This is a genomic window from Paraglaciecola sp. (assembly GCF_051252315.1).
GTDB lineage: Bacteria > Pseudomonadota > Gammaproteobacteria > Enterobacterales > Alteromonadaceae > Paraglaciecola.
This window is the reverse complement of the sequence record NZ_JBPOFP010000038.1, coordinates 1-41618: the sequence shown is the minus strand read 5'-3', so window position 1 is coordinate 41618 and position 41618 is coordinate 1. Positions and strand designations below refer to the sequence as shown.

Below are 41618 nucleotides of genomic sequence, written 5' to 3'. Positions count from 1 at the left end.
TCTTTTAATAGTTTGCGAACTTTGTCTGTTGAAGAGCCCGCAACTTGGTTGTTATGCATTATCTGATAGGGAGGAGATAGTTCTGTGACAACTTGTAAATCAATTTTTTTAGCAAAACTGATATTACAAATTGAGCAAGTTAATATTACTAAAATGTGGCAGATAATAGTTTTAAACATTAAGGTACATTTTTTACCATAGTGCTCATATCATAAAGAATTCTGGTGGGGATTCCAGTCTAGTTGATGGTTAATATGTAAAAATAGCAATTATTAACAATACAAATAGCCTAACAATGTCTTGAGATAAAGAACGCTATAATTCACACTATAACAATACTTATACTGACTTTAAGCATTGTTATCTCAAACATATTTTTACCTAGGTTCGTGTTGTTGTGGTTTTTGAGCTTTTCTAATTGTTTTGTTTTTGCAGAAACAGTAAATGTGGCAGTGGCCTCAAATTTTACCCATACCATGAAATCCTTAATCACAGAGTTTGAAAAAAATTCTCCTCATAGGATTAATTTGTCTTCTGCTTCTTCTGGGAAAATTTACGCTCAAATTATTAATGGTGCCCCTTTTGACCTGTTTTTTTCAGCTGATCAGTCAAAGCCTATGCGATTACAAAAAGAAAACTGGATTGTTGCTGGCAGTCGATTCACTTATGCGCAAGGTCAGTTGGTTTTATGGTCCATGAAAAAAGAACTTGTGTCAGATGGCGTAGAAACCTTATCAGCAGGTAATTTTAAAAAGTTAGCTTTAGCAAATCCTAGATTAGCACCATATGGAGAAGCTGCGAATCAAGTATTAAAAAAACTAGGGTTAGTTTACCTAACGCAAGCAAAGTGGGTTCAAGGTGAAAACATTTCTCAAACTTTTCAATTTGTTCGATCTGCAAACGTGGAATTAGGTTTTGTGGCTTTATCACAGGTCCAGTTATTGTTAGATCAAAATAAAGGTGGATTCTGGCAAATACCTGAAAACTATTATCAACCCATTTATCAAGATGCGGTGTTGTTAAAAAGAGCCTCTGGTAATTTAGGCGCATTAGCTTTTATTGAATTTATGCAAGGCGAAAAAGCAAAACAGCTGATTCTTCGAAGTGGTTATAAATTGTCGATTATTCCTGAATTGGAAAAAGCATCGTGAACCTATCAGATAGCGACATTCAAACAATATTTCTTACCTTAAAACTAGCCAGTACAGTGACTATTCTACTGTTGATTTTGGGAACTCCATTAGCGTGGTGGTTAGCTAAAACAAAGTCTTGGTTAAAAGCGCCAGTTAGCGCTGTTGTGGCTTTACCATTGGTATTACCTCCCACTGTGTTAGGTTTTTATTTATTGATTATGATGGGACCAAATGGCCCAATTGGAGAGTTCACACAACACTTAGGTTTAGGCACCTTGCCTTTTACTTTTTGGGGTTTAGTTTTTGCTTCAATGTTGTATTCATTGCCTTTTGTTGTGCAGCCAATTCAAAATGCTATTGAGTCGATAGGCGAACGCCCCTTAGAAGTTGCGGCTACTTTAGGTGCTGGTCCTTTGGATAGATTTTTTACTGTAGTGTTACCACTAGCAAAACCTGGATTTATAACTGCGTCCGTTTTAGGTTTCGCTCATACAGTCGGGGAGTTTGGCATAGTCTTGATGATTGGTGGAAATATTTCCGGAGAAACACGTGTGGTCTCTGTACAAATTTATGATCACGTTGAAGCGCTAGATTATGCTCAAGCCCACAATTTATCAGCAGTAATGGTTATTTTTGCATTTCTTGTTTTGTTGGCTTTATATACCCTCGGGCGAAAATCCAGTTTACTCAGTGTTTTTAACAGTAAAAGCAGGGGGTAATATAGAATGCCTGATGACGTTTTACACGCAAAGTTATCTTATTCATACTCAGCTGATTCAAATTTTAATTTAGCTTTGGATATTCATATTCCAAGCCGAGGTGTCACCGTTATTTTTGGAGAATCAGGTTCCGGCAAAACATCATTATTACGTTGTATTGCTGGGCTGGAAAAGGTTCCTAATGCACTGATTAAATTTAATCAACAAACTTGGCAAGAAGATGCGATTTTTGTGCCCACACATAAACGCAAGTTAGCTTATGTTTTTCAAGAAACCAGCCTTTTTTCACACTTAACGGTTCTGAATAATTTGCATTATGCTATCAAACGTTCTGCTGAAAAGTTAGACAATAAATTTTTACAACAAGTTATTGAAGTGATGGCAATAGATACTTTACTGCTTAAGCTGCCTAATCAATTGTCGGGTGGAGAGCGACAGAGAGTTGCCATTGCAAGAGCGTTATTAAGTAAACCTAAAGTTTTATTGATGGATGAGCCGTTAGCTTCTTTAGATAAAGCTAGAAAACAACAAATATTGCCTTATCTTGAAGCTTTACATGCCAAGTTCGACATTCCTATTGTGTATGTCACCCATTCCTTAGACGAGATGATCCGTTTAGCCGACTATGCGTTATTTATGGAACAGGGCAAAGTTGTTGCTAAAGGCACATTAACAGAGTTATTTGGTCGCATTGATACGCCACTTGGTGTAACGGATAATATAGGGGCTGTATTGGAGTGCGAATTTATCCAATCGGATAAAGAATGGAATTTAACCCAAGTGGGCTTTAATGGCGGTGAACTTTGGTTGCCTAACTCACCATCGCTAGAGCAAAAATCTATTAGGGTTCGTATTTTAGCGAGGGATATTAGTATTAGTTTAGTGCGGCCCACTGATATAAGTATTTTGAATGTGCTGGAAGTCACAGTGACGCATATTGCGATTGAGCATCAACCAGGTATGTCATTATTAACGTTAAATCTAGGTAAATCTTGTTTGATCGCTAGCCTAACCTCAAAGTCGATAAACGCACTAAAAATAACCCAAGGGCAAGTTGTGTGGGCCATGATTAAATCTGTGGCTATTGTTCGTTAAGTAAAGAAAATCCGAGCATTTTGGGATAATTTTAACTTCGTAATTTTTATCTTCGCAATGGTGGGTTGTATTCAGTTTATTTCGTTCCTCATTACCGAAAAATAATCACCAAATGATCTATCAAATTTCACTTATGATTAGTTGTTTTTCATATTTGAGATGTTAATATGGGAAGCGTAATGTTTACCTAATCCTTCCAATCTATTAACGTAGATTTTAACTCAGCTTTTAATTAATAATAAAGTGCATAACCTATGACAATAATATCTTTTTTACTTTTTACACTTTTTGCTGCGGGCCTAACGTGGTATCTAACTCGAAATTATGACAATAAAAGTAGCGATGGCTTCTTTTTGGGTGGTAGAAGCTTAACCTTTCCAATCATTGCAGGTTCACTCCTACTAACTAATTTATCAACTGAACAAATGGTTGGTTTAAATGGTTCAGCTTATAAAAATGGCTTGAGTGTTATGGCATGGGAAGTCATCGCTGTTTTAGCTTTGGTTTTGATGGCAGCCTATTTTTTACCTAAATTTTTACGTTCTGGTATTACAACCGTACCTCAATTCCTTGAGCAACGTTTTGACCGACGTACACAAACCCTAGGTAATTCAATATTCCTTGCCGCGTACGCACTCTTGTTGATTCCTATCGTGTTGTATAGTGGCGCGAAGGGCTTAATTAACATGATGGACTTACACAGCTTAACTGGCATAGAAAGCGAGTTCACTTTGTTAACCATTACTTGCATCGGAATAGGGGGAGCTGGAATGCTTTACTCTCGTTTTGGTGGGCTTCGTACTTTAGCAGTGCTTGATACCATTAATGGTATTGGATTGTTAATTGGTGGATTCATGATTGCGGCTTTTGCTCTTTATGTTTTAGGTGGCGATGGCGGTATCCTTGCAGGTTGGGAAACCCTAAACACAGTTCATCCAGAGCGCATGGATTCAACAGGTGCCGAAGGTCTTGAATCAGAAATTCCATTCTCTACCTTGTTTACGGGTGTTGCTTTACTTAACTTGTTTTACTGGTGTACTAACCAACAGATTATTCAACGTACATTTGGCGCAAGTAGTTTAGCTGAAGGTCAAAAAGGTGTGCTTTTGACTGGTGCATTAAAATTATTAGGACCTATCTATTTGGTTTTACCAGGCTTAATCGCTTACCACTTATATTTTGGCCAAGGGGTCAGCAATGATGACGCTTACGGTAAATTAGTTGCAGATGTACTTCCTGCGCAGTTAACCGGCTTTTTTGCGGCAGTAATGGTTGGTGCTATTTTAAGTTCATTTAACGCTGCACTAAATTCAACTTCTGCTTTATTTTCATTAGGTCTGTATAAACACCTAATAAACCCAACAGCAAGTGACGAACAAACGGTTAAAACTGCAAAGTTATTTGTAACGGTTATTGCCGTTGCGGCTATGTTTGGGGCGCCTTTGTTGTCTAAGACATCCAGTATTTTTAGTTATTTACAAACTATGAATGGAATTTACGCGATACCAATTTTCTCTGTTGTTGTGATGGGGCTGGTAAACAAACGTGTGCCATCTGCTGCCGCTTTCTATTCAATGGTCGTTGGTTTGGTGGTAATGGTCGGGTTATTAATTGTGTATCCGGCTTTAAATGATGGTGCTAATACATCACAACTAACGGGTATTAGTAACTTCCACATGATGGGTATTGTATTTGGATCTTTAATGTTAGCTATGTTTATTGCTGCTAAAGTTGCTCCACGTGCAGAAGCGTTTGAAATTACAACGAATACACCTATTGATATGACTCCTTGGAAAGGCACTAAATACGCAAGCATAGTGTTAGTGATTGCAGTAATCGCTATCTACGCAGCATTTTCTAAATAGAATGAGTTAAGAGTGTGTGGGTAACTTACAAACTGTAGGTGCCTAAATACACAACTTAGATGTATAAAGAACAAAGGGAGTAACTTAGGTTACTCCCTTTTTTTGTGTGAAAAATTAACAATTTCATAGGCTTAGGATGTTTTTTCTCTTATCATTATTTAATTGTATATATTTATTTGTTAACAATGTTACTATTAACGTTAATGTAATGTGATTATGTATCACGGTGTTTGACTCCAAAAATAAACTTGCCTTTAAAAAACAGGGTGATTGATTTTATGTTTTGGGGTTTTGAAGAGGTTAATTAATGAGTATTCCAAGTAACAAAACTATTTTGTCAGTTGTATTGGCTACATGCCTTAGTTTAACGCTTAGTGCGTGTGGGGGAGGAGGAAGTTCTCCAGAACCAACACCCACTCCAACACCGACTCCAACACCTGATCCAGAGCCTACTCCAGATCCGGAGCCTGAACCAACCCCAATGGGTAAACAGGTGGATATCAACTTTGATACTAAACATAGTGTGGGCGGCATAGACACCTTTGATCGACAAAAGTTTATTACTATCCATTCAAGTTCCAGTGAAAATGACTGGGGTGAAAATGATGGTCACACTCAAAATGCGCCAAATGAAGATCCAAATTTAATGGTCAATTTTGTCACAGACAATGATGTCTATTTTGGTCGTGTTACTGGCTCTATTGGTTGGGCGTTAAGAAATGTAAGTGAAGATCCCAATAAAATAGGCTTTGTTGATGAAGCCTCTGCTACCACAACCGGTGGCAATTTTCGTTGGTCTTACGCGAATAGTAATAACAAGAAGTATGCGGATGCTAGACTTCCTGAAATTGAAGCCCGTTCACAGGACATGATCCAAGGTGGCCAACAACATCCATATTGGCCAGAAGGTACCGACATTAATCCATTCCCGAATGGTGATGCTTGGTCTTTCTCACAAACCGATACTGATGAAGAGCCTTTAGGTACGGCTACAGGCCATTATATGGGGCAGTATTTATCTAAATTCTTTAAGAATAATGAAAATGAATCTTGGGAGCCTAAACCTACCTATTTCGAAATCATGAACGAACCTCTGTATGACTTAACTACTGTTCGAGATCCAAGTGATCCTAAATATGTGGAGCCAGCTACGGCATTTGAGTTTCATAACACCACTAAAAATGAAATTCGTAAAATTGCTGAAAATGATGATATTCAAGTGGGCGGATACACAGTGGCGTTTCCTGATTTTGATAAAGACAATTTTCAGCGATGGTATGACAGAGATAAACAATTTATCGATATTTCTGGCGACAGTATGGATTTCTATTCCATCCATTTATACGACTTTCCTTGTTTAGGAAATACCGAAAAGTACCGTAAAGGCAGTAACGTAGAAGCCACTATGGATATGATGGAGCATTATAGCCGTATCGCCATAGGTGAAATGAAACCTTATGTAATTTCTGAATATGGCGCTGCCAGTCACTGCGTCAGAAAAGAAGGCTGGAGCCCAAGAAAAGACACCTACGTGTTACGGGCCACGAACTCTTTATTAATGAGTTTTATGGAACGTCCAGATGTGATTGCGAAAACTATTCCATTTATAGTGGTAAAAGCTGAATGGGGAAGAACAGAAGTACCATATGGCCCTCGTTTAATGGTACAAGAATTCGAACGTACTGGTGTGGACACTGAAACTCAGTGGGTGTATTCAGATTTAGTATTATTCTACAACCTTTGGTCTGAAGTGAAGGGAACCCGTATAGACACTTGGTCGTCTGATTTAGATATTTTGGTTGATGCCTATGTGGACGGCGATGATGCTTATATTATCCTCAATAACTTAGAATTTGATGATGCTGAAGTGAACTTAAATGCTATGGGCATTGATACCGCGAATATCAGTGCAGTCAACATTAAACACATGCGTACCACAGACGATGCAGTAGAAGCGTCTTCCATTGAATTAACAGATTCAACTAGTTTGCCAGATGCCGTGACCATTGATGGTGAGGGCACTATGGTTATCAAGGTCACCTACAATACCGACATCACTATTGACCAAACTAGCGAAGAAACCAAATATTACGCCACGGATTATATCCATGATATCACTGCCAATACGGATATCACTTATAACATCAATGGTGTTAGTAAAGGTGACAATGGTGAAGCGATTTTACGTTTAGCTATTGGACGAGAGCATGCTAAATCGTTAATGCCAATTGTGACTGTGAATGGCACAGAAGTCACTGTTCCAGAAGATTTCAGAGGGTACGACCAAGAAATGGGTAAAGTAAATCCTGGCCGAGACAACTTCTTTGGCACTATTGAAATTCCAGTGGCTTACAGTGAATTACAGACTGACAACAGCATCAAGGTTCAGTTTAGTGATACAGGTGGACATGTATCATCTGCTTCTTTGCAAGTATTTAATACTTCTAAAGAACTAGACCGTACTCGTTAATCTCTGGTTTAAAGCTAACTTGTTTTTAAAAGCCTGTTTCTTAATACAAACAAACAGGCTTTTTTTTATTTATTAAAGGAAGTATGGCTGTTATACGACTCCGGATTGGTATTAATTCTGTCGCTGGGTCATTTTATCGAGTAACTCTCTATTGGTAGGAAGTGGTGCCAAATACTGCTGTTTTTGCTGGTTTACCTGCTGGATTGTCTGTTGTATTTTATTGCTTATCCCTTGGCTAAGAGATAGTGGCTGAGGATGTTTCGGGTAATCCATGGCAGATAAAATATATTGGTAACTAGCAGAAGGGAATACTTCTGTTTGATTAAAGTCGTAGTGCCAAGGGGCCTGATATTTCCATAGTTCTAACAACTCAAGTAATTCATCACTGCAGGTTACGGCTTGTTTATGCTCACGCCAGTAATTGTGATCGTCCCGCTGACTTAAATAATAATGCAGCTTTAAGAAGTCGATAACCCGTTGCCAGCGGTATGAGAAAGTTTGATTAAACCGCTTGGCTAATAAGGGCATGGCTTGTTTATTGTGGGGAAATTGACTGGCTAACATATCGGCTGATAGTTCAACTAAAGCCAAAGAAGAAGCTTCTAAAGGTTCAACAAACCCTGCGGATAAACCAATGGCAATACAGTTATTCTGCCAGAACTTTTCTCTATAACCTGGCGTAAAAGAAAGTTTACGTATTTCAATATCTGGCAAAAAACTTCCTTGTTGTTGCATATAATTGCGTAAGCATTGCTTGGCGCCATCATCGTCTAAATGTTGATTTGAATAAACTAATCCAATGCCTCGCCTGGTTTGTAATCCAATATCCCACACCCAGCCTGCTTTTTTCGCCGTACTGATAGTAGTGGATGCAATAGGCGAATATGGCGACTGGTATGGTAAATGACAAGCTAAGGCGCTGTTGTTAAACAGTTGACTGGTTTTATCCTGATACTTTACCTTGTAGTGCTGATTAATCAGTAGCCCTTGCATACCGCTGCAATCAATAAATAGGTCGCCTGCTAGTAAGCCATGTTTTGAGGTGTGTAGCCCTTTAATATCTTGATTAGGGTGAGACTCAACTTGCTTAACAGTATCGACTATATGTTTAACTCCCAGTTCTTTTATACAGTGCTGTTTAATAAACTGTGAAAATGCGCCTGCATCTAAATGGTAGCCATAGTTACATACGGCTGCGTAATCTGGGGTAGTACTTTGTTTAGGGGCTAAGCCTTTGTGGCATACAGCAGTTTGTGCTGTAACTAAGTTGGCGAATTCTGGTTCGGGATGAGTGAGCCAATACTCCATCATGTTAATTTGGGGAAAATTTGCTGGAAGGGAAAAAGGATGTAAATAACTGTCATCGGTTTGGCCTGTTCTCCAGCCATTAAAAGTTGAACCTTGTTTTAGGCTAACATTACAATGGCGAATAAAGTCAGACTCCTTGATCCCCATCTTGCTCAGAGTTTGACGCATGGTAGGCCAAGTACCTTCTCCCACACCAATCGGCTGAATGTCTGACGATTCGATAAGTGTAATAGAAATAGCTGGATTAGTTTGCTGATATTTACGCTTTAAACTGGCTGCAAGTGTACCAGCTGTTAACCAACCAGCTGTTCCACCGCCAACAATTACTATCGACTTTACTTGTTCTGACATATTTAATTCGGGTCAATTATTTTCAATAGTAAAGCTAACCGAAGCCCTCTGCTAATTTACTCGAGAGGGCTCGGTAGCCTACACACATGAAACGATTAGAAGTTCGCTCTTACACCTAATGCAAACCGACTACCAAAGTCTTCTGCGGCTAAGAACTGATTTTTGAAGCGACCGTGTCTACGAGTGGTCTCTTCGGTGACATTCAAACCTTCAAATATAACGGTAAAGGTTTCGTTAATATCATAACTCACACTTAGATCCAGCTGTCCGTAAGCTTCGGTAAATTGAGGCTCATTAGGACTATGGAATTGGTTCGTATTTAGCAAAAAGTCATCACGCCAATTGTAAGCGACCCGCACTTGAATACCGTCTTTATCATAAAAGGCCACTAAGTTAGCTGAGTCACTTAACCCTGTCAAAGCCACTGATTGGCTGAAAGAGTTAACGTCATATTCAACACTGCCATTAACGGCTGTGTAGTTGAATTGCCCACCAAAACCAGACTCGCCAAACATATGTTGTAGGGCTAGTTCGAATCCGCTCACAGTGGCATCTTCTAGGTTTTTAGGCACTTCAACATTAAACATCACTTCAGGATCGCTACTGTTCGACACGCAATTGGCATTTGGCGGATTTTGTGCTGGATCTGGACAGCTCGGTCTTGGGTTAGCAGAAGGGTCGGTAAGTGGCTGGCCATCGGCACCATTAATGGTACGGGTTTCGTTGGTGATCCCAATAAAGTTATTCACGTACTTTTTAAAGTAACCTAAAGACGCATAACTGCCTTCGTCGTAATACCATTCTAGAGACAGGTCTAGATTATTTGAGGTATAGGGCAATAAGTTAGGATCACCCTGAGTGGCGTTAAATGGACCACCGGGACGCAGGTTAGTGATATTGGTAGCCGGCGCAATGGCCGTGACGTCACTTCGGGTTAACGTGCGGCTGTAAGCGAAACGACCCACTAGGTCTTCGCTAAACTCAACATTAATGTCTAAGTTAGGTAAAAACTCAGTGTACCCACCGGTTAGAGTATCTGTGCTAGCTTGTCCGCCAGCAGGGAAAACGCCACGAATCTCTTCATCACTTAAGTACACTAGGTTAGCTGGTAAAGTTGTATTAGAAGAGGCCGTTACGTCTGTATCTTCGAACCTTACACCCACGTTTATGTCGATAGGAAAGTCATTAAACTCAGTGACAAAATCCATAGACACATAAGCTGAAAAAGTATCTTCTAGAATATTGTCTACGGAAACAGGATTCTCAGTAATTAGATTACCATTGGTAATGGCCTGATTAACGGTATTTGGATTAGCGTTAAATTGCAGAGGGAACAAACTATTTCCGCCACTAAAGTTTTCGCCTATGGTAGAAGGTGTAAAAGATAAGTCTAAACTCGGAATATCCAATACATCATATATCACGCTAAAGCCAAAACGTTTAGTGGTATCAAATTGGTATTCTGTATTGCCGATTCCAAAACTAATATTAGCTAGAGCACTGTCATTGAGGTTTTCCCACTCACCATTGATATTCCATTGTTTGATGTTGTTTTTGATTGCATGCCCACGTACCACCACTACGTCACCATCTATGTGCGGCAAAGAATACGGGTCGTAACTCGCTGGTAGAGGTGATGGAGCGCTATCATCAAAAGTATTGGTGACTTCAGCAAATACAGTAGGTACATCGTTACTGGTAAAATCTAACCCAATATCAACATAACGTTCGTCAGCCGGGGTACTGATCACTGTGGTAAATTCACTGATCTCACCGCTAGGTTGGGTTTCCGATGTTGAGTCATGGGCATCAAATTCTAAACTCAAACTTTCGTTCACTTGCCAATCAATATTTAATCCGAATGAGTCGTTTTGTGTTTCAACCAGTTGGCGACTTGTTGCAAAGTTTAATCTGTGGTTGGTATGTCTTGGATTAACAACTGTTCCGTTACTATCCACCGAACCCAAAGTATTGCTATCAGAATCAAACCAGAACCCAGTGCTTGCGCGATTTATTTCTTCGTCAAAATTTGACCCTGTATAATCTAAGGTAACGGTCAAATCTTCATTGGGCGCATACTGTAGTACCGTTTGAATGTTTTCGCGTTCACGTTCATGATCGTTATATTCCACAGAAAAGTTTCTTGGGATCCAGAATACTCCAGGGTTTTCTGGGTTGCTTAAGTTACTAGCATCAATGCCTGTGTAAACACTACCGTTGTCACGTAACCAGCCATCATTGACTACCGCTTCTTTGCGGCTATCTCGTTGTGAGTTTGCATAAGCGACTAATAAACCCAATTTTCCATCGGCAAATACATTGCTGTATAAACCTGAAAACTCTGGCGTTATATCACTGCCATTAACATTACTGTTGTCCATAATACCTTTGGCACCAACAGATATTTTCTGTTCACCTAAGTCTAAAGGTTTAGCTGTGTTTAGGTTGATGGTGGCACCAATACCGCCACTAGTAACGTGGGCTTTACCGGTTTTGTAGACTTCTACGCCTGATACTACTTCTGAAGCAATATGTTGAAAGTTAAACGCTCTGTTAATGCCAACATCCGTGGATAGGGTTGATGAGGTAGGCATGGCTCGGCCATTAAGGGTAACCATGTTAAATGTTGGGCCAAATCCTCTTACTGAAACTTGATTACCTTCGTTATTTGAGCGGTCTATCGATACGCCACTTATGCGTTGTAAAGATTCTGCTAGGTTTGTGTCGGGGAATTTACCAATGTCCTCTGCGGTAATTGCGTCAACAATGCCACTGGCTTCTCGCTTGATGTTGGCCGAACTTGCAAGTGAACCACGGATACCGGATACCGAAATAACCTCTACATCATCTGCGGGTGTTGAATCTTGCGCCATTGCCTGCAAGCTTACGGTCCCACTAACCAGAGCTAACGCGACAGAGCGAGACAGTATATTGGTTCGAAAATCTTTCCTCGAATTAAACATTTCTAATGCCTTTTATTAAAGTTTGAACGTGAAAATTAATTTATTTCAATGAATTATTAACTACATATTGTTAACAATGTACTTACACATTGTCATATATTAAAGTTGAGATCAACCACTCTAAATAAATTATTGCCCTTTTATATCTTCATGATTGTGTGTAATTTTATTTTGATTATGCAGGTTTAATAGGTGAGATTATTGAAAATAATATAAAAACGTTTTAACTTTTATGGCATATTATTAGCAATAAGATGTTTTTTAGGGGGGTATCTGGTGGATATAGATAATATTGATAACTTGCGTTCGCCTTTGATCGGTGAAGAGAGCACGGTTTACAACAATCTATTAAATGATATTGCTCGGGCTATGTTGGTTAGCGGTGATCGCCTCGTGTCCAGTGCGCTAGCAAAACGTTACAACAGCAGCGTTAATACGGTTAGAGAAGCCCTTAATCGATTGCAAGGTGAAGGCTTAGTCACTGTTGAACCGAATAGCGGTGCTCGGGTGACCTTATTTGAATACAGAACTATGCGTGATGTGTTTGAGTTATTACAGTTACTAGAGCCTTATCTAATAGAATGGTTTGTACAGGAACATAGTCCACAACAAATGCAAGAATTGCACGGACTAGTCGACAAAATGGAACGGCTGGATGATGGCGACCATTTGTCTTATAGGTTACTGGATACCCAATTTCACTGGGCTATTTATAGTCAGCATTATAATGAGAGCGCGGTAAGTTTATGGCGACAAAAGCGTTTAATATTGCAAACCATGCATTCTAACTTAACCACTCGTGCTTCTCGGGCAAATAAAGGGATAGCAGAGCATAGGCAGATGTTAGCCTGTATTGAAAAACGAGATACTAAAGGAACGTTAGCGGTACTGGAACAACATATTACAGAAAGTAGCCAATATTGGTCTCGCTTTATTGATAAATTTAATAAGAAATAAAATGTAATACTACAGCATGAAAGCGTGTTGATTATTTGAACGAGCTATATTGCAGAAATCATACCCATTGAATAACAAAAACCGCTTATTTAAAGCGGTTTTTTTTCAAGCGTCATTGCCCTACACGGCTATAATTTATGCGGATTGCTATTACGCTAATAAATTGGCTGGTTTAAATTCTATGTTTGGATCAACTAACTTCTCTTGGTCAATATTGTCGTCACCTTTAATAAATTTAGTGCCAACAACATAAGCTTTCGCATTATTCACCGCATCAACAGCCAATAAGGTGTGGTCGTTAAAATACCAAACAGAAAACTTGTGACCTTCACCAGCTTCATGTCGTACTAAAATTTTGTTGTAACCTTGAGATAAACCAACCATTTGAAGTTTTACGTCATATTGATCAGACCAAAACCAAGGTAAAGTGTTGTAATTGACATCTTGACCACAAATTGAGGCCGCAGCCACTTTTGCTTGGTCAACGGCATTTTGTACAGACTCTAAACGAATATTGCGATCGTAATGGGGGTTGTGATGGAAACTACAATCTCCAATGGCATATATGTCGCTGTCGTTTGTACGAGCAGCACTGTCTACGGCTATTCCGTTATCTAAAGTCAAACCAGCGGCTTGGGCAAGCTCAGTGTTAACTCTAATTCCCACTCCTACCACTATTACATCAGCTGGGTATTCGCTACCATCAGAGCAAGTGACAAGATTTGAATCACCTTTGTTGGTGATTTTTGATACATCTTTTGAAGTCAGGACATCCACGCCATTATCAGCATGAAGTTTTTGAAAAAACTCTGACATCACCGGCGCTGTGACCCGAGCTAGGATCCGTTCTTCTCTTTCAAGTACCGTGACTTTAGCCCCCATCTTTTTCATTGAAGCGGCGGTTTCTAATCCTATGTAACCCCCACCTATAACAACAACTTGCTTAGACTCACTATTACTGAGCGCCGTTTTGATATTGGTCACGTCTGCTGCTGTGCGTAATGGGTATAAATTCGCAGCATCGTTAATCCCGGTAATCGGCGGAATAAAAGGCCGTGCACCGGTGGCAATAACCAACTTAGCGTAGTTGTGTACATTGCCATCACTGGTAGTAATAGATTTTTCTTTAGGATCTACAGCGGTAACCGATAGCCCTAAATTTAAAGAAATATCTTTAGCTGTATAACTATCTGCTGATTTAAGCAGGTTTTTCTCAATACCATCATCACTGGTTAAATAAGCTTTAGATAGAGGAGGGCGGTGATATGGCAAAGTTGGATCGGTATCAAATAGTTTGATTTTCCCTAACCAGCCTTCTTTACGTAACGCAAATGCAAGGTTTACCCCTGCATGACTAGCGCCAATTACGATGCAGCTTTGTTCGTTCTGAGCCATTTCATTCACCCTTAAAGATTAACCAGCTACTGTTAGTTCAACGCCATCAAGATCTTCACTTATCTCAATTTGACAGCACAAACGACTGAACTCATTTACATTATCGTCTAGCTCTAACATATCTTGTTCAATTTCACTGGCTTCACCAGTTTTACTCATATCTTCAGGTTTGACGTGAACATGGCATGTTGCGCATGAGCATACACCGCCACAGTCGCCATCGATGCCTTGTACACCGTTTTCAACGGCGAGTGACATCACAGAGCCTGAGTCTGCTTCTAGAGTGATTTTTTCTTGATCTGAAGTTATAAATGTAATTTTTGCCATGGGTTGTTACCTTTTTAAAATTTATCTATTGTTTTATTTGGGGTTGAATTTTACCACTAACTTTTCGTAGCCTACTTTTCTATGGAAATCATCCCATTCCTCGATGTTGTCTTCAGTCTCTAACAAGTCGATGGACCCGACTTTGTCGCATAACACGTCAATTAGAGTGCTGAGGATTTGCCGTGCGTGAGTAGCTCCTAAACAGTTATGATGACTAAACCCAAATCCAACGTGAGGGTTAAGTTTACGATCTAATACCACTTCATTAGGGTTTTCAAATACGGTTTCATCTCTATTAGCCGATGCCCAACATAAAGACACGCGAGTATCGGCTTTAGCTGCGTGTTCACATACTTGGGTATCTTCTGTGACGACGCGGCCCATATGCGTTAGTGGTGAGAAGTAACGAATAAATTCTTCAATTGCGCGGCCTCTAATTTCCGGCTCAGCTCGCAGGCGGTCTAGTGACTGGGTATGTTCAGCGAAATAAGCAATTGTGTTAGATACTGCATTAATGACTGTATCTCGACCACCAGAGAAAGTGAGTACAATGACCCCTTTTACTTCTTCTTTGGTCATCTTTTTACCATCAACTTCTGCAGCAAGTAGTACTGAATACAAATCATCAGATGGATTGGCAATGGCTTTTTCTATTTGCTCATCAATGTAATCGTATAGTACTTTCGCTTTGTCTCCATCTAAGGCCTCGCCTTCACTACGAAATACATGGGTGCCCCAGCTGATCCATAATTTAGCATCGTCAATTGGGGTGTTTAATAAAAACGTTAATGCGTTTGATTGCAATACTAGGGAGAAATCTTCAATTATTTCTACAGGATCTTTGTCTAGGTTTTCATCAACTAAACCTTCGATTAAGTCTCGTAATTTTTGTTTGTAGCTGTCTTCGAGTGGACGCTTAAACCAAGGGTCTAATAATGCACGAAAACCTTTATGCTTAGGAGGATCGACTTCAAAAGGGATTTGACGAGTATCACGAATATTCACCTCGGACGGCACAACAATGCGGCCTGGAGTGGTTTCTGAACTAAAGGCTTTTGCGTTGTGAGCACTCTTACGAACGTCTTTGAGTCTTAACATCATTGTGACTGGATCATCTTGATCACTGACTTCTGCATAACCTTTATCTTTACGGACTTGCTCGAAAGGGTCTCCGATCGCACTTTTATTCATGATGTCTCCGAAATTTTCACTATGTTGCACTAATGTAAAATGTTATTTTATTGTATTTATTATGATGTTTATGTCATATTAATGGCTAATAATGTCATTTATTTGCTTTTTGATTTCTCGATATGATCAAAGAACTCTAAGGTTTTAACTAAATGAGTATTCCAATATGGCCATTCGTGTCCGCCGCTCATTTCTTGATATTGGTGATTAATTTTAGCTTGATTCAAATTTTTGACTAAAGCTCGATTACTTTCAATTAACTCATCACTTACTCCACAATCCAGTCTTAGTGGTGGCAGGTGTTTTTTGTTTTTATCACACCAATATAGGATGTCAGATTCGTTGATATCTGCTGTTTGGTATGCGGTTAAAGGTTTGTCTGTAAATAAACTTAGATCTGATAATTGAGTAATAGAAGAATGAGCAGAAATGCCGCTAAATTGTTTTGCATACTTGGCACCTAGGCGAAGAGCTCCATACCCTCCCATAGATAGACCAGTAATATACAGGTTACTTTTTTCACTAACAGACGTTAAGTCATTGGTAACAGTTTCAATAACATCCTGCATTATCCACTGTTCGAAGTTTCCTTGCTCTTCTAATGGTAAATAGGCTGAACCTTCCCAAATACCACCATCAGATGGCATAACCAGTACAAACTCTGATAAGCCTTGTTTACGTAAGCTTTCGTAAACCTGATGTGCACCGCCCAGGTCCATCCAAACCCAGTTATTGCCGTAAACACCATGCAACAATACAATGATTGGGAGGTCTGTTGCCTGACTATAAGGGTTATAAACCGTAACATCTTGGCGTCTATCTAGATTATCAGAATGTAACGTATAGGTTACTGTGTTCTTCCTAGCGTATTTAGGATTTGACTTTTCAATTCGAGTAACAGCCATGATTTAGCCTTCAACCTCATCCATTAACACCACGCCTTTGGCGATACGTCCGTTAAGTAAATCATCAAATCCTTGGGCTATATCTTCCAATCGATAAGTTTTGGTGACGAGCTCTTCAAGTTTTAGTTTACCTTGTTCGTATAAGTCTAATACTCGAGGGAAGTCTCGTTCAGGATTACACATACCATAGAGTGGGTTGATATAGATTTTGTCCCATTCAAACAACTCGCAATCAAAATCAATTCTCTGCTCGATACCACTAACTTGTACTGCCGTGCCTGCACTTCTAATAAGTGTAAGGGGAGCCGAACCTAGCGCTGGAATGGCAGTACATTCAAAAGCGTAGTCGGCACCTCTACCGCCATTAATTTCCATTACCTGTTGTTTTACATTGATAAAGTCTACATCTTCTTTTGTCGAGATAACGCCATGTGTGGCACCAAACTCTTTTGCTTGGTCAATACGGTTTTGGGCAATATCTATTGCAATAATTTTGGCTGCACCAGAGTTTTTTGCACCTTGTATAACGTTAAGTCCCACCCCTCCACAACCTATAACACAAACAGTTGAGCCAGCTTTTACATTAGCTGCATTGACGACTGAGCCCCAGCCTGTCATCACACCACAACCTACTATTGATGCGGCGGCAAAAGGAATATCATGAGTGAGTTTAACTACAGCTTCTTGTTTTACCATGGCGTATTCGCTCATGGCACCCAAGTGGAAAGAGCGTTCTATGGGTTGGTCATTATGGGTTGATGATTCTATTTGAGCATGGCCTTCTAAACCGCATCCACAAACAGGAGAGTTGGTTTCACAAATGTGTACGTTACCTTCGTTACATTGAAAACAATGTCCACAAGGGATTGCCCAATTTAATATGACCTTGTCACCTACGGCTACTTTAGTGACATTTTTACCTACAGAATGCACCGTTCCCGCACCTTCATGTCCAACAATAAAGTTTTTGTTCCAAGTTTGAATCGAGTCCCAATCTGTATGGCATATTCCAGCCGCAGCTATTTTGACTAACACTTCATTGTCAGCACATTCACCAATTTGAATGGTGTCAACGTTATAGTTGCCTTTACCGTCTGAAATAACTGCCTTAGATGTGATCATATTTGTGGACTCTTAAAAATAGGAAATAGTTTGGATTTGAATTGAAACATAGTCTGGTATGCAAATACTGTCATGAATTTACTAAAAAATGTCATATATTTGATGTTGAAAGTGATTAGCTTTATGCTTATTTATACTTTTATAACATTCTCTTGTGTGAGTTGATGAAATCCCAACCCGTATACTGCGAACCATTCTGTATCGAAAAAAGCCATCTTTTCGAAATACATAAAGTGGTTTACAAAGAACAAGATACTTACACCTGTTTCATGCACTTTCATGAAGTACACGAGTTTATTTTCTTTGAATCAATTACCGGCCAATACTTTTATAGTCAAGGTGAGTCAGTACTACAAGATAACGACATTGTTTTCATACCTGCTTTGGAAACTCACGATTTTGATTGTGCTGATGGTGAAAAGTCTTGGTTCATCATTCAATTTTTGCCTGAATTGTTTGAACATGAAGATTTTATAAATGTGCGGGATATATTTAGTCAGGCGTTACATTTACGCTTGCCACCAGAACATATTGCCGCAGTACAACAACAATTGTCCTGGTTGCATATGTGTTATGAAAAAGATCCGCATAGTGCACTGAGTTTAAATTTACTCAAAACCCTAATGTTATGGGTAGCTGAGTTTTCTTACCCCGTCGATTTAAGTGATAATAAACCTATTGCTAAAAGCCCTGGGTTTAAAAAGCTACAGCCTATAATTGATTTGTTTAGACATAACCCATCAGTCGACTTATCTTTGAATCAGGCTGCAGAAAAATGTTATCTGTCACCGGCTTATTTCTCGCGGTTATTTAAGAGTGTATTTCGTTGTAATTATTCTGAATATAACTTGAAACACAAGTTGTACAGCGCCGCAAGAATGATCAGTCAAACAGAAAAGTCCATTACTGAGATTAGTTATGAACTGCACTTCTCCAGCCCATCACACTTTATTGCTCAATTCAGAAAACAGTTTTCGATAACACCTAAAAAATACCGCAGCGAAGCATTTTCTAAATCTGGTTAACCAAAGCTGTAACTGGCATGACTTCTTTTTTCCGTGAAAAATAGGTACTCTATGTATTCTAATAAAAATCAAATTTTACGGACCTAATATGAAATCTGTTCTTAGTATACTAGTTGCAGCCATTTTATTGCTGAGTTGCGCACAAAATGGAAAACCCAAACCTTACGCTTTGTTGGATAAAGACTTAAGTCAATTTTCTAACATTTATAAATTTGGTACGGCCAAAATGGTAGGTGACGAGTTAGTATTAAACTCTACCGGTAACTGGTTCTTTACCACTAAAAAGCGATATAAGAACTTTATTTTAACAGGCGAGATTATTATGCCTGACGTAAAGGAATACAGTAACTCAGGTTTTATGTTTAGAGGCAGTGCGATCGAAAGTAAAAAAGGTATTGTCGCTGCGGGGTATCAAGCTGAAGTGGATCCAAGTGATCGTAAGTGGAGTGGGGGACTTTATCATCAAGGAGGTCGTCAATGGTTACATCCAGTGCACGCCAAACGTTCAAATTTGGACCAGGACTTTAAAAAGAACTTTTTTGATAGTTGGACGCCTGAAATGGCCAACGCCTATAAACACCTTCAGTGGAATAAGTACCGTATTGAATGTATCAACAATGAAATTAAGATTTATTTGAACGGGGTATTAACTACTCATGTGTTGGACAATAAACTAAAAGAAGGTTTTATTGGCCTACAACACCACGGCAGTGCCAAGTTACGTAAAACAGGTAAAACAGATAACGTTGTTCGTTTTAGAAATGTGATGATCACTGAGTTAGATTAATCTTAAGTACTCAAGTTAGACAGGAGCCCAATATTTGTTGGGCTTTTTTTTGCGTAAATACAGTGAAACTAAATTAAAAACCTAATTGTCGATTAGTGTGATTTTATGGGAAGTTTACTGGGAAAGAGTTGGTACAACCGAGTGGACTCGAACCACCGACCCCCACCATGTCAAGGTGGTATGGTAAGTATGCTCAAACACAGCAATTACCCAGCTAAAACACATTAAAATATGATAATCAATAGGTTATAGGTGCAGGTCAGGTTGTCTGATTGAGTGTCTTGGGTATTATTATACAACCTATCTTAATTTATGGCCACAAAATGGTCACACGGAAAATAGTTCCAAAATGACCACTACCATTAATAGACAATATCACCGAAGTGGAACCTTATGGGAAGGGCGCTATAAGTCATGTTTAGTGAAACAAGAAAACTATCTCCTTAAGTTGTACCGTTATATAGAACTAAATCCAGTCAGAGCAGGCATGGTGGACGATCCAGCTGATTACACTTGGTCGAGTTATCAATGTAATGGGTTAGGCAAAAAGACCGACTTGTTGACTCCTTATGCTTTCTTTTGTCTTTTGGTAAGGATGAAAAACACAGAATGTTATCTTATCGAGCACTGTTTCAATATCATGTTGAAGGCAAGCTATTAGATGATATTAGGCAAGCAATAAAGGTTTAGCACTTGGTAACGAGCATTTTGTAGCAGATATTGAAGCTATAACAGGAAAGCGACTCAGGCAAGCACAAAGAGGTAGACCTATAGGGTGGCGAAAGACCACCAGAGAATAGGAACAAAGTTGTAGGAAAAGTCTAATTTGAAACTGACCCTGATATATCTTAGTCATAATTCTGCAATTTCATATTGCGTGCAAAGCATACCTTGTATAAACGCACTTTGTTATACAACGATTTATGCGAGATGAAGCGCTCAGTCAGAGCGAGCTAATTTCTTTAAAAGATAAACATTACTGTTTAAAGAAAACGCCTGTATGACATTAGTTTGTTTATGCGCAACGTAGGCGAATTAGCAAATATTTATTACCTAAAACTAACTTTTAAAAAAATGCTGCTAGTATCTCCCCCATGAAATGATCTTATACAGGGAGTATTTGGTATGGATAAGTTTAAACGGTATTTAGATAACATTTACGAAAATGGGCAGTTCCAGGTTCTAGATGAAACAAGAATTGAATGGGACAGAAAGGTTCGTAATTTAGTTGAGCGGGTTAACCCTGTCGCTGCGTTACAAGGCCGTAATTTGGAGCCTTCTTATATTAAACCTTTCGCTTTGCATTCATTGCAAAGCCCGTTACTGGTATATTTGGACGGTCGTGAAATATATCGTGTTCTATCTGGTTATTTCACCTATTCCGTATACTGTCAACATCGAAAGCCTGTAGCTGCATATGTACTTAATAAGGCTCCGCCTAATCAGTTTCGCGAGTTGTTTTTTCTAAATGAATTAACCCGCTGTTTACTCGACCAATACTTTATTAATAGCTCTTCTATGGTCGCCACTTTCCTGACTAACTGGTTTGAAGCAACTGATGACAGTTTGTTTCGTAATGAGAAGTGGTTGACGTTGTATCCACACCTGAAAACTAAAGCTGAGTTGTGCCGTTGGTTGGGTATTTCGAATAAAACATTTTTTGTGAAGAAGGGGGAGGGATGATGTATTCAGATAGCAAAATTTATAAAGCCTTAGTCAAGGTTACCGCACAGGAAAACCGGATAAGTAAAGAAAAAGCGGAGCAATCTTGGTCAAACTTTTTAACGTGCATAAACGCCCCCTCGGATTTGGCCGGATTGTATTTGGTTAATGATCTGCTTCGAGATTTTTCTGGCTTTTCTGGTCTTATTGAACGCCTTTCTAAGGCTCTTAATGTTACGCCTGCCATGCTCGATGCCTTGAAGTTCAGCGTTGACCTTGCTAAATGTGATGAGAGGACCTACACACGAATTCAAGTTGGTAAAGGCTGGTTGTCTAAACGAGCCCTATACAGTCTATTGTTTAGTTACCGTTCTCTTCAAGATGGGAATACTAGTCGGTGGTTTTTGTTGCGTTTTGTTGAGCAATTTATTGCGACTCAAAATTTATTAAAGGATCCAGCTTTTCAACCGGTAACCAAGAGCCGAGAGGAAGAAGTTTGCCGAGCATTTAGGTTATTGTGCATACGCGATAATCGAGATTTTAACGTTGATACGTTGCCAATTGGTAACATGACCATGGAAGATTGTGATCTGACAGTTGCTCTTGAGTCTATGGCTAAATTATTGATGCCAGGTGATTCTAATCGTCAGTATGTGATGACCTTGTTGCACTTTTTTAATGGCGATTGGAAAACCCCAATACCACGAGCCACTCCCGTTCGACGCGATCCACGTTCAGGGAGGCGCTACGGACGAAAAATACGGCAAGAACCATTACCTGGTGAACTTTCTGACCTTCACAGCATACAGCCCTTTAAAGCACCAAATATTGATGTGGAAGGGATTAATGGAGAAGATTTTTTTATCGCTCAACAGCACGTAATCTTTAATTCAAATAGTGATTTTGAACGTAAAACCACCAATTTGTATGCAGTGAATGCGGTTAGAGATAAGACCCTAAAGAGGGCACGCCAAGTTGACATAAGCGCACGGGTTCGAAAATCGCAAAATACATCCATGACGAACCTCAGTTTGATGTCACCTACGTCACTCAACTCATTGGTTGTCTTAATTATAAAGTTGGCCAAAAGATCTAAAGATGTTGACTATGTGATCTCATTGTTTTGCAGCTTCACTTTAGGTAAGTCACTGAATGATTTGGCTGATTTATCGGTGTTTTTCAATGACAAAAAGCTTGAACAAGGAATTTATCTAAATAGGAAAAAACGCCAAGGATACTGGTATTTTAAAATTGAAAATAACACCCAGATCCGTCGAGACACAAAAGACAATCTGAATGAGGTACAGGAATGGGCTAAAACTCCATGTCCTAGCTTTCTAGTTAACCTTTTGTTGAAACGTAATGAGGTTAATAAAAAGACTAAATTGTTTCAGATGTCGTCGTCAGAATTAATTAAAAACCTAAAAGGTAAGCTGAAGCGTCACTCAGAAAGGCATTTCCAACAGTCCTTGTCATTGACTCAAATTCAGTCATTTACAATGCGTTATGTAGAATCAAAAGATCAAATTGATCCAGTGATTTTTGACTTTAGTTATAATAATCATTATTACAGTTGCCGCGTTAGTCGCAGTTACGTCTGCATCAGTAACCAGACTCGATTACGCCAATTAGATGGGTTTTGGCATGATATTAGTCTTTATACTGGACAACCTACGCTGAAACACTTTTTCTTCGATGGGGCTGTGCCTGATCTGGTGGAGTCTTCTGCAGCAGTTGGATCAAAATATTGTATTACTGACCAAGTGCACCAAGGCCTTACTAAACACCTGGTGGAGCAACTATCAAGGCACAAACTTTCGGTGACAAAACCTTTATCAGAGGTAATAGCCTATCATAACCATTTTGCATTTTACACAACATGGTTGCTGGCTTTTTCTGTAGGGTATCGCGCCGTTATCAATCCATTGCCGACACTGGCATTACATTTTTCTGATCTTGGTTTGTTGACGATCAGCGACAAAGATGACAGTGATTATACTCATACCCGTGTCGTCGCCTGCCCTTTCGTATTAAATAAACAACTTGAATATTATAGACAACATTTGCTTCGCTTATCTGAGCTGTTGAGGACATTGGTACCGGGCCTGTGCCATTCCGTTGACGAGATTGTCAGATATGAACAAAAACTACTGTCTCTATCCCCGTTGGATTCGGCCAATTGGTTTAGAATGGTTCGCAATGATAAGCGAAGGTTAGGACCGTTATTCTGGTTAGATGACAATCTAAATGTGAAGCCAATTAGCCCCAGTTTGATGGTGGGGAACTTACCGGCAAAGCTAAAAATTCCGGCTAATGTTGGGCGGCATTGGCTTAAATCTATGTTGCTATCTGAGGGAGTGTCTCCAGAGCTAATTAACTGGCAAATGGGACATTGGCAAAGTGGTCAGTCACCATTGGGTAATTATTCCTGCTTAAATCCCAAGGAGGCTAGTAATGAGCTAAATATTCTTATTGAAAAACACCTATCTGATATTGGTTGGACACCATGTACGTCAGCTCTTTTATAAAGGAATTACAACAACAAGGAGAAAAACATCCTTGTTATGCTGCAGGTAATGGACATTTTTCTCAACGAGAGAAGTTTACGGATGCTTATCTTAAAGTCGTATCCAGTTTAGTTGTAGCCAAACGACAGTTAGGAGGGAATCGTTCTTTAAAATACTTTGAAGCACCATTGCTAAAAAGAGCAGTAAATAGTTTGTTTAAACATGGTGCAGAGCTATATCAGTTGTACCATGATGTACTGGAAATTATCTTAAGGTATGCAAGAAATAACCATGGCTTAGATTCTCCTGAGATCCCAGCGTTAATAACCTTGCAGCGGGATAAGCCTTTTGTGGGTCCACATGAGCTACTTTATGTCAATATTTCTCAACGGGTTTACCAGTGTTTGACTGATGAAATACAGCGACCTTCAAGTAACCTTAATGGCATACAACAACTTGGACGTTTGGTGTTGAGTTTGTATTTATCAGGGCCGGTAAAACAGTTTAACGAATTACCTTACTTGCTGAATAATGGATGTATTAAATATAGTAGCGGAATTACGTACCTACATTTGATTAAAGATACAAAAAAATACTCGGAAAACCGTTACATTCTTGGAGATATGACTGCGTTATTTTACATGGATTATCGAAATACTGTAGAGGTAGCAAGACAAGCTCTAAACAGTTCCTGTGAATCAAAAAAGAATTATGTCCCTAAAAGACCTAGTTTAAAAAGCTTACATAAAGCCTGCAATGAGTTTTTATCTTCTAAACTGGGAATGGAGACCTTAAGTATACTGCAACTTAGATTACTACGTAAAACTTATACTAGCCTGAATATGAGTCCATTTGAGTCTGCATTTTATAACGGAGTTATGCCAAGCCAAGTGTTGGAAGAAAAGATACTTTATCGATTGCTAACTGACAAAGTGGTGCCAGAAGAAGAGCAATTAAAGCGTAACAGATTTAGCCAGAAACAATGGCTAGAGCGAGCCATACAAATAGGTGATTTGAATAATTGTCAATATCACAATGTTAAATATTCATTGAACTTGTTGTATCCAATTCTGAAGATATTACGTCTAGGTGATGGTGAGAAAAAGGCCGTAAATAAAACAATTAATAATTACAGGAACCAGCCAGATTATCAGTCAAATTTTTATGTGAGTTTACTAATGTTATGGATTAGGCAAATGATGGCAACAGGCGGCTTGTTAAAAAATACAATACGATTCTCTACCATTGCTGATTATGTAGGCACTATTGCATTACCGTTATTGACCGAATTTGCCGATAGTAATCTAATTAGAATGGATGGAGAAGAGTTGGCTGATAAGTTAAATAAGGTGGCAATAAATATCGCGTCTCCAACCCGTAAAAGTTTTGTTTACTATTTTGCTTACTTTCTTTGCCAACTTGATTTGGTGGAAAATTTCTCGCTAGATGATTTGGATATTCAATCTGGTTCATCCAATGTGGATGCCAACTTAATCAGTGTTCCACAAATAGAGTCTGTTCTAACACATGTAGCCACTCAATTAGACTTCCCAGATAGGCGAGACCTAATTTTAATCATTTGCCTTGGATTTTATGGAGGGCTGCGTCGAAATGAGACGTGTTGGCTATTGCCGACAGATTTTGAAGTCATAAAAGATTCGCAAAATGATGTATTGGAAGTTAACTTGCGAATTCGTTCAAATAAATACCGACGATTAAAGTCTCCTGCCGCAAATAGATTATTACCGTTATCGGTGCTTTTACCTAGAAACTGGTTGAACATGTTGGTTGAAAAACTTGAGGTACTCAATTCCTCAGTAAAATCAAAAAGCGTATTGTTTTTTAATGAGCCAAATCACACTCATCACTTGTTTAGTTTAGCTACAGAAGTACTCCGTGATTACCTCAAAGATAGTGGTTTTCGCTATCATCATTTACGGCATTCTTTTTCAAACTGGCAGTTTTACCGCTTATTAGTAGCATCAAAGATTAATTTTGACGCAGGGAAGTGTTTTTCATGCTTTGATTCAGAATATTTTTCCGAATCGTCTGTAGAAGATTTAAAAGCACGTCTTGCGCTAAAGCCAAATTCCCGTAAAACGATGTATGCACTGTCAACTTTAATGGGGCATTCAACAGTGGGTATTACCCTGGGGCACTATATTCATTTGCGAGATCTATTTTATTACTTGTTAAATCGAGATAAAGAAATGATGAGTCAAAATCGATTATCAGGAGTAGTTCGTTATGCCAAATATCAAAGGCTTGGCAATGAGAGTTTAATCGAGGCTGTAGATTTTCGTACCAGAAGCCAAGAAATTAATATGAGCCCGACTCTTAGCGAGGTAGCTAAGCTAGGATATCAACCGGATAAGTACGAAATTAACCTTAAAGCTAAGGTATCAACATTACGTAGGCCCAAATTGGCAAATATGGCTGATATGATTAAAAGTCTAGAATCGTGTGACATCCAATCGGTTGCTGATGAGTATCGTCAAGACAAGTTGTGGGTTGAAGAAATAAATTTTTCGGCAAGGAAACTTTCAAAAAGTTACTTTAGAAAATCAAAAGTAATAGGTGCGTTAATAGAATTCCCTCAGAATAGCTCTCATAAACGTGGTAAAAAAAGGGACTCCAAGTCAAGGGAAATGTTTTTACAGTTGTGCGAACAGGGGGATTTTGTTATTGACAAACAAATTTTCAATGACGAGCAATGGAGGCGAGCTTTAAAACTTGTTGGGACTATTTCAAGCAGTGTAAACAATACATTTTTCACTTGTGATAGAGAGACTGTTAGGAATTTTCTTGCCCTTTGTTGTCAGCTACAAATAGCCCCTTTTAACATTCGTTTTGAACTGCACGTACTGGAAGAGTCTCAGTCGGTAGTAACACAGTGGCGTGACTTGCTGTTCGAATCGAATTATGGGGCTGCGGAATTAACGATTAAGAAAGTCGTAACTGCCAGAAAGCAGTATTACAATAAAGAAGCCGTTTCAGGGCAACTTTCGATTCGTGTAGGAATGGTATACCCAAAGACAGAAAAGTGGATGAAGGCCAAATGTTTTAGCCAGTTTATGCATTTACTTCTGATTTATCGAACAGCTGTAGATTTTATTGATAAGCATATGGCACACCATACTAGTCATTAATGCTGGCCTACAATGATTGCATTCTGAATTACTGAAGTACGTCAGTTGTAGTACCTCCAATTGCATGTTCAACCAAACTTGTAACGCTAGGGCAAATCAACTTAGACTTAAACTCTTTTTTATATACTGTGAATAGTTCACATGCCAGTCTGAATTCAAGTTGTGAAATATAGAGTGTGAATCCCGTTTTCACATATGGGTCATGTAGATTATTTTCGATTATTTCTAACCCTTGCAGTAGATAGCTTACTGTCATTTCGTCTGAGGTAATTGGTCCATGGTGAGCGTTGCGTGGTGAGAGAGAACGTGCCAATCTGAGCATACTAAATGGGCAAGCGCACCCTGCAAAATATTGCAGGATAGCTTGCGCTACAACATTAGTTGCAGGCTCCAAATTATGGCCGTAGAAGTAGGGGTCTTGCCAAAACACCCACTGACCATCTGTCAAGCTCATTTGATACTGGAATTCGTCATCCAGTTTCTTAAGTAATATATCACCCGCTAGTGCTGTAAAGTTACAGTTTATCTCAAGCATGTTTTGCTCCTTTACTATAACTCTTGCTGTAGACAAGGGAATTATCTTTAACCCTTGCCTGTTTGCGGAGCACATCATGTACAGATGCGAAGTTTGGTACTGACCATGTGTTTTTACTATTATTTGCACTCATCCCATCGACACGTTGTAGATGTTTTGCAACGCGTGTTTTAGGTGTAAACCCGTATCGTGCTTTAGGGGAGTAACATGTCCATGCATGTCTTAATTGATGAGCCATGGCGGGGGCTATACTCTCTAATAACTTTAGTGGTTCTGCGCAGATTTCTAACGTTAATTGATCATGATCTACCAAACTGCCAATAGCGGTTCTTGTACCATCTGGCGTCAAAGTTAGTGTTTTTCCTATATCATGTAAAAGTGCTGCTACTACGGCTATGTCTTGTTCGAATGGCGAAAGTTCACGTATTCCAGCGATATCCCAAGCCACCTCAACTGAGTGTTGGATCAGTCCGCCTGGATAATTATGGTGGTACCTTAGGCTTGCTGGGCATTGAAGATAACGTAACCCGATGTTTGGTTGCAACAGTACTTGTCTTAGAAATTGACGCATTGCTGGATGATGGAGGCGGCTGGTGAATACAATTAACGCATCGACAGCTTCTGGAAAAGGACAAAGGGAGCGGGGGAGTGCTGATAAATCATTGCCAATACTTTTTTCATCTACACAAGGAAGCAGGTTTTTACAATGGTAGTAGGCATTTCCTTGGCGTTGCTGTAATGATGCTTCAATATGAACCATGCTATACGGCAGTAAGTGTGTCTCCATTAATGAAGGATTGTTACAATAAACTTTAAAATCACCGGAAGCATCAGAGAAGGTCAATACCCTAACTGGGCGTGATGAACTGTCAGTTCGGGAGATTACAGAACTTAAAAAATAGCGCCCCATAAATCGATTAAAGTTAGATACGTCGGCTAGAAGAGGCTGAAGTGAATCAATTTGTAAAGTTTTCATGTAGACTCCTGTTGGATCGGTGTTGGTTTAGGTTAATATCTTAAATTTCATTTTCTTAGCGATTAAATAATTTCATGTAGATTTGACTTAAAATTGACTAATCAGAGATTCAAATGCACTGCCATCTTGCCGAGTTAGGTTCGGTACAAAGCGGCTGTAACGTTCAAACAACATCTTTGTTGATGAGTGCCCTAGTTGAGTCGCTATCCATTCTGGATTTTCTCCAGATGCTAGCCAAAGGGTCGCCGCGGTATGACGACTTTCGTAGGGACGTCTTGGGGATAATCCGAGTAATCGAAGAGTCGGTTTCCAAACACGCTTGGTTACATTGCGGTGAGCTAACGGATTGCCGGCCTTATTACAGAACACATACATTTTTTCACCTGTGATGTTTTGCTGTTGTGCTAATGCCTTTAAAACAGGGGCAGATAATTGAATCGCACGATAGGATGACTGAGTTTTAGGCGTTTCTGTTTGGCCATCGACTAACGTTTCCTGAATTAGGATTTGTTTAAGCTGCAAATCAACATATTTCCACTTCAATCCGTCAATTTCGGCGGTTCGCATACCGGTGAAAAATCTTACTGTATAATAATTTCTAAAATCCGGTCGAACACCAGCTAGGAAGATTTTTACTTCTTCTAATTTAAGTGGATTTATCATCGGTTTATCGATTTTAAGTGGGTTAATGTCCACAAATGGGTTCGTAAAATTAAATCGATTGGCTGCCTCTAGTAGGATCTGCCTGAGAGGAGTCATAATGTGATTTATCCAATCATTAGTAATCTTTTTGTTACGCATGCCCTTGTTTTTGGCCAGATTACTGCGGAATTTTAATAACATGGGACGACTAATCTCATCCATCCGGTATTTATCAAATGTTGGTAACAAATATCCATTTAATATAATGTCCAGATTTTTTCTGTAACTTGGTTTCCAACTCACGTCATTTTCAAGTAACCACTCTATGCAGAAAGTAGAAAATGTAGGGATATTTGAGACTAGTTCGCCAGTAATTTTAGGAGTGGTTACCTTGAGTACTTTATTATCTATCTCTGTGAACAGTCCGCATCTTTGACTACCAGGGAAATACTCTGAGTAAACGAACTTGTTTAAGCGTATGGCTGCATTTATCTCCTTGATAAGTATTTCTAGCTTAGCTCTGTTGGTTTTTGTGTCATGCAAAGCGGTTTGTTCTCGACATCTAACTCCCTGATAACGAAAATCTAACACCAACTTACCATTACGGATTCCGATACTAGCCATTACAAATCCTCCCTGCAGCCATGGGAATAATTTGAGTAGGTCTTACTGTGTGACTAAATATTTCATGTTCAACCGCTTCCCAGATATAAAGTATCTTTCTTCCCCCAAAAGGTCGGATGTAATGCAGTCCTTCTAGCAAGACACTATCTTTCAGTGTTTTGTTGATGTAACCTGCACTAAAGTGTATTCGAATTGCTAATTCTTTAGCTGAGAGAAGAGTGTTGTTCATAATTGCCACCTATGTTCTTTAGTTGGTTGTAATGTTCTTTCAGAGAACAATGTATCACCACTTTATTGTTCTGTCAAAGAACATTTGCGGGTTTATAAGGTTTTTTATGATTAGGTTTCGGTTAAAAGAGCTCCTTGCAGAAAAAGAGTTCCAGGAAAAAAGAAAGATAACACTCAATGAAGTGGCTGAAAAAACAGGAGTGAACCGCACATCATTGTCTAAGATGCAGAACCCTGCAATGCGTCATTCTACGACTACAAATTCCATTGATTCACTCTGCCAATTCTTCAACTGTAGGGTAGAAGAGGTAATGGTTTATGTGGAGGAAGGAGATTAATTGATTAGCTAAAGCTAACTTCACGCTATACGGTTAAAGATAAATAATGTGTTCTAAATTGCTGATGTGGGACAGGAATATAATTGAGCCTAAATAACAAGTTTACATACAGGCGAAGGTTGACCATAAGCAAAAAATAAGAAAGCATAATCTTGTTTGTAAATTTTGCTTACGACCCAGACTGTGTGAAAACTATTGGCCACCTTTTGGTGATCTGCTTTAATCAAACAGGACACTTTAATAAAGGATAAAATCCAATTATTGAGGTGTTAAATGACAATACGAACAAACAGAAGTTATACGGCAGAATTTAAACAAGAAGCCGTAGCATTAGTGACCGACCAAAGTTATAGCGTACCCAAGGCGGCAGCGTCTTTAGGTATCACAGATAAGTTACTTTATAACTGGAAAACCAAGTATGAAGCAGAACAATCGGGAGTCAGTTTGAATGCTGATGAGCGAGCTGAGCTGTTAAGGCTTCGCAAGGAAAATAAAGAGCTAAGGATGGAAAAAGAGATCCTAAAAAAGGCCAGCGCCCTCCTGTTAAAGAAAACCAAGTAACCTTTAAGACTATCAAGCAACTTTCATCGGCATTTCCAGTGGTTAAGCTATGCCAAATGATGAAGGTCAGCCGCTCAGCCTATTATGCTTGGCTCAAACGCCCGGCAAAGCTGATAACGCCAGAACAACTGAACTTATATCGAAGAGCCAAGACTATCTTCGAGCAAAGCAGAAACAGCTTAGGTTATCGAGAGTTACGTAAACGGTTATGTAAGGAGGGCTTTAAAGTCAGTGAGTATGGTGTTCAAAAATTAATGACTAAGCTTGGCTTGGTTGTGACGCAACGTGTCGCTTATAAGGTAACGACTAAGCGAAAACACAGTGATGCGGTTGCTGACAACCTGTTGAATCAAAATTTTAACCCCCTTGCTCCAAATCAAGTTTGGGCGGGTGATGTAACCTACTTGAGAACAGGCGAAGGTTGGATGTATCTAGCTATTGTGATGGATTTATATTCTCGTCGCATCGTTGGTTGGCATATTGATAAACGCATGACGACGGATTTAGTGAGCAAAGCTATGATGAAAGCTTATAACCTGCGACAGCCAGCTAAGGGCTTGGTATTTCACTCAGATAGAGGTTCACAATACACCAGTAAACAATATCGGCGATTACTATGGGGTTATGGCCTTAGAGCCAGTATGGGGGATGTTGGCGCTTGTTGGGATAATGCGGTTATCGAGCGCTTCTTCGGCAGCTTAAAACATGATTGGTTGTTGAAAGTCCCTCAGCCAACTCGTGAGCATATGAGAAATGATGTGATGGCGTATATGCGTTGTTACAACTTAGAACGGCTTCATACTGCTAATGGTGATCTGTCGCCAATAGAGTATGAGCAAAATTCCTTAAAAAGTGTCCTGATTAAGTTGCGCAGAACAGTTGTATAAAATCTGTGTGAAATGTTCATTTAAGCGCAAATGTTTCCAGTTGAAAATCACTATAAAATTCATCTTAAATGAATCTATTTCCTAAAACTATTAATATTCGCAATTCGCTAAATCGGGTAAAAATAACTTTTCAACTAAGCTAAGTTCGCACGTGCCACATCTAGTCATCGTTTACGTAAAATCATTCATTTTCTTACATCAGACTAATGGTAAAAATGTATCGGTTAAAAGGTATTTTAATGGGGGTGATATCTTCGGCGGAAAAGTATCATCTGGTTTATGTATTACTACGTCAGTTGGTCGTTTAAGTTTCCAGTTTGAGAGAATATTCGGATAAATCATTATGAAAAGAATTAATCACCAACCTATTTACCAAACCTTTACCGCCCTAACATTCACTCATTAATAATGAGTGGTTGTGCTTTAGAATATAAAAAACCTATATATAAAGATCCTGAAGCAGAGATAGAAAGTCGTGTTGACGATCTGATTTCTAGAATGACCTTGGAAGAGAAAGTACTTCAATTAAGTGGAATGGCGGATAAAGGAGAAGAATTTGGAGATTATGATTCAACAAACTTCGGTACTAAAGGTAATCAACGTTTAGGTATTCCAACGTTAAATATGGGGCACGGTATAACTGGAGTTCGAGCTGGACGAAACCCTGAAGTTAAAGCAACTTACTTTGGGACACCAATAGCATTTGCTTCCACATGGGACTCGGAGTTATATGGACGAATCTCGAAATTTACCGATAATGGAATTTTTACCTCACTAACTAGAGACTAATAAAAAATGAAAATCAATATGAATCAAACATCTATTTTGGCCACTATTGTGTTTTTAACGCTTACTGCCTGTGGTGGTGGAAGTAGTAGTAGAGAGGGTAGTGAATACATAGGCGATAGTTCTGTATCTTTGGTGTCTGAGCCAATAAGAGAGCAATTTGTTATGGAGCTTTTTGAATTACCAGAATATGCAGCAAGTTATGTTCCTACTGGAATGCAGGTATCTTTAATGGATGTTATTGGTTATGCAAGCATGGCGGTTCATCTGAATAATATTAGTGATGATTGTTTGATTGTTGCGCCTGAACTTAGCACAATTATTAATATTGATAGCAACCACGCTTGTTATTTAAATGATAAAACAAATCGTATCTATCTAAATGTAGAGTTCCAAAGTGGCTATAACAAAAGAGTTCAGGAGGCTATACAAATACAAGAGTACAGAGTAAATTATTCGAGCTTTTTTTACTTATTGTCTTCACAAACCAAAGGAATTCCTATTGTTGTCAAGCAGCATGGAATTAAAAATCAAAATATTCTTGTTTCAGAAATAAAGGTTTCACCCTTGACAAATACTACTTTTCTGAATGGTCAATACACTATAAAAATCCAGTATAGCCAGAAGCGTGATGACTCAACTTCAATTGTTCGTGATTTATTAGAAGAAAATGTAAGTTATGAAGTAAACCGAAATAATGGTCAAATATCACTGAATAGTGATATTCCTAATTATGGTTATGGGATTACCGATTTACGTGAGCTAAGTTTGAGCTCACTGTCTGCTAGTAATGAGTTATATGAACTGAGTTTTGATGAGGCAAATATTAATCATGAACACATAAATATTAGTGTTTATGTCAATCGTAAACAATTGCAATCAAAATTAAAGTTTATTGTTGCAAACGGTACAACGTCAGCACTATGTGGCGAAGGTTACTCAGGTGATGATGGTTTAGTGATTATGGAAGCTGAAAATACTCATTCACCGTTAGATTTATGGATTATAAAGCAAGATGTAGCGGGCTTTACGGGTACAGGTCACCTTGAATTTACCGGAAACAAGCCTGGCAGTGGCCCCGCAAAATCACCATTAAGTTATATTTTTAAAGTGGAGCAAAGTGGTTTTTATCGGTTGATGCTGAAAGCGAGAAAGCGCCTAAATGGTGAGAGTTCTGATAAAAGTAATGACGGTTACGTGCGAGTTGATGGTAACTATAGTGCCAGTCCTTTGGCTGGAGATAATCATCGTGATGACGCTCAACTAGAAGATTTGAAACGGGATGTGAAATTATTTGGCGGTGACGCTGATAAATGGGGGTGGGCTTATACGCTAGATTTAGGTGGTCATTTAAATAAACGTCAACCAATATATGACTTTAAAGCCGGTGAACAATATACGTTAACCATGTCAGGTCGTTCAAAAAATTATAATGTTGATAAGATTACATTTTTTAATACTGAATTATATAGTACATCGCAGGCAAAGGAGCTTGTTTTTAGTGCTGATGAGTCAGGGTGTCTGTAAGATAAAAAAGTTCTGTTAAATCTTGAGCCGTACATTCCGTGAGTATATACAAAATAGTAGTTTCTTATTAGCCCCCCGTGTCAGAATCTAACTCTTATATTCAAATAAATTAGGGTCGGATTGAACTTTATGCTGTGCGGTTGATCAGAACATTTATAAGAAAATAACAATCGAGTTTATGTGACATGCTCATAAAAGACACGGAATAATGGACAAATAATTAATTTGGACATGCAGAGTTAGGAGATGAACGACGCACCAAGTGCCTTATAAAATTGAGTCATCTAATAGCAAGTAATTCGGGGAGTTCGATTTCAGGCATCAGGCTCTCCAGCCTTAAATGAGGGGGCTTATCGTTTTATTTGGAATGATAAAATTTAGCAATATAGCCTTTATAATAATTTTTAAAGTCGCGATGATTTGATATATGAAAAGCGATGAGGACAGTCATTATTTCGCTCATAGTCATACTACTTTGGCGTTTTCACTTGATATGGCCATCAGTAATTAACTGTTTTTCTCTCTGTGGAATAAATACGCGGTAAAAATTATCGACATCACAGAATATTTCAACTAGTTTATTCATGTCTGTTCCTTATTATCTTTCTGTTTTTTCTTGGTCGAAAGATCGGATCGTGGAACAGGCACTTAGTTTAATTGAATTAATTCTTATCACGAGTTGAGTTTATTATGTAGATGTCTACATAATCAGTCAATGGTGCTTAGGCCAGTGCGACACTTTATAGTATCGTGATGACATGTCGCGCCAACGATAATCATCCCTACTATTACTTCCTGCATTTATTTAAAGCATTGCTCAATCGTCAAAGTGATGATGATTTAACAGATTTAATGCCGTGGAATTTTCAGCTAGACTTTGACTATAGCTACGCTTACCGCTTAATTGCATTATTACGTTTAAGTCACAAAAAATATAAAAAGCATAACAGGTGGGGGCGGAAAGATAACAAACATATACTCCTATAGATTCAAAATATAATGCAGCCTAATAACTAATGAATAATTTTTAGTTATTAGGCTGTTACCTTAAATTTATTTAGTCGCTGTTATTCATGAAAAGAGTTTACTAAACCAGCTCAATATAACGGAGCGCTTTTTCGGCTCAGTGTCGCCTGCGTTGCTACCGGCAACAATATTTATATCAAGCTTAACTGCTGAATATGGTGGGATCGAAATTATGTTGCCGGTAGAATAATTGATAGTTTTTTAACTAAGGTATCTTCTTGTGTTAAGCCGTCAACAGTATTTGAATGAGTATATATAGTAATTCCATTAATTATCGCAGTTCCATGACTTAATACTAATTTAACACTCAACAATCTTATCTTCTTCACCTGTGTAAACATAGTAAACATCAAATGTTGCGACTGAGCATTAGTAGTATTAGCAGACATTAATAATTCAACTTGTACAGTTTCGTAATCTTTATCATTCAAGGCTTTTTGAGCAGCAAACATATTGGCGTTAGCGGAGAATATGTAGCTCACCTGCAGAATTAAATAACGTCTTAATTGAAGTAAATTGCATTATTATTCCTTTAAATTTTTGTTTGAATTACCGCATGGCTAATAAGCGAAATGGAGCTTCTTTAGCATGCGGCAAGTTTATATAACGATTGGTGGGGGAAAGTCTTTATCTTATGATGCTACAACAATAGCAGCCCAATCTTGATCGGTTTCTGTTGGTGGCATTCCTATGTTTTGTACTTTGTTGTCACCTTGCAGTGTACGTCCCTCAGTTTTCTTGCCCGTACGTGGGTTATACCAAAGCACTTTGAAAGTATTTGAATTGAGTAACATAACATCTGTACTTCCACCTTCACGTAAATAGATAATATAAGCCTCACCTGGATCAGCGAGGACCCAATCAGAATTGATTAACGTTAGATCATTATTGGGAGATAGGCTGCTTAAGTTGATTTTTAACTCATTTTGTACAATATCTCTAAAGAAATGGGCTAAATGACCTGATTGTTGCCAGTGTGTGTCGAATTCTCTTAAATCCTCAACAGCTAGATCATATGCGTGTGTATGGCCTCCACCATCATTTTTTAAGTACCATTCAAAACCGCCACCACCAGCCATGACGTTAGCCCACATCCAATAAATGCGTTGTAAAGAACTTATAGGTACATTAGGTTTTGGCGCATCTTTACCGGCGGCTTCTGTCATGGTGACAATCCATTGATTGCCTGCATCTTTAGAGCGTCGCAACCAATCAAGGGTTTTACCATAAGTACCTTTAGTATTGCTTGCATTTGGTGGAATGTCTGCCATTTGAAAAGTTGGTCCATCAAAAGTAGGGTGACCAAGTAATTGATAGTAGTCAGCGTAGTGTTTCTTTGATGGATAGGTATGCATGAATATGGCGTGGTTGTATGGATCCATTATCCGAATATAGTCAGAAAAAGCCTTTCTTTGCTCTACGGTATTGGTATTTTCTTCACCAATATTCCATTGTAAGGCAGGGTGGTGCCCAAATCGCGAAATTAATTCGCGATAATAGAGCTTTCTCTCAAATCCTAAATCACCATCATTAAGCAATTGATCGTTTTCCGTTTCTTGGGTCATCATATGAATTAGTAAGCCTTGCTGAGTCATATGGCTAAGAGCTATTTCCCATTGATCTAATTTACTTACATCAAAGGCTTTTCTATTGCCATCATAGATTGACCATGGGTGGGCATCACAACCGTCACCGTTGACGGTATTGGCCATAATATAAGCGGAATTTACACCATTTTCGGCAATGTAATTAATTAAACCAATAAGGTTTTTACCTTTGCCATTTTGCCAAGTAGGGTCGCCAGTTGCCCAATCATCGGCATGGGGCTCAAATTTATGCAAAATACCTTTGCAGGTTTTTACATTGTTATGTTTAATCGTATTATCAAATTCATAATAGCCAAATATATTTTCTGGGCTATCCATGCCTGCTTGGATATAAATTGAATTATCTCCAGCAAAACGCAAATATTTTTCACCTTTGTTGTGCTGTAATAGGCCACGGCCACGCATATCTTGGCCTTCAACGGCTACTTTTGCTACGTTGAATTGACCTGACTCACCGTTAAACACGTTTATGGCTTGACCTTCATTGTCACTAGCACTAACCGCTATATTAGCCCCTTGTCTAAAAGACACCTTGTATTGCCAATCGCCGGTGGTAGGAGGGGAGAAATAAGCTCGCCATTTATCGCCTTCAATGGCACTGGATTCAGATGCATTACCGTCGGCAGCAAAGTGCCCAGGTATTTTTATGACGGTATCACCTTGACTAAAAGTTATATCAAATCGAATATCGGTAAAAGTAGCTTCTTCGTTTTCAGAGCCGTGAAACCCAGAACAAGTTACATTCATTCTATGCCATTGAGCAACATCGCCCCCTATTTGGCACAAGTTTGTTTTAGCTGAGGATGAGTTTAAAGCTGCCGAATCTGTGGATGTATCGATACAGCTTGAAAGACTCAAAACTGTAGCCACTAAGCATACTGAGTAAGCTTGGAATTTCATTTTATCTCCTATTTTTATGGTTTATTATTAGGTTTAATAGTGATTAATTCACACGAGTATTACTTCAATTAAGTATTTGATTAGTTGAGGTATGTAACCTTGTAGGTTGCCTAAAGGACGACCTACAAAATACTCAATTAGTCACTTCTTCATTAATATTACGAGTTTTAAGTGAGGCGTTATCGATATTAATACTGCGCTTCAATAGTAAGTTGTTTTAACTTCATCAGGCCTTTTTTTCCGTATTCTGAAGATTTAGTTTTTCCCAATAATTCAGTAATAATTTCTCGACTAGGATCCGGGCGTACTTGAATGTTGTACATACCAGGTTTATCGAATTTGATCAGTGCGACGGCTTGGTTAAAAAACATCAAAGGTTTAAATTTATGATAGCTACCAGTGTTTAAGGTTTTAAATGGATAGACTTTATCTGTACCTAAAACAGTAACAACGCCCTCTTGATTAACTTGTAACTCATCAGCAGCATATTTGACGTAAACTTTATACGTGCCTGGGTCTAATACGCGGATCTTCCACGTAGCGGTATCATTTACGCTATGTTGATTAATGATAGTATTTGTATGTTCAGCCACACCATAGTAATGAAAATGCGGTAGTATTTTAGTTTCGGCCGTACCGGCTAGCTCTGCTTGCTCTGGTAACAATAGGGTTTCTTGATATTGATGCGAAACTGTTTGGAAGCGCTCAGGCTGACCTTCAGGGAAGCTACCTTGATATTCTAGTACAATGACACTATTGTCTGCGTTAGGCAGTTTGGCGGGTAATTTAATCACAACATCTAGCTCATTTTGGCTAAATGTTAGTTTATCTCCTGTTTCTAAAAAACTGGCTTTTAAAGTGTTCACTTTTACGCCGGCTACAAACAACTCATTGTTGAGTGGGGTATTTAGTACGTGTAAATAGAGTTTTCCTGGTTTATGTGTCACGTGTCCCCATTGAACGGGCGGTAAAGGAGAACGCGTTGTACCGTATATACTCTCGCCATTCTTTTTCATCCAGTTGCCGATTTTGGTGAAAGCATCTATAGAAGCTTGAGGCATAAGGCCACTTCCATCTGGGCCTATATTCATCAACATATTCCCTCCTTTACCAGCGACTTCTACTAACAGGTGCAACATTTCACGAGGTGATCTAAAGTTGTGATCGAAGTGAGAATAGCCCCAACTCTCGTTATGAGTAAATATAGCTTCCCAAGGTTTTTCTTCTGTCGGAATCGGCGGAATTTGGCCGTCAGCATACCCTTGATAGTCACCTAAGCCGTGACCGATTCGTGAAGTGACCAAACAATTAGGCTGGTATTTTTTGACGATAGCTTTTAGCGTTTTGGATGATTCAATCGTCATGTTTTTTGGTGTATCAAACCAAATAAGATCTATGTCGCCGTAATTGGTTAGCAATTCTTTTATTTGGGGTATGGCTTTTTCATTTAAGTATTTATCGAAATCTCTGCCTTCTTTGTTAAATTCCCAAGTGTTGCCATCTGCATCTTTTTCGGTCCAATCTTGAAATTGAGAATAATAGAAACCAATTTTAATGTCGGCTTTGTGCGCTTCATCTGTCAATTCTTTCAATAGGTCGCGTTTAAATGGTGTTGCATCCATCACATCGAAATCGCTAACTTTAGAATCAAATAATGCAAATCCATCGTGATGTTTTGAGGTGATAACGATATATTTAACACCGGCTTCTTTAGCAAAACGCACCCATTCTTTGGCGTCATAGAGGGCGGGATTAAATTCAGCGCCAATTTTTTTGTATTCGGCACTGGATACTTTGGTTCGTTGCATTAGCCATTCAGAAATACCGAAATAACGGTTGCCTTCATAAATGCCACCTTTAACCGAATAAAGTCCCCAGTGAATAAACATGCCAAATTTAGCATCGTGAAATTCCTGTAAAGCATCTACTTTTTGGGGCTTTGAACTTTGTGGTTCTGAAGAGGCTCGATTTATGTTGTTGCCAGCGCAACCAATGTTTAATAACGTCAACATAATGATAGAAAATAAGGTAATTGCTTTACGAAACATTTTTGACTCCAACTTGTTTCTGGTAACTCTAATAGAGCTTGGTATAGGCGTATATGAATATGACATAAGTAAGTGTTGTTATCATAAACTCATGGTTAATTGATATAACTCGAACTACGCCTAACCATCGGTTTCAAATTAAGGAACGAAATATTAAAACGATAGGAAGAAGATAAATATGCATTAACTAGCAAGTCAGTGGTATTTATTTAACATGATGACAAAGGACTCAATAGTATCTCGTCTTAATCGTTGGAGGCTATCAAATCATTTCTATGAATGTGCTGTGACTAAATTAGCGGGGATCAAAGAAAGTGAGAATTAAGCATAAAACGATAAGTGTTTTGTTAAATACGTACTAGCTTGCTAGCTATGGTTTATCTCATACTTTATATCATGTTAACACTCTAGTTTTTATGTCGTATTTTTCTGAATAGGCCCCTCATCTCACATAAAAACATTTTAGATAAATATCAAATCGAAGGCCTTAAAAATAGGAAAGTTAAATGAACCTTGAATATAAATCTGGCAGAAAAACTCAACCGTTAAGTTGGTATCATTCTTTTAAAAAGCAGGCTGCAGTTACTGTATTATCTGCTGTTTGCATAGGAATGCCATTAACGTCTTTTAGTAGCTCACCAAACTCAACGGCAACAGTAGTCGCAAAAGATTGGGCAACACTTGACGCTCGAGAAACACCACAATGGTGGACAGATGCTAAGTTTGGTATTTTTATTCACTGGGGGCTTTATTCTGTGCCGTCATACACTAGCCCCGGTCAGTACGCTGAATGGTATTGGGAAACTGTTTTTAAAGCTGACGAAGGTGCCCGTGGTGATTTAAGTGACGTACGTAAAGATGCAAGAGCTTTTCATGATAAAAATTTTGGAAAAGATTTTTCTTATTTTGACTTTGCTCCTCTTTTTAAAACAGAAATGTTTGATGCTGACCGCTGGGCTAAAGTCATTGATGATTCAGGGGCAAAATATGTAGTTTTAACCTCTAAACATCATGAAGGCTATACCTTATGGCCCAATGAACAAGCAAATAAAACTTGGGGTCGAAAATGGAATAGTGTCGATATTGGTCCTAAACGAGATTTAGTGGGGGAGTTAAGTACCGCCGTTAAATCTAAAGGTTTAAAAATGGGATTGTATTATTCCATGTATGAGTGGCATAACCCGTTATACAAATCTGATTTCCCTCGCTTTGTCGACGAACACTATATTCCTCAGTTTAAAGATTTAGTTACTGAATATGAGCCAGAAGTACTATTTATGGATGGTGAATGGAAGCATAGCGCGGAAGATTGGAAGAGCCGCGAAGTGTTAACCTGGTTATATAACGAAACCAAAGTCAAAGAAACAGTAGTTGTGAATGATCGGTGGGGTAAAAAAACTCGCCATAAACATGGTGGTTATTATACAACTGAATATGGTGCTGGATTACCGGATTCTGATCATCCTTGGGAAGAAAGCCGTGGGTTAGGTTATTCATATGGCTTTAACCGTGCAGAAAATATTGACCATTATTCTTCAGGTCAACAACTTGTCTTAACTTTGGCTGATACGGTGAGTCGAGGTGGTAATCTATTACTCAACATTGGGCCTACCGCTGATGGGCGTATTCCAGCGATCATGCAGGATAGACTCGCTTTTGTTGGTAACTGGTTGAAATACAACGGTGAAGCGATTTATGGCAGTAAAATGTACAAAAATGGCTTCCAATGGAGTGAAGGAAATGAAACCGAGCTAGATACATCAACTAATTATAAAGCTAAATATGATGTGATTAAGCTGACCATCAATCCTGATCCTGGTATGGCAATTAAAGAATTATTATTTACCCAAAATGGCAACAATCTATATGCCATGGCCCCAAATTACCCGCAAGGCAAGTTAATAGTTAAAAATTTAAGCTTGAAAGCTGGTGCTAAGGTTAAGTTGTTAGGCTTGGAAGATACACCTATAAGTTGGAAAAACGTTGGAGGCAATGTTGTGAT

Annotated in this window: 31 protein-coding genes and 2 pseudogenes; 18 read left to right on the top strand and 15 right to left on the bottom strand. The window is 38.8% G+C overall.

Features of this window, described 5'->3' with window-relative positions:
- Positions 1–404: 404 nt before the first annotated feature.
- The 5 genes from modA to ACSHXM_RS09635 all read left to right on the top strand — a co-directional run bounded on the left by modA (position 405) and on the right by ACSHXM_RS09635 (position 7282).
- Complete coding sequence (modA, locus tag ACSHXM_RS09655) at positions 405–1151, top strand: molybdate ABC transporter substrate-binding protein (protein ID WP_435688552.1); 747 nt, start codon at positions 405–407, stop codon at positions 1149–1151.
- The gene (gene modB / locus ACSHXM_RS09650; protein ID WP_435688551.1) at positions 1148–1852 is read left to right on the top strand and encodes a molybdate ABC transporter permease subunit; all 705 of its coding nucleotides are present in this window, start codon (positions 1148–1150) and stop codon (positions 1850–1852) included. Before modA ends, modB begins: the two co-directional genes overlap by 4 nt.
- Before the next feature lie 6 nt (positions 1853–1858).
- On the top strand, positions 1859–2947 hold the full coding sequence (gene modC / locus ACSHXM_RS09645; RefSeq protein WP_435688550.1) for a molybdenum ABC transporter ATP-binding protein: 1089 nt from the start codon (positions 1859–1861) through the stop codon (positions 2945–2947).
- A gap of 254 nt (positions 2948–3201) precedes the next feature.
- On the top strand, positions 3202–4812 hold the full coding sequence (locus ACSHXM_RS09640) for a solute:sodium symporter family transporter (protein ID WP_435688549.1): 1611 nt from the start codon (positions 3202–3204) through the stop codon (positions 4810–4812).
- Positions 4813–5119: 307 nt separating this feature from the next.
- Positions 5120–7282 (top strand): hypothetical protein, encoded by a 2163-nt coding sequence (locus tag ACSHXM_RS09635; RefSeq protein WP_435688548.1) that lies wholly within the window; start codon positions 5120–5122, stop codon positions 7280–7282.
- Between the two features lie 111 nt (positions 7283–7393).
- On the opposite strand, the gene ACSHXM_RS09630 is transcribed toward ACSHXM_RS09635, so the two are convergent.
- Both ACSHXM_RS09630 and ACSHXM_RS09625 read right to left on the bottom strand, forming a co-directional pair.
- Complete coding sequence (locus tag ACSHXM_RS09630; RefSeq protein ID WP_435688547.1) at positions 7394–8941, bottom strand: tryptophan halogenase family protein; 1548 nt, start codon at positions 8939–8941, stop codon at positions 7394–7396.
- Positions 8942–9036: 95 nt separating this feature from the next.
- On the bottom strand, positions 9037–11904 hold the full coding sequence (locus tag ACSHXM_RS09625) for a TonB-dependent receptor (RefSeq protein WP_435688546.1): 2868 nt from the start codon (positions 11902–11904) through the stop codon (positions 9037–9039).
- A 276-nt stretch (positions 11905–12180) separates the two neighbouring features.
- On the opposite strand from ACSHXM_RS09625, the gene ACSHXM_RS09620 reads away from it, so the two are divergent.
- Positions 12181–12861 carry a GntR family transcriptional regulator gene (locus ACSHXM_RS09620; protein ID WP_435688545.1) on the top strand — a complete coding sequence of 227 codons (681 nt, stop codon included), beginning with the start codon at positions 12181–12183 and terminating at the stop codon, positions 12859–12861.
- A gap of 150 nt (positions 12862–13011) precedes the next feature.
- Here ACSHXM_RS09620 and ACSHXM_RS09615 read toward each other — a convergent pair whose 3' ends face one another.
- From ACSHXM_RS09615 to ACSHXM_RS09595, 5 genes are all read right to left on the bottom strand, one after another.
- Complete coding sequence (locus ACSHXM_RS09615) at positions 13012–14256, bottom strand: NAD(P)/FAD-dependent oxidoreductase (protein ID WP_435688544.1); 1245 nt, start codon at positions 14254–14256, stop codon at positions 13012–13014.
- 18 nt (positions 14257–14274) lie between these two features.
- Positions 14275–14583 (bottom strand): 2Fe-2S iron-sulfur cluster-binding protein, encoded by a 309-nt coding sequence (locus ACSHXM_RS09610; RefSeq protein ID WP_435688543.1) that lies wholly within the window; start codon positions 14581–14583, stop codon positions 14275–14277.
- Positions 14584–14616: 33 nt separating this feature from the next.
- Positions 14617–15774 (bottom strand): cytochrome P450, encoded by a 1158-nt coding sequence (locus ACSHXM_RS09605; protein WP_435688542.1) that lies wholly within the window; start codon positions 15772–15774, stop codon positions 14617–14619.
- Between the two features lie 98 nt (positions 15775–15872).
- A complete protein-coding gene (locus ACSHXM_RS09600; RefSeq protein ID WP_435688541.1) occupies positions 15873–16679 on the bottom strand; it encodes an alpha/beta hydrolase in 807 nt (268 codons plus the stop codon).
- A 3-nt stretch (positions 16680–16682) separates the two neighbouring features.
- Positions 16683–17801: an alcohol dehydrogenase catalytic domain-containing protein gene (locus ACSHXM_RS09595; protein ID WP_435688540.1), complete on the bottom strand. Its 1119-nt coding sequence runs from the start codon at positions 17799–17801 to the stop codon at positions 16683–16685.
- A gap of 164 nt (positions 17802–17965) precedes the next feature.
- Between ACSHXM_RS09595 and ACSHXM_RS09590 the strand changes: the two genes are divergently transcribed.
- From ACSHXM_RS09590 to ACSHXM_RS09565, 6 genes are all read left to right on the top strand, one after another.
- The gene (locus tag ACSHXM_RS09590; RefSeq protein WP_435688539.1) at positions 17966–18826 is read left to right on the top strand and encodes a helix-turn-helix domain-containing protein; all 861 of its coding nucleotides are present in this window, start codon (positions 17966–17968) and stop codon (positions 18824–18826) included.
- 88 nt (positions 18827–18914) lie between these two features.
- Positions 18915–19613, top strand: coding sequence for a 3-keto-disaccharide hydrolase (locus ACSHXM_RS09585; RefSeq protein WP_435688538.1), 699 nt, complete (start codon positions 18915–18917; stop codon positions 19611–19613).
- A gap of 349 nt (positions 19614–19962) precedes the next feature.
- Positions 19963–20274: a transposase gene (locus tag ACSHXM_RS09580; protein WP_435688537.1), complete on the top strand. Its 312-nt coding sequence runs from the start codon at positions 19963–19965 to the stop codon at positions 20272–20274.
- Positions 20275–20738: 464 nt separating this feature from the next.
- Positions 20739–21296: a hypothetical protein gene (locus ACSHXM_RS09575; protein WP_435688536.1), complete on the top strand. Its 558-nt coding sequence runs from the start codon at positions 20739–20741 to the stop codon at positions 21294–21296.
- Entirely contained in the window at positions 21293–23803 is a 2511-nt protein-coding gene (locus tag ACSHXM_RS09570; RefSeq protein WP_435688535.1) for a hypothetical protein, read from the top strand. Before ACSHXM_RS09575 ends, ACSHXM_RS09570 begins: the two co-directional genes overlap by 4 nt.
- The gene (locus ACSHXM_RS09565) at positions 23782–26931 is read left to right on the top strand and encodes a hypothetical protein (RefSeq protein ID WP_435688534.1); all 3150 of its coding nucleotides are present in this window, start codon (positions 23782–23784) and stop codon (positions 26929–26931) included. The genes ACSHXM_RS09570 and ACSHXM_RS09565 overlap by 22 nt, the downstream gene beginning before the upstream one ends.
- A 28-nt stretch (positions 26932–26959) precedes the next feature.
- Here the strand turns inward: ACSHXM_RS09565 and ACSHXM_RS09560 are convergent, their stop codons facing one another.
- From ACSHXM_RS09560 to ACSHXM_RS09545, 4 genes are all read right to left on the bottom strand, one after another.
- Complete coding sequence (locus ACSHXM_RS09560; RefSeq protein ID WP_435688533.1) at positions 26960–27466, bottom strand: hypothetical protein; 507 nt, start codon at positions 27464–27466, stop codon at positions 26960–26962.
- The gene (locus tag ACSHXM_RS09555; protein ID WP_435688532.1) at positions 27459–28442 is read right to left on the bottom strand and encodes an HD domain-containing protein; all 984 of its coding nucleotides are present in this window, start codon (positions 28440–28442) and stop codon (positions 27459–27461) included. Before ACSHXM_RS09555 ends, ACSHXM_RS09560 begins: the two co-directional genes overlap by 8 nt.
- 87 nt (positions 28443–28529) lie before the next feature.
- Positions 28530–29708, bottom strand: a complete 1179-nt coding sequence (locus tag ACSHXM_RS09550; protein ID WP_435688531.1) for an Arm DNA-binding domain-containing protein — start codon at positions 29706–29708, stop codon at positions 28530–28532.
- The gene (locus tag ACSHXM_RS09545; protein WP_435688530.1) at positions 29701–29937 is read right to left on the bottom strand and encodes a hypothetical protein; all 237 of its coding nucleotides are present in this window, start codon (positions 29935–29937) and stop codon (positions 29701–29703) included. Before ACSHXM_RS09545 ends, ACSHXM_RS09550 begins: the two co-directional genes overlap by 8 nt.
- Positions 29938–29968: 31 nt before the next feature.
- Here ACSHXM_RS09545 and ACSHXM_RS09540 point away from each other — a divergent pair, with 31 nt between their 5' ends.
- The 4 genes from ACSHXM_RS09540 (at position 29969) to ACSHXM_RS09525 (ending at position 34035) form a co-directional block, all read left to right on the top strand.
- Positions 29969–30274 carry a helix-turn-helix domain-containing protein gene (locus ACSHXM_RS09540; protein WP_435688529.1) on the top strand — a complete coding sequence of 102 codons (306 nt, stop codon included), beginning with the start codon at positions 29969–29971 and terminating at the stop codon, positions 30272–30274.
- Between the two features lie 273 nt (positions 30275–30547).
- A protein-coding gene (locus ACSHXM_RS09535) for an IS3 family transposase (RefSeq protein ID WP_435688528.1) occupies positions 30548–31722 on the top strand; the annotation gives its coding sequence in 2 pieces (ribosomal slippage) (positions 30548–30818 and positions 30818–31722; 1176 coding nt in all).
- 408 nt (positions 31723–32130) lie between these two features.
- Positions 32131–32511, top strand: coding sequence for a hypothetical protein (locus ACSHXM_RS09530; protein ID WP_435688527.1), 381 nt, complete (start codon positions 32131–32133; stop codon positions 32509–32511).
- 6 nt (positions 32512–32517) lie between these two features.
- Positions 32518–34035 carry a hypothetical protein gene (locus ACSHXM_RS09525; protein WP_435688526.1) on the top strand — a complete coding sequence of 506 codons (1518 nt, stop codon included), beginning with the start codon at positions 32518–32520 and terminating at the stop codon, positions 34033–34035.
- A gap of 364 nt (positions 34036–34399) precedes the next feature.
- Here the strand turns inward: ACSHXM_RS09525 and ACSHXM_RS09520 are convergent.
- A pseudogene (locus ACSHXM_RS09520) lies at positions 34400–34621 on the bottom strand (IS982 family transposase); the annotation flags it as partial.
- Positions 34622–34743: 122 nt separating this feature from the next.
- Here ACSHXM_RS09520 and ACSHXM_RS09515 point away from each other — a divergent pair.
- A pseudogene (locus ACSHXM_RS09515) lies at positions 34744–34908 on the top strand (transposase domain-containing protein); the annotation flags it as partial.
- A gap of 323 nt (positions 34909–35231) precedes the next feature.
- Here ACSHXM_RS09515 and ACSHXM_RS09510 read toward each other — a convergent pair.
- The 3 genes from ACSHXM_RS09510 to ACSHXM_RS09500 form a co-directional block, all read right to left on the bottom strand.
- The gene (locus ACSHXM_RS09510) at positions 35232–35543 is read right to left on the bottom strand and encodes a hypothetical protein (protein WP_435688525.1); all 312 of its coding nucleotides are present in this window, start codon (positions 35541–35543) and stop codon (positions 35232–35234) included.
- A gap of 150 nt (positions 35544–35693) precedes the next feature.
- A complete protein-coding gene (locus ACSHXM_RS09505) occupies positions 35694–37568 on the bottom strand; it encodes a DUF5060 domain-containing protein (RefSeq protein ID WP_435688524.1) in 1875 nt (624 codons plus the stop codon).
- 188 nt (positions 37569–37756) lie between these two features.
- On the bottom strand, positions 37757–39616 hold the full coding sequence (locus tag ACSHXM_RS09500) for an alpha-L-fucosidase (RefSeq protein ID WP_435688523.1): 1860 nt from the start codon (positions 39614–39616) through the stop codon (positions 37757–37759).
- Positions 39617–40122: 506 nt separating this feature from the next.
- Between ACSHXM_RS09500 and ACSHXM_RS09495 the strand changes: the two genes are divergently transcribed.
- Positions 40123–41618, top strand: a 1496-nt coding sequence (locus ACSHXM_RS09495) for an alpha-L-fucosidase (protein WP_435688522.1), incomplete at its 3' end; no start/stop codon positions are given.

What these genes read in the sequence shown, in the direction of transcription:
- ACSHXM_RS09565 (WP_435688534.1), top strand. Translation starts at nt 23,782, where the DNA reads ATGTACGTCAGCTCTTTTATAAAGGAATTACAACAACAAGGAGAAAAA.
- ACSHXM_RS09505 (WP_435688524.1), bottom strand. Translation starts at nt 37,568, where the DNA reads ATGAAATTCCAAGCTTACTCAGTATGCTTAGTGGCTACAGTTTTGAGT.
- ACSHXM_RS09545 (WP_435688530.1), bottom strand. Translation starts at nt 29,937, where the DNA reads ATGAACAACACTCTTCTCTCAGCTAAAGAATTAGCAATTCGAATACAC.
- ACSHXM_RS09630 (WP_435688547.1), bottom strand. Translation starts at nt 8,941, where the DNA reads ATGTCAGAACAAGTAAAGTCGATAGTAATTGTTGGCGGTGGAACAGCT.
- modC (WP_435688550.1), top strand. Translation starts at nt 1,859, where the DNA reads ATGCCTGATGACGTTTTACACGCAAAGTTATCTTATTCATACTCAGCT.
- ACSHXM_RS09585 (WP_435688538.1), top strand. Translation starts at nt 18,915, where the DNA reads ATGAAATCTGTTCTTAGTATACTAGTTGCAGCCATTTTATTGCTGAGT.
- ACSHXM_RS09590 (WP_435688539.1), top strand. Translation starts at nt 17,966, where the DNA reads ATGAAATCCCAACCCGTATACTGCGAACCATTCTGTATCGAAAAAAGC.
- ACSHXM_RS09500 (WP_435688523.1), bottom strand. Translation starts at nt 39,616, where the DNA reads ATGTTTCGTAAAGCAATTACCTTATTTTCTATCATTATGTTGACGTTA.
- ACSHXM_RS09525 (WP_435688526.1), top strand. Translation starts at nt 32,518, where the DNA reads ATGAAAATCAATATGAATCAAACATCTATTTTGGCCACTATTGTGTTT.
- ACSHXM_RS09610 (WP_435688543.1), bottom strand. Translation starts at nt 14,583, where the DNA reads ATGGCAAAAATTACATTTATAACTTCAGATCAAGAAAAAATCACTCTA.
- ACSHXM_RS09540 (WP_435688529.1), top strand. Translation starts at nt 29,969, where the DNA reads ATGTTCTTTCAGAGAACAATGTATCACCACTTTATTGTTCTGTCAAAG.
- ACSHXM_RS09640 (WP_435688549.1), top strand. Translation starts at nt 3,202, where the DNA reads ATGACAATAATATCTTTTTTACTTTTTACACTTTTTGCTGCGGGCCTA.
- ACSHXM_RS09595 (WP_435688540.1), bottom strand. Translation starts at nt 17,801, where the DNA reads ATGATCACATCTAAGGCAGTTATTTCAGACGGTAAAGGCAACTATAAC.
- ACSHXM_RS09605 (WP_435688542.1), bottom strand. Translation starts at nt 15,774, where the DNA reads ATGAATAAAAGTGCGATCGGAGACCCTTTCGAGCAAGTCCGTAAAGAT.
- ACSHXM_RS09570 (WP_435688535.1), top strand. Translation starts at nt 21,293, where the DNA reads ATGATGTATTCAGATAGCAAAATTTATAAAGCCTTAGTCAAGGTTACC.
- ACSHXM_RS09550 (WP_435688531.1), bottom strand. Translation starts at nt 29,708, where the DNA reads ATGGCTAGTATCGGAATCCGTAATGGTAAGTTGGTGTTAGATTTTCGT.
- ACSHXM_RS09530 (WP_435688527.1), top strand. Translation starts at nt 32,131, where the DNA reads ATGAGTGGTTGTGCTTTAGAATATAAAAAACCTATATATAAAGATCCT.
- ACSHXM_RS09580 (WP_435688537.1), top strand. Translation starts at nt 19,963, where the DNA reads ATGACCACTACCATTAATAGACAATATCACCGAAGTGGAACCTTATGG.
- ACSHXM_RS09575 (WP_435688536.1), top strand. Translation starts at nt 20,739, where the DNA reads ATGGATAAGTTTAAACGGTATTTAGATAACATTTACGAAAATGGGCAG.
- ACSHXM_RS09615 (WP_435688544.1), bottom strand. Translation starts at nt 14,256, where the DNA reads ATGGCTCAGAACGAACAAAGCTGCATCGTAATTGGCGCTAGTCATGCA.
- ACSHXM_RS09555 (WP_435688532.1), bottom strand. Translation starts at nt 28,442, where the DNA reads ATGAAAACTTTACAAATTGATTCACTTCAGCCTCTTCTAGCCGACGTA.
- ACSHXM_RS09600 (WP_435688541.1), bottom strand. Translation starts at nt 16,679, where the DNA reads ATGGCTGTTACTCGAATTGAAAAGTCAAATCCTAAATACGCTAGGAAG.
- ACSHXM_RS09635 (WP_435688548.1), top strand. Translation starts at nt 5,120, where the DNA reads ATGAGTATTCCAAGTAACAAAACTATTTTGTCAGTTGTATTGGCTACA.
- ACSHXM_RS09625 (WP_435688546.1), bottom strand. Translation starts at nt 11,904, where the DNA reads ATGTTTAATTCGAGGAAAGATTTTCGAACCAATATACTGTCTCGCTCT.
- ACSHXM_RS09560 (WP_435688533.1), bottom strand. Translation starts at nt 27,466, where the DNA reads ATGCTTGAGATAAACTGTAACTTTACAGCACTAGCGGGTGATATATTA.